Below are 56333 nucleotides of genomic sequence, written 5' to 3'. Positions count from 1 at the left end.
CAGTTGATCGATGACGGGATCGAGCACCGCTTCCAGGAGCTCGTCGCGGGTGCGGAAGTGGTGGTAGATCGCCGATTTCGTGAGGCCGAGCTCGTCGGAGATCATCTGCAGCGAGGTGCCGGCGATGCTGTGCCGGCGAAACAGCGCGACGGCGACCTCGATGAGGCGCTGCCGGGTGGCGGGGGCGCTCACACCGGTCCTCGGAATGTAGTGCTGCTAACAATTCGTCGCGGTCCGACCATTCGTACAGTTTACGACTGTACGATTGGTCAGTAACTGACTTTATGTTTGGTCGGTTTTGGCATTGCCGATCCGCAGCCCGCCGCCACCCGAGGAGCGCATCTTGACCATCAGTCCAGCGCAGATCGACGCCATCGATTTCTTCCACGACCCGGCACTGGTCGCCGACCCGTATCCGCTGCTGGCCCGTATGCGGGAAGAGAGTCCGGTGCTGCGCGAACCGACCCAGGGCGTGCTCGTGGTCACCGGCTACGACGAGGTGCTGGCGGTGGTCGGTGATCACGAGTCGTTCTCGTCGTGCACCAGTGTGACCGGTCCGTTCCCGGGCTTTCCGGTATCGCTGGACGGCCTGGACGCGGCCACCGTCCGGGCGCTCATCGACGAGCACCGCCAAGAGCTACCGTTCAGCGACCAACTCCCGTCCTTCGACCCGCCTACCCACACCGCGCACCGGTCGCTGCTGACCCGCCTGATCACCCCCAAGCGCCTGAAGGCCAACGAGGAGTTCATGTGGCTGCTCGCCGATCAGGTGCTGGCGCCCTATCTGGCCCGCGGCGGTGGCGAGTTCATCACGGCAGTCGGTAACCCGGTGGCGCTGCTGGTCATCGCCGATCTGCTCGGCGTGCCCGTCGAGGACCGCGACGAGCTCACCGCGGTACTCACCGGCGACGTCGCCCTGGGCAGCACCGAAGGTGCCGAGATGGCCCATGCCCCACTGGAATATCTGTACATCCGGTTCGCCGACTACATCTCCGACCGTCGTACTGCACCGCGCAGCGATGTCATGACCGAGATGGCGCAGGCGACGTTCCCGGACGGGTCGACACCGGAGGTCATCGACGTGGTGCGGGTGGCGTCCAACCTGTTCTCCGCCGGTCAGGAGACCACCGTGCGGTTGCTGTCCTCGGCGATGAAGGTGCTGGCCGAGGACGCCGACCTGCAGGATCGGCTGCGCCGCCAACCCGAATTGATCGGCAACTTCATCGAGGAGGCGCTGCGCTTCGAGAGTCCGATCCGCGGGGATTTCCGGCTGGCCCGCGCCGACACCACGATCGGCGGAGTCGACATCGCGGCCGGCTCCACGCTGATGGTCCATTACGGTGCCGCCAACCGGGATCCGCGAGTGTTCGAGGATCCGGACACCTTCGACCTGGACCGGCCGAACTCGCGGCGCCACATCGCGTTCGGGCGCGGTATCCACAGTTGCCTGGGCGCACCACTGGCACGCGCCGAGGGGCGCATTCTCATCCAGCGCCTGCTCGAGACCGCCGGCGAGATCCGCCTCGACGAGGCCCACCACGGCACCGGAGCTGATCGGCGTTTCGACTACGTGCCGACCTACATCCTGCGTGGCCTCACGAAACTGCACCTGAAGGTCGCGGGCGCATGAGGGTCACCGTCGACGACGATTCCTGCCGTGGGCACGGTGTCTGCGCAGCGTTGTGTCCCGAGGTGTTCACCCTGACCGACGACGGCTACGCGCAGGCTCTCGACGTGGAGGTGCCCGAAGCCCTGGAGCCCAGCGTCACCGAAGCCATCGCCGCCTGCCCGGAACGCGCCATCCACATGAAAGAGGAAGCATGTCTGTAGATTTCGCCAGCAAGGACCGCACCGCCTTCGACCTGTCCGGAAAGGTGATCGTCATCGTCGGCGGCGGGCAGATGCCCGGCGACAAGATCGGCAACGGGCGCGCCACCGCCGTGCTGGCCGCCCGGCACGGAGCCGAGGTGGTGGCTGTGGATCTCAACCTCGCGGCCGCGCAGGAGACCGTCGACATGATCGAGGCCGAGGGTGGCACCGCCTACGCCGTGCAGGCCGACGTCGCGGAAAAGGACGACTGCCAACGTATCTTCGACACCGTCATGCAGCGCAGCGGCCGGGTGGACGGGATGGTCTACAGCGTCGCGACCAACCCGCCCTTCGACCGGGAATCGAATTCGATGTCGGTCGAGAACTTCAACAAGGGCATCAACGTCAACATGCTGGGCTGCTTCCACTGCAACCTCTTTGCCGCCCAATGCATGGAGAAGAACGAGGGCACCAGCACCGGCAGCATCGTCAACTTCTCCTCGATCGCGAGCCTGAAGAACGAACTCGGCCTGAACATGGGCATCATGCCGTACGCCTTGGGCAAGTGCGGTCTGAACTACATCACCGAACTGACCGCGGTCGAGTACGCCGAGGCCGGCATTCGGGCCAACACCCTGATGCTGGGCCCGATCGACTCGACCCTGKGGAACCACGACTCGCAGGAACTGTTCGGATTCGATTCCGACGAGGTCGACGCGGCCTACAACGAGGTTGTCAAACTCAAGATGGGCCGCGCGAGCAGCTGGGAAACCGCCTACGCCGCACTGTATCTGCTCGCCGACGAGTCGCGGTTCATGACCGGCCAGCAGATCCGGCTCGATGGGGGAGCAACCCTGGTGCGCTGACCGGTTACCCGGTCGACGGCGGTGTCTGCACCTCGGGGACCGCCGCGGCCAGCAGCGCGGCCCGGTCGGCCCCCAGCGGCGGATAGATCCGCTCAGTGTTGATGACCGTCTTGGTGGCCTTCGCCGCCGCACCGGTACCGATGACCGTGCGGTCCCAGCCCTCGGTGTACACCGCGCCGGCCGGGCCCAGATCGAGCACCGTCACGTACCAGGGGATCCGTAGCGTCAGCAGCGGTGCGCCCACCAGATCGCTGATCACGTTGTAGCCGGCGTAGCGGCCCATCGGCCTGCTGTGCTGACACGACATCACCGAGGTGTGCCCGTCGTCGACCTGCGCGGCCGCCACATCACCGGCGGCGAAGACATCGGGCACGCCCTCGACGCGCAGTCGGCCGTCGACCGGGACACGGCCCAGCCGGTCCAGGCCGACGGGCAACTGCGCGGCCAACGGATTCGCCCGCATCCCGGCACACCAGACGACGGTGGCCGCGGGGATCACCGCGCCCGAGGACAGCGTCACCGTCTCGGCATCCACCGCGATCACCCCGGTACCGGTGACGGCCTCGACCCCGCATCGGGACAGCGCATCCTCGATGACCGGCCGGGCCGAGACACCCATATCGGATCCGACGGCCGGGTTGTGGTCGACGAGCAGCACCCTCGGCGTCACCGCCGGCCCGAAATGCGCGGTCAGCCGGGCGGGCAGTTCGCATGCCGTCTCGATACCGGTCAGCCCGGCCCCCACCACAGCGACGGTGCCCGCACCCGGGGTGTCGGCGGACAGCGTGTCCAGGTGCTCACCCAATCGTGTTGCGCTGTCGAAGGTGTCGACATCGAAGCCGAACTCGCGCAGGCCGGGAATGTCCGGCAACGCCACCTGGCTGCCCGCCGCCAGTACCAGCCGGTCGTAGTTCACGGCGATGGTGCCCTCGGGGGTGAGCGCGGTGACCGTGCGGCCGTCTACGTCGACGGCGGTGGCCGTGCCGAGCACATGCGATACGCCCGTGGGGTCCAGCAGATCGCCCAGCGGCAGCCGGCAGGCACTGAGATCGCGCTCGTAGTTGCGCACCCGGATGTCGTGGTGGGCGGTGGGGGACAGCACGGTGATCTCGATGGACTCCGGCGGCAGTCCCAGCTCGTCGACCCGTCGCGCCGCCCCCAGGGCGGCCCACAAACCGGCGAATCCCGACCCGATGATCAGAACCTTGCGCACCCAAGCAGGGTGTCACGAAAGAGGGTGCCCGTAGACTGGGCAGTCGACGTTTCACCAGAAAGAGGGCGTACCTGCATGAGCGGCCATTCCAAGTGGGCCACCACAAAGCACAAGAAGGCCGTCGTCGACGCCAAGCGCGGCAAGATGTTCGCCAAGCTCATCAAGAACATCGAGGTCGCAGCCCGTACCGGCGGCGGCGACCCGTCGGGTAATCCGACGTTGTATGACGCCATCCAGAAGGCCAAGAAGTCGTCGGTGCCCAACGACAACATCGAGCGCGCCCGCAAGCGCGGCGGCGGTGAAGAGGCCGGCGGCGCCGACTGGCAGAACATCACCTACGAGGGCTACGGCCCCAATGGTGTTGCGGTGCTTATCGAATGTCTCACCGACAACCGCAACCGCGCCGCCGGCGAGGTGCGCGTCGCCATGACCCGCAACGGCGGCAACATGGCCGACCCGGGGTCGGTGTCCTACCTGTTCTCCCGCAAGGGCGTCGTCACCCTCGACAAGAACGGCCTCACCGAGGACGACGTGCTCGCCGCCGTGCTGGAGGCCGGGGCCGAGGAGATCAACGACCTCGGCGAGAGCTTCGAGATCATCTCCGAGCCCACCGACCTGGTGGCCGTGCGTACCGCGCTGCAGGACGCCGGTATCGACTACGACTCCGCGGACTCCGGTTTCCAGCCGTCGGTCAGCGTGCAGGTGGACCTCGAGGGCGCCCGCAAGGTGCTCAAGCTCATCGATGCGCTGGAAGACAGCGACGATGTGCAGGACGTCTACACCAACATCGACATCCCCGACGACGTCGCCGCCCAGCTCGACGAGGACTAGTTAGAGCGCTTCCCCGATCGGCGTCTCCCCGGCGATGAGCTCGAAGGTCCGCCCCGCCGTCGCGGGGGAGTCCAGCACCGCCAGCAGGACCGCGGCGACATCGGCGCGCGCGATCGTGCCGCGGCCGGTCGACTCGGCGATCTGCACTTTGCCGGTGCCCGGGTCGTCGGTGAGCCCGCCCGGCCGCACGATGGTGGACTGCAGCGCGCTGCGCGCCCGCACGTTCGCATCGGCCTCGGATTTGGCGCGGATATAGGCCTGGAACACCTCGTCGTACCCGTCGTCGAGGCTGCGGTCGTCGGCCCCTATCGCCGACACCATCACATAGCGGTGCACACCCGCGGACTCGGCGGCATCGGCCAGCAGGATCGCCGCGTCCCGGTCCACCGTCTGCTTACGCGCGACACCGCTGCCCGGACCGGCCCCGGCGGCGAACACCACCGCATCGGCCCCGCGCAGCGCCTCGGCGACCTGCTCCACGGTGCTGTTCTCCAGATCCAGCACCACCGCCTGCGCTCCGACCGCCTCGAGATCGGTGCTGTGCGAGGGGTTCCGGATCAGCCCGACCGGCGCATCACCCCGGGCCGCCAGCAGCCGCTCCAGAATCAACGCGATCTTTCCGTGTCCGCCCGCTATGACTACTCGCATGTCTCCATGGTGGCACGGCAAGAATTGCGCGTGTCCCTCTCCGGATGTGTCGGGCCCGGCGGCTACGCTATCGAACACGTGTTCTGATCGGTGAAGGGGCTGGCGTGCGGGTAATGGGAGTCGATCCCGGGTTGACGCGCTGCGGATTGTCGGTGATCGAGACCGGTCGCGGTCGCCATGTCGTCGCGCTCGACGTCGATGTCGTTCGGACCCCGGCAGGTGAAGCGCTGGAGCGCCGGCTGCTCACCATCAGCGACACCGTCGAATACTGGATGGACACCCATCGCCCCGACGTGATCGCCATCGAGCGGGTGTTCGCCAACCAGAACGCCAACACCGCGATGGGCACTGCGCAGGCCGGCGGGGTCATCGCACTGGCGGCCGCCCGCCGCGATATCGACGTGCACTTCCACACCCCCAGCGAGGTCAAGGCCGCGGTCACCGGCAACGGCCGCGCCGATAAGGCGCAGGTCACCACGATGGTCACCAAAATCCTCGGGCTGCAACAGAAACCGACCCCGGCTGACGCCGCGGACGCGCTGGCGCTGGCAATCTGTCACTGCTGGCGGGCGCCCATGATCGCCCGGATGGCCGAGGCGGAGGCCAAGGCCGCCGAGGCCAAGCGGAAATACGAATCCAAGCTCAAGGCGGCCCGCGCATGATCGCCTCGGTGCGTGGCGAGATCATCGAGATCGCCCTCGATCACGCGGTCGTCGAAGCCGCCGGGGTCGGTTACAAGGTGATGGCCACCCCGTCGACGTTGTCCACGCTGCGGCGCGGAGACGAGGCCCGGCTGATCACCGCGATGATCGTGCGCGAGGACTCGATGACGTTGTACGGCTTCGCCGACGGTGAGTCGCGTGATCTGTTCAGCACACTGCTGGGCGTCTCCGGTGTCGGCCCGAAGATCGCGCTGGCGACCCTGGCCGTGTACGACGCAACCTCGCTGCGCCAGGCGCTCGCCGACGGTGATGTCACCGCGCTGACCAGGGTGCCGGGCATCGGCAAGCGCGGCGCCGAGCGGATGGTGCTGGAACTGCGCGACAAGATCGGCGCGGTCCCCGGCGCCGGCGGATCGGCAGCGGCCATCGGGCACGCGGTGCGGATGCCGGTGGTGGAAGCCCTTGTCGGACTGGGCTTCGCGGTCAAACAAGCCGAGGAGGCCACCGACAAGGTGCTCGCCGACGACCCGGCGGCCACCACTTCGACCGCGCTGCGGGCGGCCTTGTCGATGCTGGGTAAGAAATGAGCAGATTCGACGAGGACGTCGAGGGCGACGACCATGCGAGCCGGGACGTCTCGGCGGCACTGACCGTCGGCGAAGGAGATGTCGACGCCAGCCTGCGGCCGCGCACCCTCGGTGAGTTCATCGGGCAGCACCGGGTACGGGAACAGCTCCAGCTGGTGCTCGAAGGCGCCAAGAACCGTGGCGGCACACCGGATCACATCCTGCTGTCCGGACCGCCCGGCCTTGGCAAGACGTCGCTGGCGATGATCATCGCCGCCGAACTCAGTTCGGCGCTGCGGGTCACCTCGGGTCCGGCGCTGGAACGTGCCGGCGACCTCGCGGCGATGCTGTCCAACCTGGTCGAGGGCGATGTGCTGTTCATCGACGAGATCCACCGCATCGCACGGCCCGCCGAGGAGATGCTGTACCTGGCGATGGAGGACTTCCGGGTCGACGTCGTGGTCGGCAAAGGCCCTGGGGCGACATCGATTCCATTGGACGTGGCGCCGTTCACGCTGGTCGGTGCGACCACCCGGTCCGGTGCGCTGACCGGCCCACTGCGGGACCGGTTCGGTTTCACCGCGCACATGGACTTCTACGAACCGGCCGATCTGGAACGGGTGCTGCACCGCTCGGCCGGGATCCTCGGCATCGAGCTGGGCGCCACCGCCGGCTCCGAGATCGCGCGGCGTTCCCGCGGCACCCCGCGGATCGCCAACCGGCTGCTGCGCCGGGTCCGTGATTACGCCGAGGTTCGCGCCGACGGCATCATCACCCGCGATATCGCCAAGGCGGCACTTGAGGTCTACGACGTCGACGAACTGGGCCTGGACCGGCTGGACCGCGCGGTGCTCTCGGCCCTGACCCGCAGCTTCGGCGGCGGACCGGTCGGCGTGTCCACCCTGGCCGTCGCGGTGGGGGAGGAAGCCACCACCGTCGAAGAGGTGTGTGAGCCGTTCCTGGTGCGTGCCGGGATGATCGCCCGTACCCCGCGCGGCCGGGTCGCGACCCCGCTGGCGTGGACACACCTGGGCTTGCAACCGCCGGTCACCGGATTCGGGCAGACCGGACTGTTTGAATAGTCTCCCATGATCACCGCCGGTCTCGTCATCGCCAGCCTCGCCGCGCTGCTGCACGTGTACATCTTCGTGATGGAGTCGCTGACCTGGACGTCGCCGCGCACCCGGGCGACCTTCGGGCTGAGCGCCCAGGAGGCCGAAGCGACCAAGGAAATGGCCTTCAATCAGGGCTTCTACAACCTGTTCCTGGCCATCGTGTCCGGGGTCGGCATCGGCGCCGTACTGACCGGGCACGGCGCGGTAGGGACCGCGCTGGTCCTGGCCGGGGTGGGATCGATGCTGGCGGCCGCGCTGGTGCTGCTGGTGTCCTCACCGGACAAGGCCCGCGCCGCCGTCACCCAGGGTGTGTTCCCGTTGATCTCGGTGCTGCTGATCGCGATCAACCTGGTTACCGCTTGATCATGGTGGGTAATCCCCTCGGCATGACCGAGGAGGCCACCATGTCCGACACACGCGTAAAACCTGCCCGTGGCAGCAGACTGGCGATATCGCGCAGCCGCGGAGCCCTCAGTGGATTCCTGCTGATACTTCTCGGCCTGTGGGGTGCGCTCATCCCGTTCGTCGGGCCGTACTTCGACTTCGCCTTCACACCCGATTCGCCGTGGACGTGGACCCTCGGCCGGGGCTGGCTGGAGGTGCTTCCCGGCGTGGTGGCGGTGATCGGCGGTCTGCTCCTGCTGGTGTCACGCAACCGTGCCACCGCGATGCTGGGCGGATGGCTGGCCGTCGCCGCCGGGGCGTGGTTCGTGGTGGGGCGTGCGCTGGCCGCGCCGCTCGCGCTCGGCAACGTGGGTAGCCCGGTGGCCGTCACCGAGTCCAAGCGGGTGGTGCTGGAGCTCGCGTACTTCTCCGGTCTCGGCGCCCTGGTGGTCTTCCTCGGCGCGGTCGCGGTCGGCCGGTTGTCGGTGCGCAGCGTCCGTGATGTGGAGATCCGCGATGTCGACACCGTCAGGCCGGTCGATACCACGGGATCGCAGCCGGTGGTGATGCCCGATCAGAAGACGGAGGTCATCGGACCCACCGCCGAGGCGCGTCGCCGGAAGGGTTGGCGGGGCATATTCCGCAGCGGCGACCGCAACAACGAGCTGGCGCACCGCTAGATCTACTGCCGCACGACATCGGACGCGTGGCGCACCTGATTGCCACCGGCACGCTTGGCGGTGTACATCGCCCGATCCGCCACGCCGAGCAGTTCGTCCAGCGCCTCCCGGGACGCCGGGAGGCGCTGGACGGATGCGGTGCCGACGCTGGCGGTCACGCCATCGGGCAGCGCACCGATCGCGGCACACACTCGATCGGCGAGCTGATGGATATGCCGGTCACCGGTGGTGGAGGCGATGCAGAACTCTTCCCCGCCGATACGGGCCACGACTGCGTCGCCGCCGGCGGCCTTGCGCAGCACAGCGGCCACCGCCTTGAGTACCTCGTCGCCGGCGGCGTGCCCCAAGGTGTCGTTGACCTGTTTGAAGCAGTCCAGATCCACCATCACCAGTCCGAGCACCCCGCGGCCGCGGACGAAGCGGCCGGCGCGGTGTCCCACCGCCCGGTAGAAACCACGTCGGTTGTGCAGGCCGGTGAGGACGTCGACGTCCGAGTTCACCGCGTCGGCGCCCAGAAGCTGGACCAGAATCTGGCCCATCATCGGCACGGTGAGCATGCTGGCCAATATCAGCAGGAGCTGGCTGATCGCCATTGCGGTGTCACCGACCATGGCGGCCCGCACTCCGCAGATCACCGCGGTCCCGACCCCCACACCGAGTACCAGCGCCAGAAACCGGCTGTTCTGGGTGAAGGCCACGAGGCCGCCGATCGCCGCGAAGATGGCGCAGGCCAGCAGTCCGCGTTGCGGGTCCAGGATGATCAGGCTCGCCGCCGAGACGCACACCGCCGACAGCACGGCAAAGATCCGGGACACCCGTCGCGATGGCCAGCGGATCAGCCAGGCGATCGTCATGCTCCAGCACAGCGCGGTCGCTGAGAACGCGATGAGGTAGGTCGGCCATCCGGAGGGCACCTCCGGGCTCCACAGCAGCAGCAACGGCACGAACCCGAGTGCGGTGACCGTCGTGGCCATGATCAGTTGAAGGGGCCAGCGAAGCTGCTGGGACTCCAAGTACACCGAAAGCCACTCGTAGCGGTCCGGTTGCCGCCACCACCGGCGAATCGTGTTCATCGCGTCAGTTCGTTTGAAAGATCGAGGTCAGTTGTGTCCGGTATCACTGTACGGCGTTCAAGCGGGTGCTCAGCACATCAGTGTGCCGTTAGCTGTGGGACTGCTCAGGATCGAGTTCGTCGAGCAGTTGCTGCATCGTGCGGCACATCTGGCTGACGTGCTGTTCGCCGACGGCGCCTGCCCAGCGTTGCTCGAGATCGACGACGCTCTCTTGACGGAGCTGTGGGCGGGCAGCATATTACGGTTACCGAAGTTCCGGTTTCCGAAGTACATGGGGAGTCATGGCCGTCCAGCGAGTCGCAACCGAGGTAGGCGCCCTGCACGTCGAGACGCTGGGTGCCGGGCCGCCGGTGGTGTTGTGGCACAGCCTGTTCCTGGATTCGCGATCATGGTGCGGGATCGCCGAGGAACTGGCGGGCACCCGCTCCGTGGTGGTGATCGACGGTCCCTCGCACGGCGCGAGCGAACCCATCGGGCGGGATTTCAGCTTCGCCGACTGTGTCGCCGCGGCGGAGTCGGTGCTGGACGCGCTCGGCATCGCCGAACCCGTCGACTGGGTGGGCAACGCCTGGGGTGGGCATGTGGGCATCCAGCTCGCCGTGCACCGGCCCGAGCGGCTGCGCTCCCTCACCACGATCGGGACGCCCGCCCATGCGCTGCGCGCGGTCGAACGCTGGACCAAGGTCTGGCCGCTCGTGCAGCTCTACCGCTTCACCGGACCCAATGCGCTGCTGCTCAACCCGCTCGCCGACGCGCTGGTGGGACAGGAATCCTTTGCTGCTGCACCAACTCTCGCCGACGAGGTGATGAGTGCGTTCACCGGCGCGGACCGGCCGTCGATGTTCCGCGCGATGCGGTCGATGATGCTGAATCGTCCCGATATGGCTGCCGACCTGACCCGGATCGCCGCCCCGGTGTTGATGGTGGCGGGCCGAGACGACATCACGGGCTGGCGGCCGGCCGACGCCCAGTCCGTCGCCGACGGTATGGCCGATGCCACCGTGGTGGACGTCCGGGGAAGCGGGCACTCCTCCCCACTGCTGGTCGACCGGGAAACCGTCATCGGGGCCGTGCAACAGTTCTGGAGCGGTGCGCGGGCGCGCTAGAGCGCATCGAATTCGTGATTGTTGCGCTGCACCCGGTTTCCGCCGGCGCGTTTGGCGCTGTACATCGCGTCATCGGCCGCCTCGACGAGGCGATTGATCAACAGGGTGATCTCCTGATCGTCGAGCTCGCCGATCTTCGCCAGTGCCGAACCGATGCTGACCGTGATCGCGTCCGGCAGGGCGGCGACCTCCAGGCGGATCCGCTCGGCCAGCGCCGTGGTCGCGGTGTCGTCGAGATGCCCGCACACCAGGAACTCTTCACCGCCGAAGCGGGCCGCGATGATGTCGTCCCCGGCAGCCTGTGCGCGCAGGATCTCGGTGACCGTGATCAGCAGCCTGTCGCCTGCGGCGTGCCCGCGGGTGTCGTTGATGCGTTTGAAACCGTCCAGATCGACCAGGATCACGCCGACGGTGCCGCCGTATACCGCGGCGCGGCCCACCAATTCATGTGCGGCGCGGTGGAATCCGCGCCGGTTCAGAATATTGGTCAGCGAGTCCACATCGGATTCCGCGGCGTCACTGCCCAGCAGCCGCACCAGCACCTGGATCGAACCCGGCACCGCCAGCACACCGACGAGGATGACCACGAACTTGCTCACTCCGGAGGCGGGGTCCCCGGCCAGCGCGACGCGGACCGCGTTGATCCCGGTGGTGGTCACTGCCACGCCGATGACCGTCACCAGATACGGGCTGGTGTGGAAGAACGCGATGTAGCCGGCCATCGCCGCGAAACACGAGCAGCCGAGCAGGCCGACCGCGGGGTCGCGATCCAGCAGGCAGGCCGCGGCGATGCACAGCGTCGCGGTGACGGCGAACGCCTTGGACTGCTCACACGTGGGCCAGCTTCGCGCCCACAGCACCGCCATGGCGGCCGTGATGAGAGCGACGGCGAACGACAGCACGGTGGGTAGACCGTCGGCGGGCCCGCCCGGGCTCCAGTGCATCAGCAGCGGTGCGACCATCAGCAGCACGATGACGGCCACCATCATGGCCTGCGTGAAGCCGCGCAGCCGCTGCGCGTCGAGGTAACTGGACAACCAGTCGAAGTGGTCGGGCTGGCGCCACCACGCGCGCAGCACGGCCCGGTACTCGGTCATTCGACCGGACACTACCGATCCGTGGCCGTTGACCCGGTGAAACGGGCTAGGCCAGTTCCTTGAGCGCTGCCGCCAGCACGTCGAGTCCCTCGTTGAGCAGTTCGTCGCTGATCGCCAGCGGCGGCAGGAAGCGCAGCACGTTGCCGTAGGTGCCGCAGGACAACACGATGACGCCCTGGGCATGGGCGGCCGCGCATAGCGCCTTGGTCAGATCGGCGTCGGGCTCCAGGCCACCGGGCTTGACGAGTTCGACGGCGATCATCGCGCCGCGGCCGCGCACATCGCCGATGCGGTCGTCATCGGCCTGCAGCTGATGCAGCCGACCCTTCATCAGCGTCTCGATCGCAGCCGCCCGCTCCACCAGCCCGTCGGCTTCGATGGTCTCGATGGTGGCCAGCGCCGCCGCGCAGGCGACCGGGTTGCCGCCGTAGGTGCCACCCAGCCCGGACACGTGCGGGGCGTCCATGATCTCGGCGCGCCCGGTGACCGCGGACAGCGGCAGCCCGCCGGCAATGCCCTTGGCGGTGACGATCAGGTCCGGCTCGATGCCCTCGTGTTCGCAGGCGAACATGGCGCCGGTGCGGGCGAACCCGGTCTGCACCTCGTCGGCGATGAACACCACGTCGTTCTCCCGGCACCAGGCCAGCAGGGTGGCCAGGAAGCCCTGGGCGGGAACGATGAATCCGCCTTCGCCCTGGATGGGTTCGATGATGACCGCGGCCAGGTTGTCGGCACCGACCTGCTTGTCGATCACGCTGATGGCGCGTTTGGCGGCCAGTTCACCGTCGGTGGCCAGTTCCTTGCCGAACTCCGCGTCCCGGAAGGGATAGGACAGCGGCGCCCGGTAGATCTCGGGCGCGAACGGGCCGAACCCGTTCTTGTAGGGCATCGACTTCGCGGTCAGTGCCATCGTGAGGTTGGTGCGGCCGTGGTAGGCGTGGTCGAAGGCCACCACCGCCTGCTTGCGGGTGTACGAGCGGGCGATCTTGATGGCGTTCTCGACGGCCTCGGAGCCGGTGTTGAACAGTGCCGAACGCTTCTCGCCGCCCCCGGGTGTCAGCCGGTTGAGGTGCTCGCAGACGTCGACGTACTGCTCGTAGGGCGTGACCATGAAACAGGTGTGGGTGAACTCGCCCGCCTGGGCGGCGACGGCTTCGGCCACCCGGGGTGCGGCGTTGCCGATGGTGGTGACCGCGATACCGGAGCCCAGATCGATGAGCCGGTTGCCGTCGACGTCCTCGACGATGCCGCCCCCGGCGCGGGCGGCATAGACCGGCATCGTGGTACCGACCCCGCGGGACACCGCGGCGGCCTTGCGGTCGATCAGGGCCGACGACTTCGGTCCTGGGATGGCGGTGGCGAGATGGCGGGTCTGTTCGACGGCAGTCACGGCTGACTCCTGATGCGGGGGGTGGGGCTAAACCCTAATCCGCTGGCCGCGGATGCGGGTGAAAACCACTGCTGGTAAGGGATACACCTACGGAATGCGTGTATTGACACGTATTGTGCCACGAATTCGGTTGGCTCAGCACCCGTCGGCGGATGTGTTGCGCCGCACTGCGCCGCCCTCTGCTGCAGGGGTGAGCGGGCGGAGGGGAGCAGCGGTAATGGCACACTGGTGTGCCGTACCCGCTGAACAACCGCGAAGGACAGCAGTTTCATGGATCTCGTCGTATTCCTGCCCCTCATCCTGATCATGGGCGCATTCATGTTCTTCGCGTCGCGTCGGCAGAAGAAGGCCATGCAGGCCACCATCGATCTGCACGAGTCGCTGACCATCGGCGATCGCGTGCACACCACCTCGGGTCTGCAGGGCACCATCGCCGGCATCACCGATGACCACGTCGACATCGAGATCGCCCCCGGCGTCGTCACCACCTGGATGAAGCTCGCCGTGCGGGACCGCATCGAGGATGCCGACGACGACGAGTACGAAGACGACGAGACCGACAGCTACGAAGAAGAGTCCGGCGCCGTCGAGTTGACCGACAGGCCGACACCGAAGACTGACAGCAACTGACTCAGCTTCACCGCGTACCCTCCCGGTAGCGCTGCACAATCGTGTAGTCGAGCAGTGCTGCGTATCCCCGCCCCTGATCGTTTCAAGGAGACCCAAGAACCGTGGCTTCGTCTTCGGCGCCGGTCCACCCTGCCCGCTATCTGTCGCTCTTCCTGGTCCTCCTCGTCGGCGTCTACCTGCTGGTCTTCCTGACCGGGAACAAGCAGGCCGAACCGAAGCTGGGTATCGATCTGCAGGGCGGCACCCGTGTGACCCTCACCGCGCGCACACCGGACGGATCCCAGCCCAGCCGGGACTCGTTGTTGCAGGCGCAGGAGATCATCAGCTCACGCGTGGACGGGCTCGGCGTCTCGGGCTCGGAAGTCATCATCGACGGCGACAACCTGGTCATCACCGTTCCGGGCGATGACGGCTCCGAGGCGCGCAGCCTCGGACAGACCGCGCGGCTCTACATCCGTCCGGTGATCCACGCCATGCCGGCGCAGGCTCCCGGCGATCCGGCCGCGCAACCACCCGGCGAGGCACCGGGTGTGCCCGGCATGCCGCCGGGCGGCGATCCCGGGATGCCGCCGCTGCTGGCGCCGGCCGAACCCGAGGCTCCCATCCGCACTCCCGGCGGGCCCGCCGCTGAGCCGGGCGCCCCCGCGCCGCCTGCGGCGCAGCCGCGGCCCTACCCGCTGGAGCCTGCGCCGTCACCGACGCCGTCGCCCGCACCGACCCCCGCGCCCGGTCAGCCTCCGGCTCCCGGTCAGCCTCCGGCCGCCCCTGGCGCGCCGGACGAGAAGGCCGATCTGGCGCAGCGCATCGCCGATGAGAAGCAGCTGCGGCAGAGCACCGACCAGAGCATTCAGCTGTTGGCGCTCCAATTCCAGGCCACCCGCTGCAACGAAGAGGATGTGCTCGCCGGCAACGACGATCCCAACCTGCCGCTGGTCACCTGCTCGGTCGATCACAACACCGTGTATCTGCTCGACAAGTCGATCATGAGCGGTGAAGAGATCAAGACCGCCGGATCCGGACTGGACCAGCAGCGCGGCGATTACGTCGTCGACGTCGAGTTCAAGAGCGGTGGCTCCAAGACGTGGGCCGACTTCACCGCCGCGAACGTCGGCACCCAGACCGCCTTCACTCTCGACTCGCAGGTGGTCAGTGCCCCGGAGATCCAGGAGGCGATCCCCGGCGGCCGCACCCAGATCACCGGACAGTTCACCGACTCCTCGGCGCGTGAGCTGGCCAACGTCCTCAAATACGGTTCGCTGCCGCTGTCTTTCGAGTCCTCCGAAGCCGAAACCGTCTCGGCCACATTGGGTTTGACCTCGCTCAAGGCAGGTTTGATCGCCGGTGCGGTGGGCCTGGCGCTGGTGCTGCTCTATTCACTGCTCTACTACCGGGTGCTYGGACTGCTGACCGCGCTGTCGCTGATCCTGGCCGGCGCGATGGTCTACGCGCTGCTGGTGCTGTTGGGCAGATACATCAACTACACGCTCGACCTGGCAGGCATCGCGGGTCTGATCATCGGTATAGGCACGACCGCCGACTCGTTCGTGGTGTTCTTCGAGCGCATCAAGGACGAGATCCGTGAGGGCCGCTCGTACCGGTCGGCGGTGCCGCGCGGTTGGGCCCGCGCCCGCAAGACGATTCTGTCCGGTAACGCCGTCACCTTCCTGGCCGCCGCGGTGCTGTACTTCCTGGCCGTCGGCCAGGTGAAGGGCTTCGCGTTCACGCTGGGCCTGACGACGATCCTGGACGTGCTGGTGGTGTTCCTGGTGACGTGGCCGCTGGTGTACCTGTCCTCCAAGTCGGCCACGCTGGCCAAGCCGGCCTACAACGGGCTCGGTGCGGTCCAGCAGATCGCCCGCGAGCGGCGTGCCGTTCCTTCGACAGGACGGGGTTAGCCGATGTCGGCCAAACATTCCTCCGGTGAGATCACCGAGTCCGGCGCCGTCGAGTCGACCGCGCCGGGACAGGTCAAGCACAGCTTCTTCGTGCGCCTCTACACCGGTACCGGTGCCTTCGAGGTCATCGGCAAGCGCAAGCTCTGGTACGGCATCAGTGGTGTGATCGTCGGTATCTCACTGCTGGCGATGCTGTTGCGCGGCTTCACCTTCGGTATCGATTTCGAGGGCGGCACCAAGGTCTCGATGCCGGTCGACGGCGCCAAGGCCCAGGCCACCACCGAACAGGTCGAGACGGTCTACAACGAGGCGCTGGGCAAGCCGCCCGAGACGGTCGTCATCGTGGGCAACGGCCCGTCGGCCACCGTGCAGATCCGCACCGAGACGCTGTCCAACGAGGACACCGAGAAGCTGCGGGTGGCGCTGTTCGACGCGTTCGCGCCCAAGGGCGCCAACGGCGAACCCAGCAAGCTCGCCATCAGTGACTCGGCGGTGTCCTCGACATGGGGCGGGCAGATCACCCAGAAGGCGCTCATCGCGCTGGTGGTGTTCCTGGTGCTCGTCTCCATCTACATCACGGTGCGCTACGAGAGATATATGGCGCTGGCCGCGCTGGCCGCCATGTTCTTCGACCTGATAGTCACCGCCGGGGTGTACGCGCTGGTGGGCTTCGAGGTCACCCCGGCGACCGTCATCGGGCTGCTGACCATCCTCGGCTTCTCGATCTATGACACCGTCATCGTGTTCGACAAGGTGGAGGAGAACACCGACGGGTTCGAGCACACCACCCGCCGGACGTTCGCCGAACAGGCCAACCTCGCGGTGAACCAGACCTTCATGCGCTCCATCAACACCAGCCTCATCTCGGCGCTGCCGATCATCGCGCTGATGGTCATCGCGGTCTGGTTGCTCGGCGTGGGCACCCTGCAGGACCTGGCGCTGGTGCAGCTGGTCGGCGTCCTCGTGGGTACCTACTCGTCGATCTACTTCGCCACCCCGCTGCTGGTGAGCCTGCGGGAACGCACCGATCTGGTGAGCAAGCACACCAAGCGGGTGCTGCGCCGTCGCGCGGCGGCAGCCGCCAAGACCGGATCCGATGTCGACACCGACGACGAATCCGATGTCGACGTCGCCGAGGACACGGTGAGCGCCACCGCCGCGCCCGCGGCGCCGGCACCCGACAAGCCGGCCCCCGGCGCGCGCCCGAACCGGCCCACCCGACCGTCGGGCAAACGGCGGACGTAGTGTCCCGCCCTGTGATCCAGCGGACCGGCACGGCGGTGGCCGCGCTGTCGCTGTCGTTGGGGCTGGTGCTGGCGGGCTGCTCGTCCGGGTCCGACGATGTCATCGACTACGCCGTCGACGGATCGCTGAGCACCTACAACACCAACTCGGTGGCCGGCGCCGCATCCGGTGGCCCACAGGCTTTCGCGCGGGTGCTCACCGGGTTCACCTACCGCGGCCCGGACGGTCAGATCGTCAGCGACCGCGACTACGGCACGGTCTCGGTGGTCGGCCGGGCGCCGCTGGTGCTCGACTACGAGATCAACGCCAATGCCGTCTACTCCGACGGCAAACCGATCACCTGCGACGACATGGTGCTCACCTGGGCCGCGCAGTCCGGCCGGTTCCCGGCCTTCGACGCCGCGAGCACCGCCGGCTACCGCGATATCGCCACGATCGACTGCGTGCCCGGCCAGAAGAAGGCCCGGGTGTCCTTCGCCCAGGATCGCGCCGTCGTCGACTACGGCCAGCTGTTCGGGGCGACCGCGATGCTGCCGTCCCATGTGCTGGCCGATGAGCTGGCCCTCGGCGACGGCGGGGTCACCACCGCCGTGCAGACCAGTGATGTCGGCGCCCTGGAACGTATTGCGCGGGCCTGGAACTCGACCTGGGACCTGAGCACCGACACCGACGTGAAACGGCTACCGTCCTCGGGCCCCTACAAGGTCGACTCCGTCACCGAGGACGGCGCGGTCGTACTGGTGGCCAATGACAAGTGGTGGGGCGCCAAACCGGCGGCGCCTCGGGTCACGGTGTGGGCGCGCGGCGCCGACATCCAGGACCGGATCAACTCCGGGTCCTTCGATGTCGTCGACATCTCGGCCGGATCGTCGGGGACCCTGAACCTGCCCGCGGGGTACTCCCGCACCGATACCGCCTCGGCGGGTATCGAGCAGCTGATCTACTCGGCGCAGGGGCCGATGGCCGCCCCGCCGGCGCGGCGCGCCCTGTCGCTGTGCACGCCGCGGGACACCATCGCGCGCAACGCGCAGGTGCCGATCGCGAACGCCCGGCTCAGCCCGACCACCGAGGATGCCGTGTCGGCCGCCGAAAGTGCGGGGGAGGCAGGGCAGTTCAGCGTCGCCAACATCGAGGGTGCCCGCCAGGCGCTGAACAACCAGCCGCTGACCGTGCGGATCGGCTATCAGAGCCCCAACCCGCGGCTGGCCGCCACCGTCGGCGCCATCGCCCAGGCCTGCGCCGCAGCGGGGATCACCGTCACCGAGGCCGCCGGTGATTCCGTCGGCCCGCTCAGCTTGCGCGACAACACCATCGACGTGCTCATCGCGAGCACCGGCGGCGCCCCGGGCAGCGGCTCGACGGGTTCGTCCAGCCTGGACGCCTACGACCTGCACACCGGTAACGGCAACAACCTGTCCGGCTACAGCAATGAGCGGGTCGACGGGATCATCGACGCGCTGGTGGTGACGGCTGACCCCAAGGAGCAGGCACGTCTGCTGGGGGAGAGCGGGCCGATCCTGTGGGCCGACGTCCCGACGCTGCCGCTGTACCGTCAGCAGCRCACCCTGCTGACCTCCAAGCAGGTGACCGCCGTGAGCAGTAACCCGACCCGATGGGGAGCAGGATGGAACATGGACCGATGGTCGCTGACGTGACCCCCGTTGGCCCCCTGACGTGAGCGACATCCGGCAGGAAGCCGCCGCGCTCATCAGCGCCCTGACCCGTCATGTCGCCGATTTCCCGATCCCCGGCGTCGATTTCAAGGACCTGACCCCGGTACTGGCCGACCCGCGTGGACTGGCCGTGGTCACCGACGCGCTGGCCGAGGTCGCCGACGGGGTGGATCTGATCGCCGGGGTGGACGCCCGCGGATTCCTGCTGGGCGCCGCGGTCGCACTCAAGATGGGCACCGGAGTGCTCGCGGTCCGCAAGGGCGGCAAGCTGCCGCCCCCGGTGCACACCGTGCAGTACGACCTGGAGTACGGGTCGGCCACGCTGGAGATCCCCGCCGACGGTATCGATCTGGCCGGCCGCAGCGTTCTGGTGATCGACGATGTGCTGGCGACCGGCGGCACGCTGGCCGCGGCGGCGCGGCTGCTGGAAAAGGGCGGTGCCCGGGTGGCAGGCGCGGCGGTGGTGCTCGAACTGTCCGCTCTGAACGGACGCGCCGCGGTGCAACCACTACAGGTCACCAGCCTCATCACCGACTGAGGACTATTGTCGGATCTCAGGCGCAGAACTCCAACCGGCTGGGAGGTGAACGTGGCGGAGGATTCCGGTAGCGGACAGGTCGTCGCGCCCGCGCCTGCGGGCGAGACCACCCCGCCGGACACCTCGAAGATCAGCGCGTCGCGACGCGTGCGCGCGCGGCTGGCGCGGCGGATGACGTCGCAGCGCAGCCTGGTCAACCCGGTGCTCGAACCGCTGGTCGCGGTGCACCGGCAGTTCCACCCCAAGGCCGATCTGGCGATCCTGCAGCGCGCCTACGACGTCGCCGAGGAGCGCCACGCCGACCAGTTGCGCCGCTCCGGTGATCCCTACATCACTCATCCGCTCGCCGTGGCGAACATCCTGGCCGAGTTGGGCATGGACACCACCACGCTGGTCGCTGCGCTGCTGCACGACACCGTCGAGGACACCGGGTACTCGCTGGAGGCCCTCACCGACGACTTCGGCAGCGAGGTCGGCCACCTCGTCGACGGCGTGACCAAACTCGACAAGGTCGCGTTGGGCAGTGCCGCCGAGGGCGAGACCATCCGCAAGATGATCATCGCGATGGCGCGCGACCCGCGGGTGCTGGTGATCAAGGTCGCCGACCGGCTGCACAACATGCGCACCATGCGTTTCCTGCCGCCGGAGAAGCAGGCCCGCAAGGCTCGTGAAACCCTGGAAGTCATTGCGCCCCTGGCCCATCGGCTGGGGATGGCGACCGTCAAATGGGAGCTGGAGGATCTGTCGTTCGCGATCCTGCACCCCAAACGGTACGAGGAGATCGTCCGACTGGTGGCCGATCGCGCCCCGTCGCGCGACACCTACCTGGCCCGGGTGCGGGCCGAGATCGGTTCCTCGCTGGCCGCCATGAAGATCAACGCCTCGGTGGAGGGCCGGCCCAAGCATTACTGGTCCATCTATCAGAAGATGATCGTCAAGGGCCGCGACTTCGACGATATCCACGATCTGGTCGGCGTGCGGATCCTGTGCCACGACATGCGTGACTGCTATGCCGCCGTGGGTGTGGTGCACTCGCTGTGGCAGCCGATGGCCGGCCGTTTCAAGGATTACATCGCCCAGCCGCGTTACGGCGTATACCAGTCGCTGCACACCACGGTGATCGGCCCGGAGGGCAAACCCCTGGAAGTGCAGATCCGCACCAACGAGATGCACGACACCGCCGAGTTCGGTATCGCCGCGCACTGGCGCTACAAGGAAGCCAAGGGGCGCAACGGTTTACCGGCGGGAAGCACATCGTCCGAGATCGACGAGATGGCCTGGATGCGCCAACTGCTGGACTGGCAGCGGGAAGCCGCGGACCCCGGCGAGTTCCTGGAATCGCTGCGTTACGACCTTGCCGTGCAGGAGATCTTCGTCTTCACCCCCAAGGGCGACGTGGTCACCCTGCCCACCGGTTCCACGCCGGTGGACTTCGCCTACGCCGTGCACACCGAGGTGGGCCACCGCTGTATCGGTGCCCGGGTGAACCACCGGTTGGTGGCGCTGGAACGCAAACTCGAAAACGGGGACCAGGTCGAGGTTTTCACCTCCAAGGCCGCCAACGCCGGGCCGTCACGGGACTGGCAGACCTTCGTGGTGTCACCGCGCGCCAAGGCCAAGATCCGGCAGTGGTTCGCCAAGGAGCGCCGCGAAGAGGCACTGGAAGYCGGCAAGGACGCCATCGTCAAGGAGGTGCGCCGCGGCGGACTTCCGTTGCAGCGGTTGATGAACGGCGATTCGATGAGCGCGCTGGCGCGCGAGTTGCACTACGCCGACGTCTCCGCGCTCTACACCGCGGTCGGTGAGGGGCACACCTCGGCGCGCCACGTGGTGCAGCGGCTGCTGGCTCAACTCGGCGGTGACGAAGAGGCCGAAGACGAGATCGCCGAACGCTCGACCCCGGCGACCATGCCGGTGCGCCAACGCACCAGCGATGACGTCGGCGTCTCGGTGCCGGGCGCGGCGGGAGTGCTGACCAAGCTGGCCAAGTGCTGTACCCCGGTACCTGGCGACGTCATCATGGGGTTCGTCACCCGCGGCGGCGGTGTCAGCGTGCACCGCACCGACTGTACGAATGCGCAGTCGCTGCAAGACCAGTCCGAGCGCATCATCGAGGTGCAGTGGGCCCCGTCGCCGTCCTCGGTGTTCCTGGTCGCAATCCAGGTGGAGGCTCTGGACCGGCATCGTCTGCTCTCCGATGTCACCCGGGTGCTCGCCGACGAGAAGGTCAACATCCTGTCGGCGTCGGTGACCACCTCCAATGACCGGGTGGCGATCAGCCGGTTCACCTTCGAGATGGGTGACCCCAAACATCTCGGGCATGTGCTGAACGTGGTGCGCAATGTCGAAGGCGTCTACGACGTGTATCGGGTCACGTCAGCGGCCTAGGTGCAATACTGCGCGGATGCGTACAGCGTTCATGATCGTTCTTGCGTCGCTGGCCCTGGTCGTCACCGGCTGCGGGTCCACCATCAAGCCCGAGGGCGCCGCGCAATCGGTGACCGACCTGGTCTCCAAGGAAACCGGCTTCACCCCGAAGGACGTCACCTGCCCGGACGGCGTCAAGGCCGAGGCGGGCACCGAGTTCGAATGCACGTTCACCGGCCCGGACGGTGATTACGTCGCCAACGTCAAGGTCACCAAGGTCGAGGGCGAGAACGTCGAGTTCTACATCCAGTCCAAGCTCGTGGACAGCTGACGCACCACGTTCACTGCACCTGCACCCTCTCGATGGTGACCGGGGTGGCCGGCTTACCGTCATCGCTGCCGTCGCCGACGCCGTCGGCGGCGATCCGATCCAGCACCTCGAGTCCGGGACCGTCGATTGTGCCGAATACCGTGTAGGTGGGCGGTAACTCGGAGTCCTGGTACACCAGGAAGAACTGGCTGCCGTTGGTGCCGGGGCCGGCATTGGCCATGGCCAGCGTGCCCCGGGGATAGATCACCGGGATCTTCACCGCGGGGTCGGTCAGCCGGTACTGATTGGTCGGGTACTCGTTGGGGAACTGGTAGCCCGGTCCGCCCTTGCCGGTTCCCAGCGGGTCACCGCACTGCAGCACCCCGAGCTCGGCAGACGTGGTCAGCCGGTGACAGTCGGTGCCGCTGAAGTAGCCCTTCTGGGCCAGGCTGGCGAAGTTGTTCACCGTGCACGGCGCCTGCGCGTTGTTCAACCGCACACCGATCGCCCCCTGGTCGGTGGTGATCACGCCGGTCACGGTCGCCGGGGTCGTCGGCACCCGACCCATCCTCGGCGGCTGCACCGGCTTGGCGGCCGGCTCCGAGGTTTTCAGGTACTGGCAGTTGGAGCCCAGGGTGGCCGGCGGCTTGAACGGCGGCAGCGCCTCGGCGGGGATACCCGGCTGGGCGGTGTAGCCCGGCGCGTTCGGGTTGTACTGGCGGATGTCCTCGACGATCGCCCGCGTCACCACGAACGTGAAGACCAGGACCAGCGCCCCCAGCACCGTGAGCAGATAGCCGATCACCAGGCCTGCGATGGCCAGCCCGCGTCCGTCCTCCCCGGTGCGCTTGATCTGCGACAGCGAGATGTGGCCGAACACGATGCCCAGCGGCGCCAGCAAAAAGGCGCAGATGAGCGAGGCGATGGCCAGTGCATTGGTCGGCCTCGGCGGAGGCGGATAGCCGTAGGCCGGTGGGTAGCCGGGCGGGTGGGACCCGTACGGCGGGACGCTCATCGACTCAGTCCAGCTGGATCGTCTTCACCTGGACCTTGGTGGCCGGCGGACCATCCTGGCCGCCACCCTCCACCCCGGCGCCGGCGATCTTGTCCAGGGTGGCCAGGCCGGTCTCGTCGATGGTGCCGAACACGGTGTAGTTCGGCGGCAACTGCGAATCCTTGTAGACCAGGAAGAACTGGCTGCCGTTGGTGCCGGCGCCGGCGTTGGCCATGGCCAACGTGCCGCGCGGGTAGAGCACCGGCTGCTGCAGCGCCGGGTTGTCCGGCTGGTACTGGTTGGTCGGGTACTCGTTGGCGAATTCGTAGCCCGGACCGCCGGTGCCCTGTCCGGTCGGGTCACCGCACTGCAGGACCGACAGGCTGTCACTGGTGGTCAGTCGGTGGCACGGGGTGTCGTTGAAGTAGCCCTGCCCGGCCAGGCTGGCGAAGCTGTTCGAGGTGCACGGCGCCTGGGCGTTGTTGAGGATCAGGCCGATGTTGCCCTGATCGGTGGCCATGCTGACGCTGATCTCGGCCTCGTCCATCGGGATCGCGCCGGTGCGCGGCGGGTTGACCTTCCTGCTGGCCTCGGCGGCCGCCGGGTACTGGCAGTCCTGGCCGAGACCGGCCGGTGCCACGAACGCGGGCAGCTTGCCGTCTGCGGCGGGCTGCGGGGCGCCGGGATCGACGCTGGTGGTGGTGGAGGCCGAGGCGGTGGTCGCGGAGTCCTTGTTGGTGATGATGACGGTGGCGGCCACCGCGCCGACCACCACGAGCACGCCGGTCACCGAGGCGATGATGGTGATCAGACGCTGCCTCTTGGCGCGCTGCTCCCGGCGTTCGAGTTGGCGCTCGAGCTTGCGCTTGGCCGCTGCCCGTCGCTGTTCGTTGGTCGGCACCGCCGCTGTCCTCCTCGGGTCTGCGCAGCGTCGGCTGCGCGTTCACATCGGCACCGAGTGTGCCAGGCGATTCTGAGTGCGGGCCGTGCGACCCGCGCGAATACCGGTCGGGAAACTGGACGTGGGAAACTTGCCCGGTGTTGATCACCGGATTCCCTGCGGGGGTGCTGGCGTGCAACTGCTACGTGCTGGCACCGCACGCGGGAGCCGACGCCGTCATCGTCGACCCCGGTCAGTCGGCGTTCGGCAGGCTGCGCACGATCCTGGACGAACACCGGCTCACCCCGGCGGCGGTACTGCTGACCCACGGCCACATCGATCACATGTGGTCGGCCCAGAAGGTGGCCGACACCTACGGGTGCCCGGTCTACATCCATCCCGAGGACCGCGCGATGCTCACCGATCCGATCATGGATCTCACTGCGTCAGGCCGGGCACAGTCGCTGATGCTGGGATTCGGTAAGCGCGCAGTGTCCGCGTTCTTCTCCGAACCGCGCCAGGTCATCGAGCTGGTCGACGACGGTATGCAGCTGGACCTCGGCGATATCACCGTGACGGTGGACCACACGCCCGGGCACACGCCCGGGTCGGTGGTGTTCCGGATCGGGGGTGAGCTCGCCGACGCGGGGATCGTGCAGCATGCCTTCACCGGCGACACCTTGTTCAAGGGTGCGATCGGCCGAAGTGATCTGCTGGGCGGAAGCGGGCGTCAACTGCTGACGTCGATCGTGACAAAACTGTTGGTGCTCGACGACGACACCGTGGTACTACCGGGCCACGGCGAAAAATCCACCATCGGCATCGAACGCCGAACCAACCCGTTCCTCGAAGGTCTGACTCTGTGACTGATTTCAAGGCTCCCAAAGGGGTGCCCGACTACCTGCCGCCCGACTCCGCGGCATTCGTGGCGGTGCGCGACGGCCTGCTGGAAGCGGCCCGGCGCGCCGGATACGGCGATGTCGAGCTGCCGATCTTCGAGGACACCGCGTTGTTCGCCCGGGGCGTCGGCGAGTCCACCGATGTGGTCAGCAAGGAGATGTACACCTTCGCCGACCGCGGGGAGCGTTCGGTGACACTGCGGCCGGAGGGCACCGCCGGTGTCATGCGCGCGGTCATCGAGCACGGTTTGGACCGCGGGCAGCTGCCGGTCAAACTCTGCTACGCGGGCCCGTTCTTCCGGTACGAGCGCCCGCAGGCCGGACGCTACCGCCAGCTCCAACAGGTCGGCGTGGAGGCCATCGGCGTCGACGACCCGGCGCTGGACGCCGAGGTGATCGCGGTGGCCGACGGTGGCTTCCGGTCCCTCGGGCTGGACGGCTTCCGCCTGGAGATCACCTCACTCGGCGACGAGACCTGCCGGCCGCAGTACCGGGAGTTGTTGCAGGAGTTCCTGTTCACGCTCGACCTCGACGAGGAGACCCGGCGCCGCGCCGAGATCAACCCGCTGCGGGTGCTCGACGACAAGCGTCCCGCGGTCCGGGAGATGACGGCCGGTGCGCCGTTGATGCTCGATCACCTCTCCGATGTCGCCAAGGCGCACTTCGAGACCGTGCTGGCCCATCTGGACGCGCTCGGGGTGCCCTATGTGGTGAACCCGCGGATGGTGCGCGGGCTGGATTACTACACCAAGACGACCTTCGAATTCGTGCACGACGGGTTGGGCGCCCAGTCCGGTATCGGCGGCGGAGGCCGCTACGACGGCCTGATGGGTCAGCTCGGCGGGCAGGATCTGTCCGGTATCGGGTTCGGGCTCGGCGTGGACCGCACGGTGCTGGCGCTCAAGGCCGAGGGCAAGACCGTCGGCGCCGCCAACCGGGTGGACGTTTACGGCGTGCCGCTGGGGGAGACGGCCAAGCTCGAACTGGCGAAGCTGGCTTCAGCTCTGCGCGCCAACGGCATTCGTGTCGATCTTGCCTATGGTGACCGCAGTCTCAAGGCCTCGATGCGCGGCGCGGACCGCTCCGGTGCCGCCATCGCACTGGTGGCCGGGGACCGCGATATCGAGGCGGGCACCATCGGGGTGAAGGACCTCGGCACCGGCGAGCAGGTCGACATCGCGATCGATGCGGTGGCCGCGGAGGTGCTGCGCCGCCTGGGTTAGCGCTCCGGGCCGAAGATCGCGGTGGACAGCACCGCGTCCATACCGTGGATGCGTCCGCCGAACGGGTTCCCGCGCTTGAGAACATAAGCGCCGTGCGGTGTGACGGCCACCAGCTTCGGTGAGCTGGAACCGATCTGCATCCGCTTCTCGAAGCGCACCTGTTCCAGGCTGCCGACGACCTGTCCCACCCCGTCCCGGTACGTGCGGTCGCTGCGGTCGAAGACGGCCACCGGCACGAAGGCACTCAACGGCGCCGACCGGATGCGGCGCAGTGAGCGGACGGTGAAGGCCAGGGCCGCCGCGGCGAGGATGCCGACCGCGAGAATCACCAGGCCCAGGACCAACGGCGGGTTGCTCTCGCCACCACGCAGGGCCATCGACGTCGACACGATGCCGAAGCCGCCGAACACCAGGGTGATCACCAGAAGCACGAACGCCCCGATCTGGGTGAGGCCGCTGCCGCGGTCGATGACCAGTACGTGCGCGCCGTCCTCGGCGACCACCAGGCCGCCCTGTTCGGCAATGATGCGTGGCCCGCCCGATGACGTCATGGGAACACTCTAGGGTCGGTGCATGCGAGTTCTGGTGCAACGCGTGACTTCGGCGCGGGTGGTGGTGGACGGCGCGACCGTCGGGCAGATCGAGCCGTCCGGTCAGGGTCTGCTCGCCCTGGTCGGCATCACCCACACCGATGACGCAGCCCTGGCCGCCAAAATGGCCGAAAAGCTATGGCGGCTGCGCGTTCTCGACGATGAGCAGGCCGCCGCGGATACCGGTGCGCCGATCCTGGTGGTCAGCCAGTTCACTCTGTACGCCAACACCGTCAAGGGCCGCCGACCGTCATGGAACGCCGCCGCACCACGCCCGGTCGCCGAACCGCTCGTCGATGGGTTCGCCGATGCCCTGCGCGCACTCGGTGCGCCGGTGCAGACCGGCGTGTTCGGGGCGCACATGAGCGTCGAACTCGTCAACGACGGGCCGGTGACGGTGCTGCTCGAGCTCTAGATGGCCATGGCCGCACGCACCTCGGCCTCCGAGGCGGATCCGCCGGTACCGCTGGAGGTCACCCGGCCGGCCTCCAGGATGTAGTAGCGCTGCGCGGACTCCAGGGCGAAACCGATGTGCTGCTCGACCAGCAGCACACCGAGATCGCCGCGGGCCGTCAATGCGGTGATCGCGGCCTCGATCTCGGCCACCACCGACGGCTGGATGCCCTCGGTCGGTTCGTCGAGGATCAGGCACTTCGGCGTGGTGATCAGAGCCCGGGCGATGGCCAGTTGCTGGCGCTGACCACCGGAGAGCAGGCCGGCGCGACGGGTCAGTAGTTCCTTCAGGGCCGGGAACAGGTCGAGCTGCTCGTCGATCAGCTTCTTGCCATTCTTGCGTCCGTCGGCCACCACCTGGAGGTTCTCGGCGGTGGTCAGCTGGCCGAAGGACTGCTGACCTTGCGGCACATAGGCCAGGCCCCTGGCCACCCGGGCACTGGGCCGCAGCTTGGTGATGTCCTGACCGTCGAAGAGCACCTTGCCCGCACTGCATTTCAGCAATCCGACCGCGGCGCGCAGCAGGGTGGTCTTGCCCGCCCCGTTGTGGCCCATCACCGCGGCCACCCCGTCGGAGGGCACTTCGAGGGTGACCCCGTGAATGACCTCGGAGCGGCCGTAACCGGTCCTGACGTCGACGAGTTCGAGCATCAGGACTCCTCCTTGAGTTCATCGGGAACACCCTCGGTGCCCGCCGCCGCCGTGCCGAGATAGACCTCCTGCACGCGGGGGTTGGCCTGCACCTCGGCCACCGAACCCTCGGCGATCACCTGACCGCGGGCCAGCACCGTCACCGACGTCGCGAACGCCCGCATGAAGTCCATATCGTGCTCGACGACCACCACGGTGCGCTCACCGCCGATGCGGCGCAGCAGGTTTCCGGTTTCCTCGCGTTCCTCGTGACTCATCCCGGCGACCGGTTCGTCGAGCAGCAGCACATCGGCGTTCTGCACCAGCAGCATGCCGATCTCCAGCCACTGCTTCTGGCCGTGCGCCAGCACGCCGGCCGGCTTGTCGGCCAGGTCGGCCAATCCCGTTGTCTCCAAAGCCTCTTCGATGGAGGGCAGGATTCCCGACCGCCTGCGCAGCAGGCTCCAGGCCGAGCGTCCGGCTCCCGCCGCGATGTCCAGGTTCTGCAAGACCGTCAGCTGCTCGAACACGCTGGCCGTCTGGAAGGTTCGCCCGACCCCGCGCCGCGCGATCTGGTGCACCTTCTTGCCGAGCAGCTCCACGCCCGACTTGCTGACCGACCCGGTGCCGGACACCAGACCGGTGATCGCGTCGATCACGGTGGTCTTGCCGGCGCCGTTGGGTCCGATGAGGAAGCGCAGATCGCCCTGGAACAGCGTCAGGTCCACATCGGTGACGGCCTTGAATCCGTCGAAATCGACGGTGAGCCCGCGTACTTCCAGGTACTGGGTACCCATGCCGACGTTGCCGCCGGCGGCGGGTTCGGGGTGCACTTCGGTTTCTACTGCGCTCATACGTTGGCTCCGGCCTTCTCTGGTTCCGGGTCGGGATCGGGCAGGGGGACCGGTTCTGGCTCGGCATCGGGTTTGCCCTTGCGCCGGCGCCGCAGGAACACGCCAAGGCCGGCCAGCCCGGCCGGGAAGAAGCCGACCACGACGATGAACAGCAGGCCCTGCGCGTAGGTCCACTCCGACGGGAAGCGTTCCGACAGCAGGGTTTGCGCCCATGCCACACCGATTGCGCCGAGCACCGGCCCGAGCAGGGTGGTGCGTCCGCCGATGGCCACCCCGATCAGGAAGGCGATCGAGGGCAGAACACCCACCTGCGACGGCGCGATGAACCCGACGATCGGCGCGAACAGTGCGCCGGCGATGCTGGCGAACAGCGCGGCGACCACATAGGCCACCACCTTGATATTCGCCGGGTCGTAGCCCAGGAAGCGCACCCGCTCTTCGCCATCGCGCACCGCGACCAGCAGTTCCCCGTACCGGCTCTGCATGAGCTGCCGGACCACTGCTACCGACAGCAGCAGCACCGCTGCCGCGATGAAGTAGAGCATCTGCTTGTTCACCGGATCCTTGAGGGAGAACCCGAAGAAGGTGCGGAAGTTGGTCAGTCCGTTACTGCCACCCACACTGGTCTGCCCGATCAGCAAGATGGCCAGCGCGGCCGCCAGCGCCTGGGACAGGATCGCGAAATAGGCACCCTTGACCCGCCGTTTGAAGACGCCGAAGCCGAGCAGGGCGGCGATCCCGGTGGGGATCACCACAATGGCCACCAGGGTGACCACCGGTGAGGCGAACGGCTGCCAGTAGCCGGGCAGTTCCCGCACGCCGGCGATCTGCATGAAGTCCGGCACGTCCTGATCGGTCAGCGCCGCATCCGAGATCTTCAGGTGCATGCCCATGATGTAGCCACCGAGGCCGAAGAACACGCCCTGGCCCAGCACCAGCATTCCGCCACGGCCCCAAGCCAATCCGATCCCGACGGCGACGATCGCGAAGCACAGGAACTTCGCGAACAGACCCAGCCGGAAATCGGAGAGGATGGCGGGGGCCAGACCGAACAACACGATGGCGCCGACACCGAAGCCGGCCCATGTCTGCCAACGACCGATGAGTTGTTTCACACCAGACTCCTCGTTCGAACCGTGAACAGGCCCTGTGGGCGCACCTGCAGGAAGAACACGATGATCACGAACAGAATCACCTTGGCCAGCGAGGCCGTGGTGCTGTACTCGATGAACGAATTCAGGAAACCGAGGCCCAGTGCGGCGATGACGGTGCCCTTGATCTGTCCCAGGCCACCGACCACCACGACCAGGAAGGCGTCGATCAGATAGCTCTGCCCGGTGGTCGGGCTCGTCGAGCCGATCAGCGTCAACGCCACCCCGGCCACCCCGGCCAGCCCGGAACCGATGAAGAACGTGGTGATGTCGGTGCGCCGTGACGAGATGCCGCTGGTCTCCGCCAGATCCCGGTTCTGCACGACCGCCCGGATCCGCCGGCCCATCGGGCTGGCCTTCAGCGCCGTCGCCAGTGCCACGACGGCCACCGCGGCCAGCACCAGGATGRAGATGCGGGTCTTGGGTACCACCGCGCCCAGGATCTCCACACCGCCGGAAAGCCATTCCGGTGCAACGACGTTGACCGCCGGTGCGCCGAAGATGTCGCGGGCGATCTGCTGCAGGATCAGGCCGACACCGAAGGTCACCAGCAGGGTGTCCAGGGGCCGGTCATACATCCGCTGGATCAGCGTGACTTCCAGCAGTACACCCATCGCGCCGCCGACGAGGAAGCCGACGACCAGTGAGATCAACAGTGAGGCCCCGGTGTTCGAAATGACCTGCTGTACCACATAGGCGGTGTAGCAGCCGGCCATGATGAATTCGCCGTGCGCCATGTTGATGACGCCCATCTGACCGAATGTCAGTGAGAGGCCTAGTGCAGCGAGCAACAGGATCGAGCCGAGGCTCAATCCTGTTGCCAGCTGTCCGATCAGGACATCCATGTGTTAACCGGAGAGTCCGGCGGCCCACGGGTAGGACTTCAGGTACGGGTCCGGCTCGATCGGGCCGGGGGACTCCCACACCGTGTAGATGAGTCCATCGGGCTTGATCTCGCCGATACGCGCGGTCTTGGTGATGTGGTTGTTCTCGCCGTCGATGGTCACCTTGCCCTCGGGGGCGTCGAAGCTGACCCCGCCGGCATTGTCCTGAATCGCCTTGACGTCGAACGAGCCTGCCTTCTCGACGGTGTTCTTCCACAGGTACACCGAGACGTAGGCGGCTTCCATCGGATCCGAGGTGGGCTTGTTCGCGCCGTAGGCCTTCTTGTAGGCGGCGACGAACGCGTTGTTCACCGGGGTGTCGATGGTCTGGTAGTAGTTCCACGCGGTCAGCTGATCGGTGATGTTCTGCACGCCGATACCGCCGACCTCTTCCTCGGCGATCGACACCGAGACCACCGGCATCGCCTGCGGGGTCAGGCCCACGTTCTTGTACTCGCGGAAGAACGCCACGTTGGAGTCACCGTTGAGGGTGTTGAACACCGCGTCGGCGTCGGCCGTGCGGACCTTGTTGATGATGGTGGAGAAATCGGTGGAGCCCAGCGGCGTGTAGTCCTCGCCCTTGATCTCGATACCGTTGGCCTCGGCGTACGCCTTGATGATCCGGTTGGCGGTCTGCGGAAAGACGTAGTCACTGCCCACCAGGTAGAGCGACTTAGTGCCCTTTTCCTTCAGGTAGTCCAGCGCAGGCACGATCTGCTGGTTGGTGGTCGCGCCGGTGTAGAAGATGTTCTTGCTCGACTCCAGGCCCTCGTACTGCACCGGGTAGTAGAGCAGCGAGTTGTTGCTCTCGAACACCGGCAGCATGGCCTTGCGGCTCGACGAGGTCCAGCCACCGAAAACGGCGGCGACACAGTCACTGCTGATCAGCTTCTCGGCTTTCTCGGCGAACACGGTGGGTTCGGACGCGCCGTCCTCGCCGACGATCTGGATCTGCTTGTCCAGCACTCCGCCGGCGGCGTTGATCTCGTCGACGGCGAGCTTGATGGCATCGCGCACGGTGACCTCGGAGATGGCCATGGTGCCCGACAGTGAGTTCAGCGAGCCGACCTTGACGGTGGAGCCCGAGGTGTCCACGCAGGAGGCAGCAGCAGCGCCCTCTTCGTCGCTGGCCTTGCTACCGCACGCGGAGAGCACCATCGAGGCGGTGACCACGACACTCCCCGCTATCAATGCTGATCTGTTGAACATCGGTCGGGGGAGTCGCATCTAAGGCCTTTCCTTCGATTTCACTGCATCGTCAGAACTTTCGGAACCCGAGTGGGTGTCGAATCGGCACGTTAGGACGCCTAGGTTTCTGTGAAATTTCTCTATGTGACGAACAAATTAACCTGTTGCTCAATCGGTGTTCTTCGGCGATTAACGGGTACAAGGCGCCGTTCGGACGGGGTTCGGACGGTGCCGGACTGCTTGTTGTAACGATCCGGTAGCGTCCGGCGATGTGATGGGCATGCGAAAAACCACGAGCAAGGTAGGAGCAGCCGCCGGCGCGGCAGCGATGGTGGCGGGCGCGGCGCTCGCCTTCGGTACCGCGACGGCCAGTGCCGAGCCGGACGGTCAGGTGGTGCGCTACACGCTGACCTCGGGAGCGCCCTACCAGTTCCAGGTGTTCTACGTGACGGCGCAGCCGCCGAGCAAGGACGCCTACAACGCCGATGCGTATGCATACGCCAAACGCGAGACCATCACCGTCGGTCCCGAGGCGCCGTGGGTGTTCGAGACCACGCTGGCCGATCCGCAGTGGGCCATCCTGCAGGTCAGCAGCACGACGAAGGGGTCGGTCGGCCCTCCGAACGCCCATTGTGAGGTTGCCGCGGGCGACCAGATCATCGCCGCGCAGGACAACCCGTACAGCGTCACCTGCCAGGGCACCCAGTGGTGATCGGCGCCGCCTGACATCGGTTTGCTGCCAGCGGCACCCGCTTGCGCATTTCACCGTGGCCGCCCCCGGCTCGGAGTAAGTTCGCACTGTGCGGGCATCCGCCCGGGTGCCGCGGGCGAAGGAGCCTGTCATGGCCGTCGACGAAGCCAAACTCCAGGCATTTCTGAACAAGGCGGTCGGTGATCTCGGGGCGTCGATGAGCGCCATGCTGGTGCTGATCGGCGATGAGCTCGGCCTGTATGCGGCACTGGCCGAGGGACGGTGGACCTCGGCGGAACTGGCCGAGCGCACCGGCACGGTCGAGCGCTATGTGCGGGAGTGGCTGGCCAATCAGGCCGCCGGCGGTTACGTCGAATACGACAGCGCCACCGGGACCTACTTCCTCAACGAGGAGCAGGCGCTGTGCCTGGCCGATCCGGACGGGCCGGTGGATCTGCCCGGCGGCTACTCGGTGGTCGAGGACCTGTTCCACGTCAAATCGCTCGCGGTGGAGAACTTCCGGACCGGCGCCGGCATGGAGTGGGGCGAGCACCACCCGTGCCTGTTCCGCGGCACGGAGCGGTTCTTCCGGGCCGGTTACCGGGCACATCTGCTGGATTCCTGGCTGCCCGCCCTCGACGGTGTGGTCGACAAACTCGCGGCCGGGGCGAAGGCGGCCGATATCGGCTGTGGGCACGGTGTCACCACAATCCTTATGGCGCAGGCCTTTCCGGACTCACAATTCGTCGGGATCGACTATCACGATGAGTCGATCGCCACCGCGCGTGAGCACGCCGCGCAGGCGGGTGTCGCCAACGCGTCCTTCGAGGTGGCCGATGCGACCGGTTACCGAGGTGGCGACTACGACCTGATCGCCTTCTTCGACTGCCTGCACGATATGGCCGACCCGGGCGGCGCGGCAGCACATGCACGGCGGTCGCTGAAACCCGATGGTCACTGCCTGCTCGTGGAGCCGTTCGCCGGGGAGAGTCTGGCGGACAACCTCAATCCGGTGAGCCGGGTGTTCTACGGGGCGTCCTCACTGATCTGCGTGCCGGTCTCACTGGCTCAGCAGGGGCCGGCGCTCGGGGCGCAGGCCGGCGAGCGCCGCCTGGCCGAGGTGATGGTCGACGACGGCGGCTTCAGCCTGTTCCGGCGCGTCGCCGAGACCCCGTTCAACCTGGTGTTCGAAGCGCGCCCCTGACCGGCGCTTGACAACGCCATCGAACAATTGTTCGATGAGGACATGCGATGGGACGGTCAGAGTGTGCGCGCCGACGACGGCGCTCTGCCGGGTCTGGCCCGGCTCGGTTTCGTCCGCAGCGTGCGCACTCCGGAGTTCGACGGGATCACCTTCCACGAGATCCTGTGCAAATCCGCGCTGAACAAGGTGCCCAATGCGGCGATGCTGCCATTCCGCTACACCGTCAACGGCTACCGCGGCTGCTCGCATGCCTGCCGGTACTGCTTTGCCCGGCCGACACATGAGTATCTGGACTTCGACCCCGGTGGGGACTTCGACACCCAGGTCGTGGTGAAAACCAATGTGGCCGAGGTGCTTTCCCGTGAGCTGCGTCGGCCCTCGTGGACGCGCGAGACGGTGGCCCTCGGTACCAACACCGATCCCTATCAGCGGGCCGAGGGCCGGTACCGGCTGATGCCGGGCATCCTGACCGCGCTCGCCGAATCCGGCACCTCCTACTCGATCCTGACCAAGGGCACCCTGCTGCGCCGCGATCTGCCGCTGATCGCCGAGGCCGAACACGAGGGCGCGGGCGCCAGTGTGTCGATTTCGCTGGCGGTCATCGATGCAGACCTGCAGCGCGACATCGAACCCGGCACACCGTCGCCGCAGGCGCGGCTGGCGTTGATCTCCGCGATCCGCGATGCCGGCCTGAACTGCCACGTGATGGTCGCACCCGTGCTGCCCGGCCTGACCGATTCCACCGAGCATCTCGACGCGCTGCTGGCAGCGATCGCCGAGGCCGGCGCGACCGGCGCCACCGTGTTCGGGTTGCACCTGCGCGGGTCGACGCGCGGGTGGTTCATGCAGTGGCTGCAGCGTGCACATCCCGAACTCGTCTTCCAATACCGGAGTCTGTACCGGCGCGGGGCCTATCTCCCGCCGGAGTACCGCGATGAGCTGCGCGCCCGGGTCGCGCCGCTGCTCACCCGGTACCGATTGACTGGGCGTGGGCCCATGGCGCGCGCCGGTGCCGTTTCCTCCGAAGTCACGGCACCGGCGCACCCCACCCTGTTCTAGAACGCGGCGGTCCGGTCGAGGCCGTCCAGCACCGCGCGGGCCACCGGACTGGGGTGCGCGGCCTCCAGATCGAGTTCACCGGTGGGTTCCAGCGGCGGCTGCGCCATGAACCGCGGGACCGCGCCACGGTGTGCGGTCGCGGTATGCACCACGAACGGGTGGCACAGATAGACGTCGCCGATGCGTCCGGTGGCGGCCACGACCTCGCAGCCCTCGGTCGCCGGCACCACCCGCTCACACACCGACATCCACGGAGCGCCCTCGGACCCGTACTGAGCCAACACCTTCGGTACGGCGCGATGAGACCCGATCCGGATCGCGGTGGGCGCGTCATCGGGTCCGACATCGGAGTACAGGAACAGCATCAGCAGCGCGCGGCCGCGGGACCGCAGGCTCAGCCGCGGCCCCTCGGCGTCGTAGAACGACGCCTCGACATGCCAGCCGGCTTCGCGCGGCGGTTCGGTGCTGGGAAAGCGCAAGGGGAAGGTGCCCATCCCGAGCCGGGGCCGCCAGCCGCCGGCGCCGACCAGGGCGTCGAACGCCGCGGTGAGGACCTCGGTGTTGGCCGAGGCGGTGAACTCCGGGGTCGCCATGGCGGTCACCCGGACCAGTGACTCCGTCCAGTGCGCGGGATCTGCCGGGTCCAGACCGGTGGTCCGCCACAGCCGTTCCTGGCAGCGCAGGCCGAGGTCGCGGTCAAAGGCCCCGTCGAGCTTGACGAAGCCATCGCTGATGAATCGATCGATATCGAGCATGGGACCCATGATGTTGGCGGCATCCCTGCACGGGCAAACGATTTAGGTCTTGTTGCGCTTGACCTGATTGAACGGCACACCACGGTCGGCGGCGGGTTCACGCGGGAAACCGAGCACCCGCTCACTGATGACGTTGCGGGCCATCTCGGAGCTGCCGCCGCCCAGTGAGCCGGTCTGCCGGGACAGATAGCGCACACCGATCTCCTGCAGACCGCTGCCCTCGTCGATGACGCCCGCGGTGCCGGCGATGGCCAGCGCGGTGTCGACCTCGAGTTCGGTGGTCTCGGCATGGAACAACCGGATCAAGGTGCCGGCATTGGGCGGCAATGAGCCGTCCGCGATGCACCGGGACACGTGGTCGATGAGCTGATCTTTGACGATACGGCGCGCCAGCGCGCGACCGGCCAGGTCCTGTACCCGGGCGTCGCTGCCCTGACCGGTGGCCTCCGCCAGCCCGACGTGATCGGGCGGCATCTCGCTGGCGTTCTCCGCGCCTGTGCCACTGGCGAATTCGGATCCGCCTCCGACGGCGCGCCGCTCGTGATGCAGCTGGCGCGACGCCACGGTCCAGCCGTCGTTGACCGCACCGACGACGGCATCATCGCCGAGTTCGAGACCGTCGAAGAACTCTTCGCAGAACTCCTCGTTGCCGTTGACCTCGGTGATCCGGCGCATCGTGATGCCGGGCGCGGAAAGGGGCACCAGGAACATGGTGAGGCCCTCGTGTTTGGGCACCGTCCAGTCGGTGCGGGCCAGCATCAAGCCGTAGTCGGCCGCGAATGCGCTGGTGCTCCAGGTCTTGGCGCCGTTGATGATCCACTTGTCGCCGACCCGGTCGGCCCGGGTGATCACCCCGGCCAGATCGGATCCGCCGCTGGGCTCGGACAGCAGCTGGCACAGGATCTCTTCGCCGCGGATGGCCGCCGAGATGCGCTCGCGCTTCTGGTCCTCGCTGCCGACATCCAGGATGGTCGCCGAGCAGATGGTGAACGACGGGGTGTTCAGGATCAGCGGCATCTCGTAGGAGCGGCATTCGGCGTTGAACGCCTTCTGGTAGGCCAGATCCAGTCCTAGCCCGCCRTATTCGCGGGGAAAGCAGATGCCGGCGAAACCGCCCGCGTGCAACTTCTGCTGCAGTTCCTTGGCGCGATCCCAGGACTGCTGGTCGGCGCGCACCATGAACGGCGGATTCTCCGGGTCGATCGGCGGCATGTTCTCCGCCAGCCACGTCCGGGCCCTGGCGCTGAAATCGGCGACGGACTCATCGGTCTGGGTGGAGATCGCGGTGTCGGTCATGCGGGAACCTTTCGGCTCAGTTCGAAAATGGCTCGGTGGTGGTCCTCCGGTGAGCCGAACATCGCCCGGTTGAGGGCTGCCCGCCGCAGATACAGGTGCAGGTCGTGCTCCCAGGTCACGCCGATACCGCCGTGCAACTGCACGCAGTCCTGCAGCATCACCGGGGCACGTTCGCCGACATAGGCCTTTGCGACGCTGACGAACTTACGTGCCTCCGGGGACCGTGCGCCGACGGCTTCGGCGGCACCGGCGGTGGTGGCCCTGGCGGCCTCGAACCACAGCTTCATATCCGCGAAGCGGTGCTTGAGGGCTTGATAGGAGGCCAGTGGCCTGCCGAAGCTGTGCCTGTCGAGCAGCCACTGATTGGTCATCGCCAGCACCGCATCCAGGATGCCGACGGTCTCGGCGCACTGCAGAACCAGCGCAACTTGGCGCTGGCGTTCGATCACCTCGGCGGTCTGCTCGGCCGTGCCGACCACTGCGGCGGCGTCGATCTGGACACCGTCGAAAGCGATTCGCGCGTAACGCTTCACCATGTCCACCGAGCGCTGCGTCTTCACGCTCACACCTGCGGCGTCGGCGGGCACCAAGAACTGCCGCACCGCGCCGTCCAGGGTCGCGGTGACCAGCAGCACGTCGGCCGCATCGCCGGATTCGACCCGGTCCTTGACGCCGTCGAGCCGGTAGCCACCATCGGTGGCCGTGGCCGTCAGCTCCGCCGTCAACGGAGAGAACGGCTTCCCGGGTTCATAGACCGCCCAGCTCGCCACCGCTTCACCCGACACCAGCGACTCGATCGTCGCCTCATGGCCGTCCGGGGCCTCGACCAGTCCGGCCAGCACCACGCTGACCGGATGCAGCGGACCGGGAGCGACGGTGCGCCCGGCCTGCTCGGCGAGCAGGGTGAGGTCGGCCACGCCGTCACCGGAGACGCTGCCGCCGCCGAGTTCCTCGGGTACCAGCAGGCTCGCCCAGCCCAGTTCGGCTGCACGCTGCCACCATGTGGCGTCGAAAGAACCTCCAGCGCCCTGGATCTCGCGCACCTTGCTCAGCGACGCCTCCTTCTCCAGGAAGGCCTGCGCGGTGGAGGCGAACAGCATCTGTTCCGGATTGGCCGCAGCGGTCATGGTGATCTCTTCCTCAGGCGAACGTCATGGCGGGCACGTCCGGCTTGTGCACGATCTGGTTGGGAACTTTGAACAGGTCGATCAAGTTGGCGCCCATCACCTTTCGCACGCCCTCTTCGTCCAGGCCGTTGGCTTCCAGGTCGCTCACCAGGTTGATCGGATCGGCAAGGCCCTCCGGATGCGGCCAGTCGGAGCCGAAGATGACGCGGTCGATACCGCACAGATCGGCCATGTCCTTGAAGTTGTCCTCCCAGAACGGTGCCACGTACACGCAGCGCCGGAACGCCTGGATCGGATCCTCGGGGAAGGAGTCCGGCATCTTCGAGTAGACGTCCTTGAACTGGTAGTGCAGGTAGGGCACCCAGGAGGCGCCGTTCTCGACCGACAGGATGCGCAGGTCCGGGTTGCGGGTCAGCGCGCCGTGGCACACCAACGCGGCCATGGTGTCCTCGATGGGGCGCTTGCCCATCGCGACCATCCGGAAAGACGTGGGGGAGAACGGCTTGAACTCGGTCGCGGGCTCCCAGTCGTTGAGGTAGTTCGAGTACCCGCTGTCGGAGGCGTGCATCGCCACCGGGATGCCGGCCTTGACGCAGGCGTCCCAGAACGGATCGAACTCCTCGACGCCCATCGAGCGGCTGCCGCGGTAACCCGGCACCGGGGCGGGCCGGACCAGGACGGTCTTGGCGCCGCGCTCCAGACACCACTCGAGTTCCTCCAGGGCGCGGTCGACGTTGCCGAGGTTGATCACCGGGGTGGAGAAGATGCGGTCCTCGTAGTTGAACTGCCACGTCTCGTACATCCACTGGTTGAGCGCGTGCACGATGTCGAGGATCAGATCCGGGTCGTCCTTGAGGCGCTCTTCGACCAGGCTGGCGAGTGTCGGGAACATCAACGTGTAGTCCAGGCCCAGGCTGTCCAACACCTCCACGCGGGCCGCCGGGTTGCGGAACGCGGGGATGGCCTTCATCGGCTTGCCCATCACCTCGCGGTAGCTCTTGCCGCCGCTGCCGTGCCGGAAGTAGTCCTCCTGGGCGCCGGGCCGGGCGACCACCTCGAAGGTCGGATTGGGAATGTAGTCGCTGACCTGGTTACGGACCATGATCTTGGTGCGGCCGCGCACCTCGATGTAGTCGATGACGCCCTTGCGGTGGTCCGGGAGGAACTGCGTCAGCGCTTCCTTGGGCTCGTAGAAGTGATTGTCGGCGTCGAACACCGGATACGACAACGTGCGTGAGGGCATTTCCATCTCCTGAAAGGCTGGTTTCCGTGGAGTGGTAATGACGTTACCACGATCGTCAGATGAGCTGACCGGGGTCGCGCAGCAGACTTCGCACGCAGAACTCGTAGATATGGCTGCCCTCGACGGGAGCGCCGTTGAGTTCGGCGCCGAGCGCCCGTAATCGCAGCGCGCCGAGCACGGTCTGCATGATGAGCGCGGACGCGGTGTCGATCTCGGTGGACGAGGCTTCGCGGAACACCCCCTCGGTGATGCCCGCGGCGATGATGTCCCTGATCAGCAGGTGAAGTGGAGACAGCACGCGGGCGTACTCGCGCGGCAGCGTCTCGGCGAGGTGGTCGTTGTAGAAGGTTAGACCGCGGTTGATGCTGTCCTGTTTGGTCGACGCGGCCGGCGCGCTGATCCGGGTGACCAGGGTGCGCAACGCCGCGATCGCGTCCAGGTCCGCCACGTCGGTGCGCCAGCGGGCCGCCGACTCCGACATGATCCTGTCGACAAGCGCCAGCAGCAGCTCATCCTTGGTGGAGTAGTGCTGGTAGAACGACCGCAACGACGTCTTGGAGCGTTCGACGACGGCCAGCACGGTGAAATCGGTACGGCCGGTCTCCCCGAGGATCTCCAGGGCCGATTTCATGAACCGGGCGGGCCGTGACTCGGCTTCCTCGGCGGTTGCCGGTGTGCGTGCCGTCGACTTGGCCATCTACAGACCCCCTCTGGACCGGAACCATTGTGCAACCCGTGAGAATGACGTTACCGTTTTTGCAGAGCCACCAGGAAGGGACGCATGACGACATCGGACAAGACCACTTCGGATCTGGCGCAGGAGCAGGTGCTGTGGACGCTGGAGGGACTGCTCGAGCTCTTCGAGCCGCAGCCCGACGGCGAGAACCGCTTCATCGCGCAGACCGGCCTCGCCGGTGCCGACGATCGTCAAGTGGTGGAAGGCACCCAGGTGCTGGCCCAGGCCATCGTCGCGGTGGCGAAACGGTTTCCGGACAAGTCGGTGCGGTCGGCATCTGCCGTCTTCGCCCGCGTCGTGCTGGTCGGCCCGCCGGTGGAACTCGAGATCGACGTCATCTCCGAGGGCCGTTCGACGGCGACCGCGGTGGTGACCGCCTCGCAGAACGGCAAGCGGTGCATCACCATCACCGTGCTGACCGATGTGCCCTCCGGTGACGTGATCCGCCACCAGCTGCCCAAGGCGGACGTGGTCGCTCCGGCCGACGCCCAGCCGGGCATCATGGCGATGAACGGTCGTCAGGTGCGACTGGTGGACGTCGTCGACGTCAACAGCCCCGACGAGGTCGGTCCACCCGAGTTGTTCGCCTGGTTGCACTACGATCCGATTCCGGCCCGTGATGATCTGGCCAAGGCACTGATTGCGTATTTCACCGGACACCTGGGGATTTCAACCACCATGCGCGCCCACGAAGGCATCGGCACCGCACAGGCACACCTGACGGTGTCGACCGCACCGATGACCGTCTCGGTCAGCTTCCACGAGCCCGTGCAGTGGCAGGGCTGGCTGCTCTACGGCCATGAGAGCACCCAGGTCGGTGCCGGGATGTCCTATGTGCGCGGCACCGTGCACACCGAAGAGGGCGAGCTGCTCGCCTCGTTCAGCCAGGACGGGTTGATCCGCCCGCTGCGTACCACCGACACCGGCATCAAGGAGCAGTCCCGGCTGTAGGTGCGCGCGACTTTCGGCAGACGCCGGAGCGTCACGGACGTAGGGTGCCCATCAGTTCTGTTCGGCTGATGGGATGGGTGATATGAGTCTGGCGCGCGAACAACTACCCATCCCGGACGCCAAGCACGTCGGGCTGACCACCTATGACGCCAAGGATCCCAACACCAAGTACCCACCCATCCGGGAGCTGCGGCCGCCGGCGGGGGCACCGAATGTGCTCATCGTGCTCATCGACGATGTCGGATTCGGCGCGTCCTCGGCATTCGGCGGCCCGTGCCACACCCCGGTGGCCGAGCGGCTGGCCGCCGGTGGGGTGAAGCTCAACCGCTTCCACACCACCGCCTTGTGCTCGCCGACGCGTCAGGCGCTGCTGACCGGACGTAACCACCACTCGGTGGGGATGGGGGCCATCACCGAGATGGCGACCTCGGCGCCGGGTAACAACAGCATCCGGCCCAAGGACAAGGCGCCGATCGCCGAAACCCTGAAACTCAACGGGTATTCGACGGCGCAGTTCGGCAAGTGTCATGAGGTGCCCGGCTGGGAGGTGACCCCCGTCGGCCCGTTCCATCAGTGGCCTACCGGCTCGGGTTTCGAGTACTTCTACGGTTTCGTCGGCGGCGAGGCCAACCAGTACTACCCGGGACTCTACGAAGGCACCACAGCGGTCGAGCCGCCCCGCTCGCCGGAGGAGGGCTACACGCTCACCGAGGATCTCGCCGACCGCGCGATCACCTGGGTGCGGCAGCAGAAGGCGCTGCTGCCCGACAAACCGTTTTTCATGTACTTCGCACCGGGCGCCACGCATGCCCCGCACCAGGTGTCCAAGGAGTGGTCGGACAAGTACCAGGGCCAGTTCGATGACGGCTGGGATGTGCTGCGGGAGCGAATCATCGCCGAACAAAAGGAGCTAGGGGTGGTACCCGGGGATGCCGTGCTCACCGCCCGGCACGATGAGATCCCGGCCTGGGATGACATGCCCGAGGAACTGAAACCGGTGCTGGCGCGCCAGATGGAGATCTACGCCGGCTTCCTGGAGCAGACCGATCACGAGGTCGGCCGCGTCGTCGACGCCATCGAGGAACTCGGCTTCCTCGACGACACGTTGATCTACTACATCATCGGCGACAACGGGGCCTCGGCCGAAGGCACGATCAACGGTTGCTTCAACGAGATGACGACGCTCAACGGCATGCCCGGCATCGAGACACCCGAGTTCCTGCTGTCCAAGATCGACGATTTCGGCACCCCGGAGGCCTACAACCACTACGCGGTGGGCTGGGCGCACGGGCTGTGCACGCCGTACCAGTGGACCAAGCAGGTGGCCTCGCACTGGGGCGGTACCCGCAACGGCACCATCGTGCACTGGCCCAACGGGATCACCGACACCGGTCAGGTCCGTTCCCAGTTCCACCATGTGATCGATGTGGCGCCGACAATCCTGGAGGCGGCGGGCCTTCCGGCGCCGACGCAGGTGAACGGGATCGCGCAGGCGCCGCTGGAAGGTGTCAGCATGTTGGGCACGCTGCAGTCCGCCGAGGCGCCCGAGACCCACGAGGTCCAGTACTTCGAGATGATGGGTAACCGCGGCATCTACTTCCAGGGCTGGACCGCGGTGACAAAACACCGCACACCGTGGAAGGCCGACACCCCGCCGCCGTTCGACGATGACGTGTGGGAACTCTACGCCCCCGATGACTGGACGCAGTCGCGCGATCTCGCCGCCGAGAATCCGCAGAAACTTGCCGAACTGCAACGTCTCTGGCTCATCGAAGCGGTGAAGTACAACGTGGTACCACTGGATGACCGGGGCTTCGAACGCATCAACCCAGATATTGCCGGCCGCCCGCAGCTGATCCGCGGCAACACCCAATTGTTGTTCCAGGGCATGCGCGTCAGCGAGTGGGCGGTGCTGACCCTGAAGAACAAGTCGTACTCGGTGACGGCCAACATCGTGGTTCCCGAGTCCGGGGCCGACGGTGTCATCATCACCCAGGGCGGCAGCGTGGGCGGCTGGTCGCTGTACGCCCATGAGGGAAAGCTCAAGTACTGCTTCAACTTCTTCGGTATCGAGCATTACATCACGGCCGCCGACGAACCGATCCCGGCCGGAAAACATCAGGTGCGCATGGAGTTCACCTATGACGGCGGCGGCCTGGCCAAGGGTGGCGACGTGGCGCTGTACTACGACGGGAAGCCCGTCGGCACCGGGCGCGTCGAGCAGACCATCCCGATGGGTTATTCCGCCGATGAAGCCTGCGACGTCGGATCGGACACCGGATCGCCGGCCTCACCGGATTACGGGCCGACCGGCAACCGCTTCACCGGTCAGATCGACTGGGTGCAACTCGATATCGGCGAGGACAACCATGACCACCTCATCACCGCCGAACAGCGTTTCAACCTGGCGATGGCGCGCCAGTAGGCCTCAGATCTTCAGATAGCCCTTGTCCGCCGGGATCTGGGCCGCGGTCACCAGTGACGCGCCGTCACCGGCCAGCCACAGCACGATATCGGACACCAGGTCGGGTGCGGCCAGCGAATCGGTCGGCAGTGCGCCCGGCGAGAAGCTGTGGATGTAGGTCTGGTGGTCGGCGAACATCTGGTACATCGCCACGTCATTGCCCATCGGGGTGTCGGTGCCATAGGGATGCACCGAATTCACCCGGATGCCGTACGGGCCGAGTTCGATCGCCAGCGAGTTGGTCAGCGCCACCACCCCGAACTTGGTGGCGCAGTAATGCCCGCAGCCGGGTACCGCCTTGATGCCGGCCGCCGAGCTGATGTTGATGATCGAGCCGCCGTTGCCGGCTTCGATCATCGGTGGGACGACCGCCCGGATGGTGTTCCACACTCCGGTGAGGTTGATGTCCAGGGTGTCCTGCCACTGCTGCGGCGAGATCTCCCACAGCCGGCCCCAATTCAGCACACCCGCATTGGCCACCACGATGTCGAGTCGGCCGAACTGCTCGACGGCGTCGGCCACGACCCGCTGCTGCCCGTCGGAATCGCGGACGTCGACTTCGCGGGCCAGGATCTTGCGGCCCTCGCCCTCGACCAGGGCGACRGTCTCGGCGAGATCGGCGGCGGTCGCCGGGGGATATMCATTGCCGGTCGCGACCGGCCCGCACGCGTCGATCGCGACGATGTCGGCGCCGGCCCGGGCCAGCCGGACACAGTGCGAACGGCCTTGCCCGCGCGCGGCTCCGGTGACATAGGCAACGCGTCCGGCCAGCGGCAATTCGGTCATGCGGGCTGCTCCTCGGTCAATGCCTGCGCACTGCGCCGGCTGAATCGGTAGTCGTCCAGCGGCCCGCGGCGGGCGAACCGCCGTGCCGCGGTGATGGTCTGCGGGCGGTGATAGACCGTTTCGCGGCGGGAGTTGACGAAGTAGGTGCGCAAACCCGGGTTGCAGTCGGTGAAGTATAGGTGCGCGGTCTTGCCGCGCCGGGCCATATCGGCGTTCCAGCGGGTGAACGCCTCCTGGGTGACCGCGGCGACCTGGGAGCCCTGGCTCCGGGTCTGCCCGATCACCCGCGCCGCGTGCCGGGCCATGGTCTCGACGAAATCGCACCAGGCGAAGCCGACGAACCCGTGCGGGCCGACGATCTCCCACCGGTTGGGCAGCCGGGGATGGGCGGTGCCTGCGTAGCTGGCCATCCCGTGGGTGCGGTAGTACTCGGCCAGGTCGAAACCGTCGGTGCCCAGAATCGTTCCTGGACGGTAGGTTTCGGGGTCGGTCCACAGTTCGTAACCGGTGGCCGCCACCAGCAGGTCGGCGGGCCGGTGCACCCCGTCGGCGGTCTGCACGCCGTCGCGGGTGATCCGCTCGATGGGGGTGGTGATCAACCGGGTGTTCGGGTTGTTCAGCGCGCGGAAGAACGCGCTGGAGATCACCGGCCGTTTGGCCACGATGCCGTAGCGGGGCACCAGCGCCGCCCGGGTCGCCGGGTCACGCACGGTGCAGCGCAACAGCAGCCGGTACAGCCCCCGGCAGTAGGCGTCATACAGCGGGATCAGCCGCACCAGGATCCGGTCCGGGAGCCGGGAGAAGACGTGCACGATCGGCGCGACCATCGCGATGTCCATCAACAGACGTCCGGCGGCGTTCACGCCCGCCAGCACGCCGGGGAGCCGCAGGATCCGCTGCAGTATCGGCGGCAGATCGAAGTCGATCTTGGGCAGCACCCATGCCGGGGTGCGCTGGTAGATGTCCAGCTGTGCCGCCTCGGCGGACAGGGCGGCTGAGATCTGCACCCCGCTGGAGCCGGTGCCGATCACCGCGATGCGTTTACCCGCGGTGACATAGGAGTCGTCCCAGGCATTGGGGCGCAGGATGGTTCCCGCGAAGTCCTCCGTGCCGTCGATGTCGACACGCTGTTTGGCGTTGACGTAACCGCCCACCGAGCTGATCAGGAAGCGCGCGGTGAGCTCGGGCCGACCGCGGATGGTGAGGCGCCAATACCCGGCCGTGTCATCCCAGCGTTGTTGCAGGACTTCGGCATCGGCGATCAGGTGATCGTAGAGACCGAGCCGGGTGGCGGTGTCGCGCAGGTATCGGTAGAGCTCGGGTCCGGGTGCGAAGAGGCGCGACCAGTCGGGGTTCGGTGCGAAGGACAGTTGATACCAGAGGCTGGGGATGTCGACCGCCAGACCGGGGTAGTGGTTGTCACGCCAGGTCCCGCCGAAATCTGCCCCGCGCTCGATGATGACGAAATCATCGATGCCCTGGCGGCGCAGATAGTGCGCCGAGGCGATCCCGCCGGGGCCGGCGCCGATGATGGCCACCTCGTGATCGGGCTCGTTCACCTGGGTCTCCCGTTCAGTCCGTCGATGATGAAGCCGGCCGCGAATGTGCGCACCGCCCGGGGGCTGTCCAGATTGACGCCCATCGGGGGAAGCAGCTCGAAACTGAAGAGCACCCGCACGATCCATTCGCCGGCGCGGGTGGGATCCACTCCGGCGCCGACCTCGCCGCAGCTCTGGGCAGCCTTGACCCGTTGCCGCCACAGCGCCACCGCGCGGGTCACCAGGTCGTCGCCGATATTGCGCAGCAGCAGTACCAGGATGCTCTCGTTGATGCCGCCGGAGACAATGGAATCCGAGTGCCTGCGGTGTGCGCAGATGAGTACCGCCGCGGCCGCCACCTGATCGGCCAGGTGATCGTGGCGGTCCACCTCGGTGGCCATCGCGTCGACGAAACCGGCTGCCAGGTGGTCGAGGGCGACCTTGATGGCGTGGTCGCGGCTGCCGTATGCGTTGTGCACCGTGCCGCGTGACACTCCGGCGGCCTCGGCCACGGCGGTCAGGCTGAACTGYCGGGGACCCAGCCTGCGCAGGGTGTCCGCGGTGGCGGCGAGCAGCGCCGGTGAGCGGGAACCGGGACGCGCCATGTTGAACACATTAACCAGATGTGTGCAACGTGGTCAGTGAATCAGCGAAACTGTCCCAGACACGTCCCAGGCGTGGTGGACGATATCGTGCAGGTGGTAGACCGCGATGGTGGCGACGGTGAATTCACTTCCATTGCTGCGTAATCCGCGCCGATTCCAGCCGTCATCGGGGACCCGGTCATAGCGGTCGGCGACGGTGGTCGCCGCAGCGCACAGTTCACCCGCGACGGCGGCAGGATCCTGGGACGCGTAGTCATCGGCGATCGCGGTGGCGTCCTGGTCCCAGTTCGGGAACTTCGGCTCCACTTCGGTCAACATCAACTGCACGCGGTGATCGAAGATGCGGTGCACATCCCGGATGTGGCAGCCGTACTCCAGGTGCGACCACACCCCGGGTGCCGGGCGGACCCGGACATCCGGCTGCGCCAGTCTGGTCACCCAGGCCGCGGCGTCGCGGCGGATGCGGCCGGCGACACCGGTAGGTCGCACGGTCGCGGGGTCGAAACCGCAGTCCGGGCAGGCCCGGGTCAGCACCCAGGTCCAGTCCTTGTCGTCGGGGACGATTTCCTCGGTCACAATGCGCCGGGGGCGAAGGTATCGCACTTGTTCGGGTCACCGGTCCGGTAACCCTGCGTGAACCACTTCTGCCGCTGCTCGGAGGAGCCGTGCGTCCAGGCCTCGGGATTCACCCGGCCGGTGGCCTGCTTCTGGATACGGTCATCGCCGACCGACGACGCGGCCGAGAGCGCATCGGCGATATCCTTGTCGCTCAACGGTTCCAGGAACGTCACGTCGGTGCCCTCCTGCTTGGTGATCGCCGCGTAGTGCGCCCACACCCCGGCATAGCAGTCGGCCTGCAGCTCGGTGCGCACCCCGCCGCCGGTCGGGCCCTGCGGGTCCTGCTGCGCACGCCCGAGTACCCCGAGCAGATTCTGGACGTGGTGGCCGAACTCGTGGGCGACGACGTACTCCTGGGCCAACGGGCCACCGCTGGAACCGAATTGATCTCGCAGCACATCGAAGAAGTCGGTGTCGAAATAGGCCGTGCGGTCCGACGGGCAGTAGAACGGGCCCACCTCGCTGGTGGCCGGGCCGCAACCGGTGTCCACCGATCCGGTGAACAACTGCACCTGCGGCCGCTGATAACCCTGTAGCTGCTGTGCCCACACGGCATCCACCGAGTTCCCGGTGGCGATCACCCGGCACTGCACGATCGCGTTGGCGTCCGCGCCGGTCTTGCACTGGCTCAGATCGAATCCCGGAGCGGAAACCCCTTCGGTGTCATAGCCCCCGCCCTGGGTCTGCGGCATCACGCTGCCCGGATCCACCCCCAGGAAGAGGGCGACCACGATGAGCAACAGTCCGCCGAGGCCGCCGCCGACGGCGATGCCACGTCCGCCTCCGCCGCGCCGCCCGCCGCCACTGCTCGACGTGGTGCTCGTGTCGATCTGCATACCTTCGTTGAAGGTCATCGTCCCCACCAACCCCATCTGCGTGTCGGCACCCGCCGCCTGGTCCGAGCCGGGCTCAGCTTTCCACACTACGATTCAGGGGTGCCCCCTGTCGCCGAACTGACGACGATCGTGGAGACGACCCACGGACTGCTCCGAGGCGCCACCGACGGCGGGGTGGGCGTCTGGCGCGGCGTCGCTTACGCCGAACAACCCGTGGACGATCTGCGCTTCATGGCGCCCCGTCCGCTGCAGCCGTGGTCGGGGGTGCGGGACGCGATCGATCACGGCCCGCTGCCGCCGCAGGGTCGCTCCTTTGTCGGTGGCGGCCGCGACGACCCGAAGATGCGCGACGAGGCCTGCCTGACCGTCACCATCTGGTCACCCGATGTGTCCGCATCGTTGCCCGTGATGGTGTGGATTCCCGGTGGCGCGTTCGTATACGGCGCCGGCCAACTTCAGCTCTACAACGGCTCCCGGCTGGCGGCCAACGGCAACGTCGTCGTGGTCAACGTGACCTATCGGCTCGGCGTCTTCGGCGGATTCGAGCTCGGCGATCTCGGGCCCGGTTTCGATGACAACCTGTGTCTGCGTGATCAGCTCGCGGCGCTGCGCTGGATCAGGGAGAACATCGGAGCGTTCGGCGGAGATGCCGGACAGGTGACGGTGTTCGGTGAATCGGCGGGTGCGACGTCGGTGCTCGCGTTGCTGGCCAGCCCGGCCGCCGAGGGCCTGTTCGACCGGGCCATCGCGCAGAGTCCGGCGCTCCCGCTGATCGCCGACCGGGAGAGCAGGGCCCGCCAGTCGCATGCGTTCCTCGCCGAACTCGGCGTCGGGATCGACGAGATCAAGGCGCTGCCGCAGCGCAAGCTGCGCCGCGCCGCCGGTCAGATCCAGTTGGAGAGCGCGGCCCAGACACCCACCCTGGCGTACGGACTGACCCACGGTGTCGACCTGCTACCGCACCATCCGATCGACGCGGCGCGTTTGGGGCGGGTGGCCACAATCCCATTGATCATCGGGACCAACAGCCATGAGGCGTCGATGTTCGCCTGGGGCAAGCCCCCCATGCTGCCCACCACGGCCGCAGGCATCGACGGCTTCTTCGCGCGCCGGGCGCCGGAGGCCAGGGATCGGGTACTGGCCGCATATCCGGGTTTCCCGCGCAGGCGGGCGCTGGTCGATTTCGGTTCCGACGCCATGTTCGGCGCGCCCACCTGGGCGTTCGCCGACGCTTATAGCGCCGATGCGCCCACCCACGTGTACCGCTTCGACCACACCACGTGGACGCTGAAGGCGCTCGGTCTCGGCGCGACCCACGGCAGTGAGATCGTGCACATCCAGCACAGCTACAGCTCCTACCTCGGTCGCAAGCTGCATCCACTGGGTCGTCGGGTGCAACCCTCGGTGGGCAGGCGGATGCAGCGCACCTGGCTGGACTTCGCCACCGATGGGCTCAGCGAGTGGCCGCGCTATGACGCGAAGGACCGGCGCACCCTGGTGATCCGCTCGTCCCGCGATGTCACCGTCGAGGATCCCGATGCGATCCGGCGCGCGGCCTGGGACGGGGTGTACTAGCCGTAGTGCGTGTCGGTGTAGCGGCGCAGGTTGTTCAGGAACCGCTGAAACATCCACGCCATCAACGGTTTTCCCGCGGACATACCCAGCCGCGCGGCGGTGCCGTTCGGCTTCATCGCCATCACCCAGGTCAGGTGGCAACCTTTGTCGGTCGGCACGATCCAGTAATCCTCGGCGAAGGCGGCGATGCTGGTCGTCGACGCATCGTTGAAGCGAAAAGCCATGTGGCTGTAGGGCTCCCAGGCGAGAAACTCCTCGTGACCGATGATCCCGCCGCGCATCGTGACGGTACGGGTGGTGCCGATGTCATAGGGCTGTGGACTGGTCCAGGCCACGTCGGTGATGACACTGGCCCACTGCGGCCACGACCCGGCATCGGAGAGCACCTCGAACAGCTGCTCGGGCGTGACGGCCAGGTCGACGGTGCTGACGAAGCGGAACGGGGCATCGGAGATGAAATCCAGGTCGACGCGCTCGCACGGGTACATTTTCGCCACCCGCTGACCCTAGCCGGGCCCGTGACCAGCCGCGGACTGCGGTCGTCGGGCGCCGCAGCCACCCCATTAGACTGAGCTGTCGTTCCACCCATCGTCATGAGGAGTTTTTGTGCTGCGCAGCCATGCCGCCGGATCGTTGCGGTCCACCGACGCCGGTCAGACGGTGACCCTGGCGGGCTGGGTGGCGCGCCGGCGCGACCACGGCGGTGTCATCTTCATCGACCTGCGCGACGCTGCCGGCGGGCAGGAGCGAAGCGACTCGGGGAGTTGGCAGGGGACRGCTCAGGTCGTCTTCCGGGACGCGGCGGTGCTGGAGCAGGCGCACCGGTTGCGGGCCGAATTCTGCGTCGCGGTGACGGGCGTCGTCGAGGTGCGCCCCGAGGGCAACGCGAACACCGATATCGCCACCGGTGACATCGAGGTCAACGCCACCGAGCTGACGGTGCTGGGGGAGAGCGCACCGCTGCCGTTCCAGCTCGACGAGACCGCCGGTGAGGAAGCGCGCCTGCGTTACCGCTATCTGGATCTGCGCCGCGAGGGGCCGGGTAACGCAATCCGGTTGCGCTCCAAGGTGAATGCCGCCGCCCGCGGCGTGCTGGCCGAGCATGACTTCGTGGAGATCGAGACCCCGACGCTCACCCGGTCGACTCCCGAAGGCGCCCGAGACTTCCTGGTGCCCGCGCGCCTGCAACCCGGCTCGTTCTACGCGCTGCCGCAGAGCCCGCAGCTGTTCAAGCAGTTGCTGATGGTCGCGGGCATGGAGCGCTACTACCAGATCGCGCGTTGTTACCGCGACGAGGACTTCCGGGCCGACCGCCAGCCCGAGTTCACCCAGCTCGACATGGAGCTGAGCTTCGTCGAGGCCGATGACGTCATCGCGGTCTCCGAAGAGATCCTCAAGGCGCTGTGGGCGCTGGTGGGCTACGACCTGCCGACGCCGCTGCCGCGGATCAGTTACGCCGACGCCATGCGCCGGTTCGGCTCGGACAAGCCCGATCTGCGCTTCGAGGTGGAACTCGTGGAGTGCACCGAGTACTTCAAGGACACCACCTTCCGGGTGTTCCAGGCCGACTACGTCGGCGCCGTCGTGATGGCGGGCGGGGCGTCCCAGCCGCGCCGCACCCTGGACGGCTGGCAGGAGTTCGCCAAGCAGCGCGGACACAAGGGCCTGGCCTATGTGCTGGTCGGCGAGGACGGTGAACTGGCCGGCCCGGTCGCCAAGAACCTGACCGACGCCGAACGCGCCGGGCTGGCCGCCCACGTCGGCGCCCAGCCGGGGGACTGCATCTTCTTCTCGGCGGGTTCGGCGAAGGCCGGCCGGGCGCTGCTCGGTGCGACCCGCATCGAGATCGCCAAGCGGCTGGACCTGATCGATCCCGCCGCCTGGGCGTTCACCTGGGTGGTGGACTGGCCGCTGTTCGAGCCCGCCGACGACGCGACGGCCTCCGGTGACGTCGCCGTCGGCTCCGGTGCCTGGACCGCCGTGCACCACGCGTTCACCGCGCCCCAGCCGCAGTACGAGGCCACCTTCGACACCGCGCCCGGCACCGCTCTGGCCAATGCCTACGACATCGTGTGCAACGGTAACGAGATCGGCGGCGGGTCGATCCGTATCCACCGCCGCGACGTCCAGGAGCGGGTCTTCGCGATGATGGGCATCGATCACGATGAAGCCCAGGACAAGTTCGGATTCCTCTTGGACGCCTTCACCTTCGGCGCGCCACCGCACGGCGGCATCGCCTTCGGCTGGGACCGCATCACCGCGCTGCTGGCCGGGGTCGACTCGATTCGCGAGGTCATCGCGTTCCCGAAGTCCGGCGGTGGGGTGGACCCGCTGACCGACGCGCCCGCCCCGATCACCGCGCAGCAGCGTAAAGAAGCGGGAATAGACGCCAAGCCGGAGAAGCTGGACAAGGCATGACCGAACCTGAAAACGGCTTCGACAAGGAAAAGCTGATCGCCGACGCATCGGCGCTCGACGACTTCAACCGCGGCGTGGTCGAGGAGTTCCGGGCGAACGCCGGCAAGGTGGGCGGACCGTTCGAGGGCGGCACCCTGATCCTGCTGCACACCGTCGGCGCCAAGTCGGGTCAGCCCCGGCTCTCGCCGCTGGCTTACCTGGAGATCGACGGCAAGGTGCTCATCGTCGGGTCCTACGCCGGTGCCCCGAGCAACCCGGCGTGGGTGCACAACCTGCGGGCCGATCCGAAGGCGCACATCGAGATCGGCACCGACGCCTACGACGTGACCGCCCGGGAACTGCCCGACGACGAGCGCGACGCGACCTATCCCAAGATCGTCGAAAAGGCGCCGGTGTTCGCCGAGTACCAGGCCAAGACCTCGCGGGCCATCCCGCTGTTCGAGCTCGTGCGCGCCTGATCCGGCGCATCGGGGAGTTTGCCAAACCCTGAGTGTCCGCTGTGTAGTGCAGTACGCTCACCTGCGATATTGCTGAGCGCCGCTTGCCAGACCGCAGACGGCCGGACTCTTTGCGGGGGCTGTTGTGCGGAACCGTCTTGCCGGGAAACCCGGCGCGCCGAACACGGTCGACTACATGGACCACGCGTCGTACATCGCGCTGCGGGCCCTGCGGCGCGGCCCCGTCGGGCAGTCCGTGTGGATCTACGAACGCGGTGTCGACATGGACGGACTGCGCCGTTTCCAGCGCAACCTCGGACACACCCTGCTGGGCCGCCGTATCGAACGGTCGCCGCTCCCGTTCGGCAGGCACCGCTGGGTGAGCAGCGCGGGACCGGACAGTATCGCCGTCAGTACCGGCGAGCGTGCCCGTTCCGAAGTGTGGGACTGGGCCAATGAGCGGGCCAAGATACCGGTCGATCCGGAAACCGGACCGGCCTGGCATCTGGCCGTGCAACCGCTGACGGGTGGCGGTTCGGCGGTGTCACTGGTGTTCTCGCACACCATCGCCGACGGCGCCGCGTCGACGCTGTCGATCGTGTCCGCCGTCGAGGGCCACAGCTGGGATCTGGGTTACCCGGAACCGGGGGCGCGTCGCTTCGGCCGGGCGCTGCGCGAGGACATCGGCACGACGGCGCGGTTGCTGCCCGGAATTCCGTCATCGCTGGTCGGGACCGTGCGGCTGCAACGTCAGCAGGCCGCGGCCAACCCCAGGCCCAAGACGGCGAAGGCCAAGAAACCTGTCGCGACGTCCGGCTCGAACGAGCCCGTCACCGTGCCGATGGTGGCCGCGAGCATCGATGCCGAGACCTTCGACAAGAAGGTTGCCGAACTCAGCGGCACCCGAAACGCGTTCGTCGCCGCGCTGGCCGCCCGGCTCGGCCACGCGCTGGGCCGGGTGGACGACAACGGGTTGGTCATGCTGACCTTCCCGGTGAGTGAACGCACCGACGGTGACACCCGAGGCAATGCGCTGAACGTCATCACCGTGACCGTGGATCCGAACACCGTGGTGACCGATCTCGGGCCGATGCGTAAGGCCGTCAAGGACGCCCTCGTCGAGATGCAGGCGACCCGGGACGCCCTGATGGCGCCGCTGCCGCTGATCCCGTTCGTGCCCAAGTTCCTGATGGCACAGGTGGAAAAGGCGGTGCTGCAGGAGGGGCAGCCGATCGGCTGTTCGAATGCCGGTGACATGCCGCCCGCGTTGAGCCGGATCGACGGTACCGAGGCGGACTTCTTCATCGGTCGGATGATCGAGAACGGGGTCACCGAAACGGCTTTCGCACGCCGCGGTGGACACCTGGCACTAGGGGTCACCATCACCAACGGCGTCGTCGCCATCAGCATCGCGTCATGGAAGGTCGGCGGCCCGAACTCGGCGCCGGCCCTGGCGGATGCCGTCACTGCGGCATTCGGCGATTTCGGGCTGGCGCCGAAGATCGAGTGGTGAGGCCTAGAGCCGTTCGATGATGGTGGCGTTGGCCATGCCGCCGCCCTCACACATCGTTTGCAGGCCGTAGCGGGCCCCGCGCTGCTCCAGTGCATTGACCAAGGTGGTCATGATGCGCGCGCCGCTCGCCCCCAGCGGGTGGCCGATGGCGATGGCGCCGCCGTTGACGTTCACCTTCGCCAGATCGGCACCGGTATCGGCGGCCCAGCTCAGCACGACCGGCGCGAAGGCCTCGTTCACCTCGAACAGGTCGATATCGGCCAGCGTCAGGCCTGCACGCCGCAGCACCTTCTCGGTGGCCGGGATGACGCCGGTCAGCATGTAGAGCGGATCGGAGCCCACCACGGTGGTGGTGTGGATCCGGGCCAGCGGACGCAGACCCAGCCGTTTGGCGGTCGCGCCGCTGGTGATCATCACCGCGGCGCTGCCGTCGGACAGCGGCGACGAGTTGCCCGGGGTGATCTCCCAGTTGATCTGCGGGAAGCGAGCCGCGTACGCCTCGTTGTAGAACGCCGGCCGCAGGCCGGCCAGGGTCTCCACGGTGGTGCCGGGACGGATGATCTCATCGGTGCTCAGCCCGGCGATCGGTGCGAGTTCGGCGTCGAACAAGCCGGCCTTGGTGGCCGCCGCCGCCTTCTCGTGGCTGCTCGCCGAGAACTCGTCGAGCTGAACGCGCGACAGGTTCCACTTGGCGGCGATCAGTTCGGCGCTGATGCCCTGCGGTACCAGGCCGTCGGGGTAGCGGGCGGCCATGTCCAGGCCGAACGGGTCGCTACCGGGCAGTACCGAGGAGCCCATCGGCACCCGCGACATCGACTCGACACCCGAGGCGATCACGATGTCGTAGGCCCCGGCGAGTACGCCCTGGGCCGCGAAGCTGATGGCCTGCTGGCTGCTGCCACACTGGCGGTCCACCGTGGTGCCGGGCACCGACTCCGGGAATCCGGCACCCAGCAGGGCATTCCGGGCAATGTTCACCGACTGATCGCCGACCTGTGTGACCGCGCCTGCGATGACGTCGTCGACCAGGGCCGGGTCGACGCCGGTCCGTGCGATCAGCTCGCGGAGGCTGTGGGCCAGCAGATCGGCGGGCAGCACTCCGTGCAACGCACCATTGGCCTTCCCCTTACCGACCGGTGTCCGGACGGCACCGACGATGACCGCGTCACGATCCGAGAATCCCGACATTTCTGCTCCTCAATAACTCGTCGCTGAGTACTGCTCTCTATACTTAGATGTAACACCTAGGTCTAGTTACAACAACCCAGCTTCGGAGTGATCTACATGACAGTGCTGCAGGGCCCACTGGCCGATCGTGACGCGTGGTCGGCCATCGGGGAGTGTCCGATCGAGAAGACGATGACCGTGGCGGGTCAGAAGTCGGCGATGCTGATCATGCGGGAGGCCTATTACGGCACAACCCGATTCGACGATTTCTCCAAGCGGGTCGGCATCACCAAGGCCGCGACCTCGGCGCGGCTGTCCGAGCTCGTTAACGCGGGTTTGCTGGAAAAGCGGCCCTACCGGGAATCCGGGCAGCGGGAGCGCCAGGAGTATGTGCTCACCCCGGCCGGCGTCGACTTCATGCCGGTGGTCTTCTCGATGTTCGAATGGGGCCGCAGGCATCTGCCCTACAACGGCCGGCTGCAGCTGACCCACCTCGGCTGCGATGCCGAGGCCCATGTCGAGATCGTTTGCGAAAAAGGGCATTCCGTGGGTTTTGCCGAGTTGGGGATGCGGCTGGTCCGCAGGGGCGGGGCACCCGCGACGGGTCAGGTGTAGCCGCCCACCGGCGACGGTTTCGGGTTATTGTCGGCCGACTTCCAGGCATTGCCGCCCGAGATATTGACAGATTCGTTAAAATTCGTCAGCTACGTCGATCAGGTGTACGGGGGGCCCGCACATGGCGACGGATATTCCGTGTCAAGAGAGGCCCCGGCAATATGACGTACCCGGCTGACAACACGCTGGCATATATGGACCAGGGTTCCTACCTGGGTTTGCGGGCGCTGCGCCGCGGGCCGGTGATCCAGTACGTGTGGATCTACGAGCGCGGCGTCGACATGGACGGGCTGCGGCGGTTCCACCGCAATCTCGCCGACGGGCTGCTCGGCAGGCGGGTCGAACGCTCGTCGCTCCCGTTCGGGCGCCACCACTGGGTGTCCTCCGGTGAGCCGGGCGGTATCGACATCTCCGCGGCCGAGCGCCGCCGCGACGAGGTCTGGGATTTCGTCAACGAGCGCGCCGACGTGCCGGTGGACCCCGAGTACGGCCCGCCGTGGCATATCGGGGTTCAGCCACTCGTGGAAGGTGGCGCGGTGGTCACCCTGGTGGTGTCGCACACCGTCGCCGACGCCGGCGCCCTGATCGAATCGATCACGCACGCCGTCAACGGCACCGGCCGGGATCTCGACTACCCCGCTCCGCGGTCGCGCACCCGCGCGCAGGCGCTGCGGCAGGACGCCCGCACCACCGTGCGGGCGCTGCGCGACATTCCGGCCGCGGCGCTGGGAGCGGTACGGATCGCCCGTGAGCAGTCCGCGGAACTGTCCGAATCGGCGAAGGCCGTCGCGCCCGTCTCCTCGGTACGGCACCCGCAGCAGGCGGTGCACCTGCCGACCATCTCGGTGCGCGTCG

Annotated in this window: 57 protein-coding genes (2 of these 57 cut by a window edge); 31 read left to right on the top strand and 26 right to left on the bottom strand. The window is 67.4% G+C overall.

Annotation, left to right across the window (positions count from 1 at the left end; genetic code table 11):
• On the bottom strand, nucleotides 1-192 hold the 5' end (the start) of the coding sequence (locus tag AC1DTF_RS01745) for a TetR/AcrR family transcriptional regulator (protein WP_477472792.1). 363 nt of this gene lie to the left of the window's left edge; only the first 192 of its 555 coding nucleotides appear in the window; the start codon lies at nucleotides 190-192; its stop codon lies off the left edge, out of view.
• 151 nt (nucleotides 193-343) lie between these two features.
• Here AC1DTF_RS01745 and AC1DTF_RS01740 point away from each other — a divergent pair, with 151 nt between their 5' ends.
• From AC1DTF_RS01740 to AC1DTF_RS01730, 3 genes are read left to right on the top strand one after another with little or no spacing between them, the layout of a single operon-like run.
• Nucleotides 344-1630 carry a cytochrome P450 gene (locus AC1DTF_RS01740; RefSeq protein WP_477472791.1) on the top strand — a complete coding sequence of 429 codons (1287 nt, stop codon included), beginning with the start codon at nucleotides 344-346 and terminating at the stop codon, nucleotides 1628-1630.
• Nucleotides 1627-1830 carry a ferredoxin gene (locus AC1DTF_RS01735; RefSeq protein WP_477472790.1) on the top strand — a complete coding sequence of 68 codons (204 nt, stop codon included), beginning with the start codon at nucleotides 1627-1629 and terminating at the stop codon, nucleotides 1828-1830. Before AC1DTF_RS01740 ends, AC1DTF_RS01735 begins: the two co-directional genes overlap by 4 nt.
• The gene (locus AC1DTF_RS01730) at nucleotides 1821-2675 is read left to right on the top strand and encodes an SDR family NAD(P)-dependent oxidoreductase (protein ID WP_477472789.1); all 855 of its coding nucleotides are present in this window, start codon (nucleotides 1821-1823) and stop codon (nucleotides 2673-2675) included. Before AC1DTF_RS01735 ends, AC1DTF_RS01730 begins: the two co-directional genes overlap by 10 nt.
• 4 nt (nucleotides 2676-2679) lie before the next feature.
• Here AC1DTF_RS01730 and AC1DTF_RS01725 read toward each other — a convergent pair whose 3' ends face one another.
• Nucleotides 2680-3888 carry an NAD(P)/FAD-dependent oxidoreductase gene (locus tag AC1DTF_RS01725; protein ID WP_477472788.1) on the bottom strand — a complete coding sequence of 403 codons (1209 nt, stop codon included), beginning with the start codon at nucleotides 3886-3888 and terminating at the stop codon, nucleotides 2680-2682.
• 75 nt (nucleotides 3889-3963) lie between these two features.
• Between AC1DTF_RS01725 and AC1DTF_RS01720 the strand changes: the two genes are divergently transcribed.
• Nucleotides 3964-4719 (top strand): YebC/PmpR family DNA-binding transcriptional regulator, encoded by a 756-nt coding sequence (locus AC1DTF_RS01720; RefSeq protein WP_477472787.1) that lies wholly within the window; start codon nucleotides 3964-3966, stop codon nucleotides 4717-4719.
• On the opposite strand, the gene AC1DTF_RS01715 is transcribed toward AC1DTF_RS01720, so the two are convergent.
• Nucleotides 4720-5367, bottom strand: coding sequence for an SDR family oxidoreductase (locus AC1DTF_RS01715; RefSeq protein ID WP_477472786.1), 648 nt, complete (start codon nucleotides 5365-5367; stop codon nucleotides 4720-4722).
• A gap of 104 nt (nucleotides 5368-5471) precedes the next feature.
• Between AC1DTF_RS01715 and ruvC the strand changes: the two genes are divergently transcribed.
• From ruvC to AC1DTF_RS01690, 5 genes are read left to right on the top strand one after another with little or no spacing between them, the layout of a single operon-like run.
• Nucleotides 5472-6029: a crossover junction endodeoxyribonuclease RuvC gene (gene ruvC / locus AC1DTF_RS01710; RefSeq protein WP_057168976.1), complete on the top strand. Its 558-nt coding sequence runs from the start codon at nucleotides 5472-5474 to the stop codon at nucleotides 6027-6029.
• On the top strand, nucleotides 6026-6616 hold the full coding sequence (ruvA, locus tag AC1DTF_RS01705; protein WP_057168977.1) for a Holliday junction branch migration protein RuvA: 591 nt from the start codon (nucleotides 6026-6028) through the stop codon (nucleotides 6614-6616). The genes ruvC and ruvA overlap by 4 nt, the downstream gene beginning before the upstream one ends.
• Nucleotides 6613-7677 (top strand): Holliday junction branch migration DNA helicase RuvB, encoded by a 1065-nt coding sequence (ruvB, locus tag AC1DTF_RS01700; RefSeq protein ID WP_477472785.1) that lies wholly within the window; start codon nucleotides 6613-6615, stop codon nucleotides 7675-7677. The genes ruvA and ruvB overlap by 4 nt, the downstream gene beginning before the upstream one ends.
• 6 nt (nucleotides 7678-7683) lie before the next feature.
• Complete coding sequence (locus AC1DTF_RS01695; RefSeq protein ID WP_477472784.1) at nucleotides 7684-8073, top strand: DUF1304 domain-containing protein; 390 nt, start codon at nucleotides 7684-7686, stop codon at nucleotides 8071-8073.
• A 41-nt stretch (nucleotides 8074-8114) separates the two neighbouring features.
• A complete protein-coding gene (locus tag AC1DTF_RS01690) occupies nucleotides 8115-8774 on the top strand; it encodes a hypothetical protein (protein WP_477472783.1) in 660 nt (219 codons plus the stop codon).
• 2 nt (nucleotides 8775-8776) lie between these two features.
• On the opposite strand, the gene AC1DTF_RS01685 is transcribed toward AC1DTF_RS01690, so the two are convergent.
• Nucleotides 8777-9847 (bottom strand): GGDEF domain-containing protein, encoded by a 1071-nt coding sequence (locus AC1DTF_RS01685; protein ID WP_057168980.1) that lies wholly within the window; start codon nucleotides 9845-9847, stop codon nucleotides 8777-8779.
• Nucleotides 9848-10128: 281 nt separating this feature from the next.
• Here AC1DTF_RS01685 and AC1DTF_RS01680 point away from each other — a divergent pair, with 281 nt between their 5' ends.
• Complete coding sequence (locus AC1DTF_RS01680) at nucleotides 10129-10953, top strand: alpha/beta fold hydrolase (RefSeq protein WP_477472782.1); 825 nt, start codon at nucleotides 10129-10131, stop codon at nucleotides 10951-10953.
• Here AC1DTF_RS01680 and AC1DTF_RS01675 read toward each other — a convergent pair.
• Together AC1DTF_RS01675 and gabT are read right to left on the bottom strand one after the other, a co-directional pair.
• Nucleotides 10950-12050 carry a GGDEF domain-containing protein gene (locus AC1DTF_RS01675; protein ID WP_477472781.1) on the bottom strand — a complete coding sequence of 367 codons (1101 nt, stop codon included), beginning with the start codon at nucleotides 12048-12050 and terminating at the stop codon, nucleotides 10950-10952. The genes AC1DTF_RS01680 and AC1DTF_RS01675 overlap by 4 nt on opposite strands.
• Before the next feature lie 46 nt (nucleotides 12051-12096).
• Nucleotides 12097-13440, bottom strand: coding sequence for a 4-aminobutyrate--2-oxoglutarate transaminase (gene gabT, locus AC1DTF_RS01670; RefSeq protein WP_057164968.1), 1344 nt, complete (start codon nucleotides 13438-13440; stop codon nucleotides 12097-12099).
• Nucleotides 13441-13710: 270 nt separating this feature from the next.
• On the opposite strand from gabT, the gene yajC reads away from it, so the two are divergent.
• From yajC to AC1DTF_RS01635, 7 genes are all read left to right on the top strand, one after another.
• Nucleotides 13711-14070 carry a preprotein translocase subunit YajC gene (gene yajC, locus AC1DTF_RS01665; protein WP_057164969.1) on the top strand — a complete coding sequence of 120 codons (360 nt, stop codon included), beginning with the start codon at nucleotides 13711-13713 and terminating at the stop codon, nucleotides 14068-14070.
• 101 nt (nucleotides 14071-14171) lie between these two features.
• Entirely contained in the window at nucleotides 14172-15965 is a 1794-nt protein-coding gene (secD, locus tag AC1DTF_RS01660; protein ID WP_477472780.1) for a protein translocase subunit SecD, read from the top strand.
• Between the two features lie 3 nt (nucleotides 15966-15968).
• Nucleotides 15969-17210: a protein translocase subunit SecF gene (gene secF / locus AC1DTF_RS01655; protein WP_477472779.1), complete on the top strand. Its 1242-nt coding sequence runs from the start codon at nucleotides 15969-15971 to the stop codon at nucleotides 17208-17210.
• Between the two features lie 14 nt (nucleotides 17211-17224).
• A complete protein-coding gene (locus AC1DTF_RS01650) occupies nucleotides 17225-18865 on the top strand; it encodes an ABC transporter substrate-binding protein (protein WP_477472810.1) in 1641 nt (546 codons plus the stop codon).
• Nucleotides 18866-18893: 28 nt separating this feature from the next.
• Nucleotides 18894-19421, top strand: coding sequence for an adenine phosphoribosyltransferase (locus tag AC1DTF_RS01645; protein ID WP_057165533.1), 528 nt, complete (start codon nucleotides 18894-18896; stop codon nucleotides 19419-19421).
• A gap of 51 nt (nucleotides 19422-19472) precedes the next feature.
• Nucleotides 19473-21809, top strand: coding sequence for a RelA/SpoT family protein (locus AC1DTF_RS01640; RefSeq protein ID WP_477472778.1), 2337 nt, complete (start codon nucleotides 19473-19475; stop codon nucleotides 21807-21809).
• A 16-nt stretch (nucleotides 21810-21825) separates the two neighbouring features.
• Nucleotides 21826-22119, top strand: coding sequence for a DUF4333 domain-containing protein (locus tag AC1DTF_RS01635; RefSeq protein WP_057164973.1), 294 nt, complete (start codon nucleotides 21826-21828; stop codon nucleotides 22117-22119).
• Between the two features lie 10 nt (nucleotides 22120-22129).
• On the opposite strand, the gene AC1DTF_RS01630 is transcribed toward AC1DTF_RS01635, so the two are convergent.
• Together AC1DTF_RS01630 and AC1DTF_RS01625 are read right to left on the bottom strand one after the other, a co-directional pair.
• Nucleotides 22130-23113 carry a peptidylprolyl isomerase gene (locus tag AC1DTF_RS01630; RefSeq protein WP_477472777.1) on the bottom strand — a complete coding sequence of 328 codons (984 nt, stop codon included), beginning with the start codon at nucleotides 23111-23113 and terminating at the stop codon, nucleotides 22130-22132.
• Nucleotides 23114-23117: 4 nt separating this feature from the next.
• Nucleotides 23118-23993 (bottom strand): peptidylprolyl isomerase, encoded by an 876-nt coding sequence (locus AC1DTF_RS01625; protein ID WP_057164975.1) that lies wholly within the window; start codon nucleotides 23991-23993, stop codon nucleotides 23118-23120.
• 137 nt (nucleotides 23994-24130) lie between these two features.
• Here AC1DTF_RS01625 and AC1DTF_RS01620 point away from each other — a divergent pair, with 137 nt between their 5' ends.
• Nucleotides 24131-24838 (top strand): MBL fold metallo-hydrolase, encoded by a 708-nt coding sequence (locus AC1DTF_RS01620; RefSeq protein ID WP_057164976.1) that lies wholly within the window; start codon nucleotides 24131-24133, stop codon nucleotides 24836-24838.
• The gene (gene hisS, locus AC1DTF_RS01615) at nucleotides 24835-26094 is read left to right on the top strand and encodes a histidine--tRNA ligase (protein ID WP_477472776.1); all 1260 of its coding nucleotides are present in this window, start codon (nucleotides 24835-24837) and stop codon (nucleotides 26092-26094) included. The genes AC1DTF_RS01620 and hisS overlap by 4 nt, the downstream gene beginning before the upstream one ends.
• On the opposite strand, the gene AC1DTF_RS01610 is transcribed toward hisS, so the two are convergent.
• Nucleotides 26091-26645 carry a hypothetical protein gene (locus AC1DTF_RS01610; protein ID WP_477472775.1) on the bottom strand — a complete coding sequence of 185 codons (555 nt, stop codon included), beginning with the start codon at nucleotides 26643-26645 and terminating at the stop codon, nucleotides 26091-26093. The genes hisS and AC1DTF_RS01610 overlap by 4 nt on opposite strands.
• Before the next feature lie 22 nt (nucleotides 26646-26667).
• Here AC1DTF_RS01610 and dtd point away from each other — a divergent pair, with 22 nt between their 5' ends.
• Nucleotides 26668-27099, top strand: a complete 432-nt coding sequence (dtd, locus tag AC1DTF_RS01605) for a D-aminoacyl-tRNA deacylase (RefSeq protein WP_477472774.1) — start codon at nucleotides 26668-26670, stop codon at nucleotides 27097-27099.
• On the opposite strand, the gene urtE is transcribed toward dtd, so the two are convergent.
• Genes urtE through urtA form a run of 5 tightly spaced genes read right to left on the bottom strand, consistent with a single transcriptional unit; the run spans nucleotide 27096 to nucleotide 31883 of the window.
• Nucleotides 27096-27788 (bottom strand): urea ABC transporter ATP-binding subunit UrtE, encoded by a 693-nt coding sequence (gene urtE / locus AC1DTF_RS01600; RefSeq protein WP_057164979.1) that lies wholly within the window; start codon nucleotides 27786-27788, stop codon nucleotides 27096-27098. The two genes, dtd and urtE, sit on opposite strands and share 4 nt — an antisense overlap.
• Nucleotides 27788-28621, bottom strand: a complete 834-nt coding sequence (gene urtD / locus AC1DTF_RS01595) for an urea ABC transporter ATP-binding protein UrtD (RefSeq protein ID WP_057164980.1) — start codon at nucleotides 28619-28621, stop codon at nucleotides 27788-27790. The genes urtE and urtD overlap by 1 nt, the downstream gene beginning before the upstream one ends.
• Nucleotides 28618-29736: an urea ABC transporter permease subunit UrtC gene (gene urtC, locus AC1DTF_RS01590; protein ID WP_057164981.1), complete on the bottom strand. Its 1119-nt coding sequence runs from the start codon at nucleotides 29734-29736 to the stop codon at nucleotides 28618-28620. The genes urtD and urtC overlap by 4 nt, the downstream gene beginning before the upstream one ends.
• Nucleotides 29733-30617 carry an urea ABC transporter permease subunit UrtB gene (urtB, locus tag AC1DTF_RS01585; protein WP_477472773.1) on the bottom strand — a complete coding sequence of 295 codons (885 nt, stop codon included), beginning with the start codon at nucleotides 30615-30617 and terminating at the stop codon, nucleotides 29733-29735. The genes urtC and urtB overlap by 4 nt, the downstream gene beginning before the upstream one ends.
• Before the next feature lie 3 nt (nucleotides 30618-30620).
• The gene (urtA, locus tag AC1DTF_RS01580; protein ID WP_149445274.1) at nucleotides 30621-31883 is read right to left on the bottom strand and encodes an urea ABC transporter substrate-binding protein; all 1263 of its coding nucleotides are present in this window, start codon (nucleotides 31881-31883) and stop codon (nucleotides 30621-30623) included.
• 241 nt (nucleotides 31884-32124) lie between these two features.
• Between urtA and AC1DTF_RS01575 the strand changes: the two genes are divergently transcribed.
• The 3 genes from AC1DTF_RS01575 to AC1DTF_RS01565 all read left to right on the top strand — a co-directional run bounded on the left by AC1DTF_RS01575 (nucleotide 32125) and on the right by AC1DTF_RS01565 (nucleotide 34798).
• On the top strand, nucleotides 32125-32556 hold the full coding sequence (locus AC1DTF_RS01575) for a hypothetical protein (RefSeq protein WP_477472772.1): 432 nt from the start codon (nucleotides 32125-32127) through the stop codon (nucleotides 32554-32556).
• 130 nt (nucleotides 32557-32686) lie between these two features.
• A complete protein-coding gene (locus tag AC1DTF_RS01570; protein ID WP_477472771.1) occupies nucleotides 32687-33739 on the top strand; it encodes a class I SAM-dependent methyltransferase in 1053 nt (350 codons plus the stop codon).
• A gap of 42 nt (nucleotides 33740-33781) precedes the next feature.
• On the top strand, nucleotides 33782-34798 hold the full coding sequence (locus AC1DTF_RS01565; protein WP_477472770.1) for an Rv2578c family radical SAM protein: 1017 nt from the start codon (nucleotides 33782-33784) through the stop codon (nucleotides 34796-34798).
• Here AC1DTF_RS01565 and AC1DTF_RS01560 read toward each other — a convergent pair.
• From AC1DTF_RS01560 to AC1DTF_RS01540, 5 genes are read right to left on the bottom strand one after another with little or no spacing between them, the layout of a single operon-like run.
• Nucleotides 34795-35553 (bottom strand): phytanoyl-CoA dioxygenase family protein, encoded by a 759-nt coding sequence (locus tag AC1DTF_RS01560; protein ID WP_477472769.1) that lies wholly within the window; start codon nucleotides 35551-35553, stop codon nucleotides 34795-34797. The two genes, AC1DTF_RS01565 and AC1DTF_RS01560, sit on opposite strands and share 4 nt — an antisense overlap.
• Nucleotides 35554-35595: 42 nt before the next feature.
• Nucleotides 35596-36849, bottom strand: a complete 1254-nt coding sequence (locus AC1DTF_RS01555; RefSeq protein WP_057164985.1) for an acyl-CoA dehydrogenase family protein — start codon at nucleotides 36847-36849, stop codon at nucleotides 35596-35598.
• Nucleotides 36846-37976 carry an acyl-CoA dehydrogenase family protein gene (locus tag AC1DTF_RS01550; protein ID WP_477472768.1) on the bottom strand — a complete coding sequence of 377 codons (1131 nt, stop codon included), beginning with the start codon at nucleotides 37974-37976 and terminating at the stop codon, nucleotides 36846-36848. The genes AC1DTF_RS01555 and AC1DTF_RS01550 overlap by 4 nt, the downstream gene beginning before the upstream one ends.
• 13 nt (nucleotides 37977-37989) lie before the next feature.
• Nucleotides 37990-39219, bottom strand: coding sequence for an amidohydrolase family protein (locus tag AC1DTF_RS01545; protein ID WP_057165538.1), 1230 nt, complete (start codon nucleotides 39217-39219; stop codon nucleotides 37990-37992).
• Nucleotides 39220-39274: 55 nt separating this feature from the next.
• A complete protein-coding gene (locus tag AC1DTF_RS01540) occupies nucleotides 39275-39916 on the bottom strand; it encodes a TetR/AcrR family transcriptional regulator (RefSeq protein WP_477472767.1) in 642 nt (213 codons plus the stop codon).
• Between the two features lie 84 nt (nucleotides 39917-40000).
• Here AC1DTF_RS01540 and AC1DTF_RS01535 point away from each other — a divergent pair, with 84 nt between their 5' ends.
• Together AC1DTF_RS01535 and AC1DTF_RS01530 are read left to right on the top strand one after the other, a co-directional pair.
• Entirely contained in the window at nucleotides 40001-40906 is a 906-nt protein-coding gene (locus tag AC1DTF_RS01535; protein ID WP_477472766.1) for an acyl-CoA thioesterase, read from the top strand.
• Between the two features lie 82 nt (nucleotides 40907-40988).
• Entirely contained in the window at nucleotides 40989-43331 is a 2343-nt protein-coding gene (locus AC1DTF_RS01530) for a sulfatase-like hydrolase/transferase (RefSeq protein WP_477472765.1), read from the top strand.
• A gap of 3 nt (nucleotides 43332-43334) precedes the next feature.
• Here AC1DTF_RS01530 and AC1DTF_RS01525 read toward each other — a convergent pair whose 3' ends face one another.
• From AC1DTF_RS01525 to ypfJ, 5 genes are read right to left on the bottom strand one after another with little or no spacing between them, the layout of a single operon-like run.
• Entirely contained in the window at nucleotides 43335-44156 is an 822-nt protein-coding gene (locus tag AC1DTF_RS01525; RefSeq protein ID WP_477472764.1) for a mycofactocin-coupled SDR family oxidoreductase, read from the bottom strand.
• Nucleotides 44153-45715: a flavin-containing monooxygenase gene (locus AC1DTF_RS01520; protein WP_477472763.1), complete on the bottom strand. Its 1563-nt coding sequence runs from the start codon at nucleotides 45713-45715 to the stop codon at nucleotides 44153-44155. Before AC1DTF_RS01520 ends, AC1DTF_RS01525 begins: the two co-directional genes overlap by 4 nt.
• On the bottom strand, nucleotides 45712-46299 hold the full coding sequence (locus AC1DTF_RS01515; RefSeq protein ID WP_477472762.1) for a TetR/AcrR family transcriptional regulator: 588 nt from the start codon (nucleotides 46297-46299) through the stop codon (nucleotides 45712-45714). The genes AC1DTF_RS01520 and AC1DTF_RS01515 overlap by 4 nt, the downstream gene beginning before the upstream one ends.
• A gap of 33 nt (nucleotides 46300-46332) precedes the next feature.
• Nucleotides 46333-46875 (bottom strand): DinB family protein, encoded by a 543-nt coding sequence (locus AC1DTF_RS01510; protein ID WP_477472761.1) that lies wholly within the window; start codon nucleotides 46873-46875, stop codon nucleotides 46333-46335.
• Nucleotides 46872-47771, bottom strand: a complete 900-nt coding sequence (gene ypfJ, locus AC1DTF_RS01505) for a KPN_02809 family neutral zinc metallopeptidase (RefSeq protein ID WP_477472760.1) — start codon at nucleotides 47769-47771, stop codon at nucleotides 46872-46874. Before ypfJ ends, AC1DTF_RS01510 begins: the two co-directional genes overlap by 4 nt.
• Nucleotides 47772-47852: 81 nt before the next feature.
• On the opposite strand from ypfJ, the gene AC1DTF_RS01500 reads away from it, so the two are divergent.
• Nucleotides 47853-49328, top strand: coding sequence for a carboxylesterase/lipase family protein (locus tag AC1DTF_RS01500; protein ID WP_477472759.1), 1476 nt, complete (start codon nucleotides 47853-47855; stop codon nucleotides 49326-49328).
• Here the strand turns inward: AC1DTF_RS01500 and AC1DTF_RS01495 are convergent.
• Complete coding sequence (locus tag AC1DTF_RS01495) at nucleotides 49325-49816, bottom strand: SRPBCC family protein (protein ID WP_477472809.1); 492 nt, start codon at nucleotides 49814-49816, stop codon at nucleotides 49325-49327. The two genes, AC1DTF_RS01500 and AC1DTF_RS01495, sit on opposite strands and share 4 nt — an antisense overlap.
• A 118-nt stretch (nucleotides 49817-49934) precedes the next feature.
• Here AC1DTF_RS01495 and aspS point away from each other — a divergent pair, with 118 nt between their 5' ends.
• The 3 genes from aspS (at nucleotide 49935) to AC1DTF_RS01480 (ending at nucleotide 53696) form a co-directional block, all read left to right on the top strand.
• A complete protein-coding gene (gene aspS, locus AC1DTF_RS01490; protein WP_477472758.1) occupies nucleotides 49935-51746 on the top strand; it encodes an aspartate--tRNA ligase in 1812 nt (603 codons plus the stop codon).
• On the top strand, nucleotides 51743-52204 hold the full coding sequence (locus AC1DTF_RS01485; RefSeq protein WP_477472757.1) for a nitroreductase family deazaflavin-dependent oxidoreductase: 462 nt from the start codon (nucleotides 51743-51745) through the stop codon (nucleotides 52202-52204). The genes aspS and AC1DTF_RS01485 overlap by 4 nt, the downstream gene beginning before the upstream one ends.
• Before the next feature lie 175 nt (nucleotides 52205-52379).
• Nucleotides 52380-53696, top strand: a complete 1317-nt coding sequence (locus AC1DTF_RS01480; RefSeq protein ID WP_477472756.1) for a hypothetical protein — start codon at nucleotides 52380-52382, stop codon at nucleotides 53694-53696.
• Nucleotides 53697-53699: 3 nt separating this feature from the next.
• Here the strand turns inward: AC1DTF_RS01480 and AC1DTF_RS01475 are convergent, their stop codons facing one another.
• Nucleotides 53700-54884: a thiolase family protein gene (locus tag AC1DTF_RS01475; protein WP_477472755.1), complete on the bottom strand. Its 1185-nt coding sequence runs from the start codon at nucleotides 54882-54884 to the stop codon at nucleotides 53700-53702.
• A 96-nt stretch (nucleotides 54885-54980) separates the two neighbouring features.
• Between AC1DTF_RS01475 and AC1DTF_RS01470 the strand changes: the two genes are divergently transcribed.
• Together AC1DTF_RS01470 and AC1DTF_RS01465 are read left to right on the top strand one after the other, a co-directional pair.
• Complete coding sequence (locus AC1DTF_RS01470) at nucleotides 54981-55478, top strand: winged helix-turn-helix transcriptional regulator (protein ID WP_477472754.1); 498 nt, start codon at nucleotides 54981-54983, stop codon at nucleotides 55476-55478.
• A gap of 161 nt (nucleotides 55479-55639) precedes the next feature.
• Nucleotides 55640-56333, top strand: partial view of a hypothetical protein gene (locus AC1DTF_RS01465; RefSeq protein WP_477472753.1) — the 5' portion only. Its footprint extends 650 nt past the window's final position; only the first 694 of its 1344 coding nucleotides appear in the window; the start codon lies at nucleotides 55640-55642; the stop codon falls past the right edge of the window.

The organism is Mycobacterium sp. P4_H6 (assembly GCF_056400845.1).
The sequence above is the reverse complement of the archived record's forward strand: the minus strand, read 5'-3'. Positions and strand labels throughout refer to the sequence as shown.

Bases quoted from the DNA above. Each gene is read 5' to 3' on its own strand.
- AC1DTF_RS01575 (WP_477472772.1), top strand. From the start codon at position 32,125: ATGCGAAAAACCACGAGCAAGGTAGGAGCAGCCGCCGGCGCGGCAGCG.
- AC1DTF_RS01715 (WP_477472786.1), bottom strand. From the start codon at position 5,367: ATGCGAGTAGTCATAGCGGGCGGACACGGAAAGATCGCGTTGATTCTG.
- AC1DTF_RS01635 (WP_057164973.1), top strand. From the start codon at position 21,826: ATGCGTACAGCGTTCATGATCGTTCTTGCGTCGCTGGCCCTGGTCGTC.
- AC1DTF_RS01480 (WP_477472756.1), top strand. From the start codon at position 52,380: ATGGACCACGCGTCGTACATCGCGCTGCGGGCCCTGCGGCGCGGCCCC.
- AC1DTF_RS01565 (WP_477472770.1), top strand. From the start codon at position 33,782: ATGCGATGGGACGGTCAGAGTGTGCGCGCCGACGACGGCGCTCTGCCG.
- AC1DTF_RS01495 (WP_477472809.1), bottom strand. From the start codon at position 49,816: ATGTACCCGTGCGAGCGCGTCGACCTGGATTTCATCTCCGATGCCCCG.
- AC1DTF_RS01720 (WP_477472787.1), top strand. From the start codon at position 3,964: ATGAGCGGCCATTCCAAGTGGGCCACCACAAAGCACAAGAAGGCCGTC.
- yajC (WP_057164969.1), top strand. From the start codon at position 13,711: ATGGATCTCGTCGTATTCCTGCCCCTCATCCTGATCATGGGCGCATTC.
- AC1DTF_RS01610 (WP_477472775.1), bottom strand. From the start codon at position 26,645: ATGACGTCATCGGGCGGGCCACGCATCATTGCCGAACAGGGCGGCCTG.
- AC1DTF_RS01560 (WP_477472769.1), bottom strand. From the start codon at position 35,553: ATGCTCGATATCGATCGATTCATCAGCGATGGCTTCGTCAAGCTCGAC.
- secF (WP_477472779.1), top strand. From the start codon at position 15,969: ATGTCGGCCAAACATTCCTCCGGTGAGATCACCGAGTCCGGCGCCGTC.
- urtE (WP_057164979.1), bottom strand. From the start codon at position 27,788: ATGCTCGAACTCGTCGACGTCAGGACCGGTTACGGCCGCTCCGAGGTC.
- AC1DTF_RS01530 (WP_477472765.1), top strand. From the start codon at position 40,989: ATGAGTCTGGCGCGCGAACAACTACCCATCCCGGACGCCAAGCACGTC.
- AC1DTF_RS01485 (WP_477472757.1), top strand. From the start codon at position 51,743: ATGACCGAACCTGAAAACGGCTTCGACAAGGAAAAGCTGATCGCCGAC.
- AC1DTF_RS01690 (WP_477472783.1), top strand. From the start codon at position 8,115: ATGTCCGACACACGCGTAAAACCTGCCCGTGGCAGCAGACTGGCGATA.
- AC1DTF_RS01630 (WP_477472777.1), bottom strand. From the start codon at position 23,113: ATGAGCGTCCCGCCGTACGGGTCCCACCCGCCCGGCTACCCACCGGCC.
- AC1DTF_RS01695 (WP_477472784.1), top strand. From the start codon at position 7,684: ATGATCACCGCCGGTCTCGTCATCGCCAGCCTCGCCGCGCTGCTGCAC.
- urtD (WP_057164980.1), bottom strand. From the start codon at position 28,621: ATGAGCGCAGTAGAAACCGAAGTGCACCCCGAACCCGCCGCCGGCGGC.
- AC1DTF_RS01570 (WP_477472771.1), top strand. From the start codon at position 32,687: ATGGCCGTCGACGAAGCCAAACTCCAGGCATTTCTGAACAAGGCGGTC.
- ruvA (WP_057168977.1), top strand. From the start codon at position 6,026: ATGATCGCCTCGGTGCGTGGCGAGATCATCGAGATCGCCCTCGATCAC.
- AC1DTF_RS01680 (WP_477472782.1), top strand. From the start codon at position 10,129: ATGGCCGTCCAGCGAGTCGCAACCGAGGTAGGCGCCCTGCACGTCGAG.
- AC1DTF_RS01470 (WP_477472754.1), top strand. From the start codon at position 54,981: ATGACAGTGCTGCAGGGCCCACTGGCCGATCGTGACGCGTGGTCGGCC.
- ypfJ (WP_477472760.1), bottom strand. From the start codon at position 47,771: ATGACCTTCAACGAAGGTATGCAGATCGACACGAGCACCACGTCGAGC.
- AC1DTF_RS01545 (WP_057165538.1), bottom strand. From the start codon at position 39,219: ATGCCCTCACGCACGTTGTCGTATCCGGTGTTCGACGCCGACAATCAC.
- AC1DTF_RS01540 (WP_477472767.1), bottom strand. From the start codon at position 39,916: ATGGCCAAGTCGACGGCACGCACACCGGCAACCGCCGAGGAAGCCGAG.
- AC1DTF_RS01735 (WP_477472790.1), top strand. From the start codon at position 1,627: ATGAGGGTCACCGTCGACGACGATTCCTGCCGTGGGCACGGTGTCTGC.
- ruvB (WP_477472785.1), top strand. From the start codon at position 6,613: ATGAGCAGATTCGACGAGGACGTCGAGGGCGACGACCATGCGAGCCGG.
- AC1DTF_RS01550 (WP_477472768.1), bottom strand. From the start codon at position 37,976: ATGACCGCTGCGGCCAATCCGGAACAGATGCTGTTCGCCTCCACCGCG.
- AC1DTF_RS01535 (WP_477472766.1), top strand. From the start codon at position 40,001: ATGACGACATCGGACAAGACCACTTCGGATCTGGCGCAGGAGCAGGTG.
- AC1DTF_RS01685 (WP_057168980.1), bottom strand. From the start codon at position 9,847: ATGAACACGATTCGCCGGTGGTGGCGGCAACCGGACCGCTACGAGTGG.
- urtA (WP_149445274.1), bottom strand. From the start codon at position 31,883: ATGCGACTCCCCCGACCGATGTTCAACAGATCAGCATTGATAGCGGGG.
- AC1DTF_RS01475 (WP_477472755.1), bottom strand. From the start codon at position 54,884: ATGTCGGGATTCTCGGATCGTGACGCGGTCATCGTCGGTGCCGTCCGG.
- dtd (WP_477472774.1), top strand. From the start codon at position 26,668: ATGCGAGTTCTGGTGCAACGCGTGACTTCGGCGCGGGTGGTGGTGGAC.
- AC1DTF_RS01675 (WP_477472781.1), bottom strand. From the start codon at position 12,050: ATGACCGAGTACCGGGCCGTGCTGCGCGCGTGGTGGCGCCAGCCCGAC.